The sequence below is a fragment of the Ruegeria sp. D1(2025) genome (assembly GCF_056536425.1).
This window is the reverse complement of sequence record NZ_JBQFPO010000003.1, coordinates 109136-166157: the sequence shown is the minus strand read 5'-3', so window position 1 is coordinate 166157 and position 57022 is coordinate 109136. Positions and strand designations below refer to the sequence as shown.

Sequence of the window (57022 nt, the reverse complement as noted above, 5' to 3'; positions counted from 1 at the left end):
AGCACTGGGATTATCTGGACAAATCCTTCCTGTTCGAAGATGGCCCCAACATGATCCTGGACGATGGCGGCGATGCGACGCTGTACATCCTGCTGGGTGCCCGTGCCGAAGCGGGTGAGGACATCATCCCTGTGCCGTCTTCCGAAGAGGAAGAGGTGATCAAGAAGCAGATCGCCAAGCGCATGGCCGCAAGCCCGGGCTGGTTTACCAAGATGCGCGACCAGATCCAGGGCGTGTCCGAAGAAACCACCACCGGCGTGAATCGCCTGTATCAGCTGGTGAAAGACGGCCATCTGCCGTTCCCGGCGATCAACGTGAACGACTCGGTCACCAAGTCGAAGTTCGACAACAAATATGGCTGCAAGGAATCGCTGGTCGACGGCATTCGCCGCGCCACCGACACCATGATGGCCGGCAAGGTCGCCGTGGTCTGCGGATATGGCGACGTAGGCAAAGGTTCGGCGGCTTCGCTGCGCGGTGCAGGCGCCCGAGTGAAAGTCACCGAAGTTGATCCGATCTGCGCGCTGCAGGCCGCCATGGACGGGTTTGAAGTGACCCTGCTGGAAGACGAAGTTGCATCGGCAGATATCTTCATCACCACCACCGGCAACAAGGACGTGATCCGCATCGAGCATATGCGCGAGATGAAGGACATGGCCATCGTCGGCAACATCGGCCACTTCGACAACGAAATTCAGGTGGCCAGCCTGAAAAACCACAAGTGGACCAACATCAAAGAACAGGTGGACATGATCGAGATGCCCTCGGGCAACCGTCTCATCCTGCTGTCCGAAGGTCGCCTGCTGAACCTCGGCAACGCCACCGGCCACCCGTCTTTCGTGATGTCGGCCTCGTTCACCAACCAGGTTCTGGCGCAGATCGAACTGTTCACCAAGGGTGACCAATACAAAAACGAAGTCTACATCCTGCCCAAGCATCTGGACGAGAAAGTTGCGCGCCTGCATCTGGACCGGATCGGTGTGAAGCTGACCCAGATGGACAGCGAGCAGGCGGCGTATATCGGCGTAAAACCGGAAGGTCCCTACAAGCCCGAGCATTACCGCTACTGATTGCGGCGAAACTCAGGAAAACGGCGGTCGCTCTGGCCGCCGTTTTTGTTTCAGCGCAGTAGCGGCATGAAATCTCCACGACCCTGTGGTGTGAAATCCAGGATGTTCCAAAGCGGCCATGCCGCATCTATGTGCCGCGGATGCCAGTCGCTGGGCTCAAAGAACAGCTCGGATCCCCAAAAATGATGAATACCGTCCTGGTCCCGTTGAAACACGTTCAGGATCGGCAGTTGATTACCGTCTTCCGTTTCAGCCAGATAGTCACGCTGGTATCCCGTACCAAGCGCTGAAAACAAGGGCAGGTCATTCCAGCCCATCTGCGTCTTTAACGCTGCCAGCTTCTGAGGCGTATTCTCGGCTACGACCAGAATCGATATTTTCCTTCGGATATGGGTGACTTGCCCGTTCAGCCCATCCAGAAATGCCGAACACATCGGGCAAGGGCTGGTGGCATTCGGCCCGTACATCAGAGAATAGATGGCAAGTGTGTCATGTTCCCCAAGCAATGAAGACATCTTCGCGGCCTCACCGTCCAGCGACCTGAACGCATAGTCGTCTGGAACTTGCCCGCCTTTTGGCAGGCCGCGTCGCATGGCGGCGACGGATTCGATTTGCGCTCTTAGCTCGGTTTCAGCCGTCAACAAAGCATTCCTGGCATTGCGATATTCGGGACTTTCGTTTGGCAGGGATACGGTCATTGCTACCTCCGCTTTCATTATTTAACAGATATGTTAAATAAAAGCCGCGTTTCGATCAACCCCTGCTCATCCAACGGCGTTTACCTTAGGGGGGAAAGCGCGGTTTTTTTCCCTTTGTGCAAATCTCCACGCCCGCTACCGTATGTGCTGTGCTGAATGGACAGGACATGAACATCTAACAGGAGACGAAAATGGGAAAACGCGACGACCTGATCGCCAAGTATGCCGATGACCTGAAATCCAAATGCGGCATGGACCCGGACATGGACCTGCTGACCAAGGTTACGATTGGATGTGGTCCCGCCATTTATGACGCAGACGCCGCGACCGTGGCTGCCAGCCAGGAAAGCGAGTTGGAAACAGTCAAGAACAATTTCCTGATCAAGAAACTTGGCCTGTCCGATGGTCCGGAACTGATGGAAGCGATCAACAAGGCCATGGAAACCTATGGCATGTCCGAGCGCAACAAATACCGAGCCGTCGTCTATTACATGCTGACCAAGCATTTCGGCAAAGAGTCGGTCTACGGCTGATCCCGGATTCCGAATCTGATTGCGCCTGAACGGGAATCGACACCCGCTTATCTTACGGCGGGTGTGCTTAGTTTTACTTATATTCTAAACACTTGATTGTTGAACGACCTGCAAGAAACCGGGTAGATTCAGTTCAGGACCAGGACGGTCAGAGCCAAGAATTCTATACACGTGTGGTGAGTTGGGAGCACGTGGGGTAGGGAAGGTTCTGCATCGTCGGAACCTTCCCGCATATTTCAGTTTGCGCCGCCCAACAGGCGGGCGATGAACTGGTCAAATCTGGTTTGTTTTTCGTCGCCATCGCTTTTGCTGCTGCCGCCGCCACGTCCAGCCAGATACACCTCAATGCGGCCGGGCCTGGTTTTCACGTTGGAATCCGTAAAGTCTCGGGAAATTGCTCCCAGGGCTTTCGCAGTCAGTGCCGCCATTTCCGCATCGTTCGGGTGATAGAACCGAACCTGGGTTTCCTTGACCGAATATCCCACCCGGGCTGACGCCACCACATTGGCTTCACCGTCGGCCAGAACTTTCAGCGCCACGTTTCGCGCATCCTCTGAAACTCGGGTCGGCACAATCAGCGCGACCTCGATATCCAGTTCCGGTTTTAAATCAGGCAGTACTTCATCGGGCAATGCAAGCTCGGCAATCGTGCTGACTGGCGGATCAGGGTTCAACGCCACCAAGCTGACCTGCGGTTCATCGGGCAGGTTTTCAACCTCTGTTTTTGCGACTTCCGCATCATCGATAACTGCGTCTGGGGCTGCTGCATCTTCTGCAACTGCGTCTTGAACCACTGGGTCTTCAACAACTGCGTCTTGGATAACTGCGGCTTCTACAATGGCGTCTTCGACGACCGGGGTTTCGACCACGACTGCTTCGACTTGATCGGTCGGGGGACTCTGGTCTTCCTGAGGCGCAGGCACGCTTTGCGCTTCTTCAGACAGGGCAGACAACTTGGGATCCAGCTGTGCAACACTGTTGGAAAAGGCAGGGCTCCCTCGTTGAAGGGGCATCAGTTCCGCTCCGGGAAGGTTGATGCTGGCCACTTGGCTTCGCGGGTACACCTTTTTTCGGGAGGCCGGCGGTTCAGTTGCAATAGTGTCCGGTGCGGCAATCCTGACCGGAGGCTCATTCTCGGGGGCAGCAACCTCAGCGGGCAAATCGGGATCGCCCAGCGCCGCGTCCAGAATGGCTTCATCTTCAGCAGCCTGAGACCATTTGGTGGTGACCTTGGCGCCGCCCCATTGCAGGGCCGCGCCGCATGTCATTGCGATAAGCACAACAAGCAGGAGCCTTGTCGTGCCGCGATTGCGTTTCTTATTTGGTCGAACTTCCGGATGGACAGGTTCCGAAACCGCTGGATCGGGCGCAGGTTCCGGGATTGCCTGCGCAATATCCTTTGATCGTGCGACAGTTGGAATTTTGGCTACGCCATTCCTGGGGGCTGACCCATTCGTACGCGCCAGCGCCTTCCGCCGCTGCTTTCGCGCCTCTTCAAGTCGCGCCTCCCAATTTTTTGGGTTTCGCGGCTTGGACTTCCCAGTACTGCCTCTGGCGTCAGACATGGGCTCAGACTTTCGAACAAGATCAAACTATGAACAAACAACACCAGAAATTAAGGTATCGCCAAAACCACAACCGAGATGCCCCCAACAGGCGAATTCCATTGGGTTATAGCATTTTGGAGGTCGCTTGAGAAGGTTTAGGCCCAAGAAGCGTTTCAATCAGGGCGGGTTTGCCCCAACGCGCAAATGGCGTCCCATTCCGATTCCGTGACCGGTTGCACGGAAAGTCGGGAGTTTTTGACCAAAACCATTTCGGCCAGACGCTCATCCGACTTGATCTGATCCAGTGTGACTGCAGTCTCGAAAGGGCGAACGGCTTTGATATCTACGCAATCCCAACGGTCGTCATCCGTCGTGCTATCGGGGTGCGCCTCGGCACAGACTTCGACGATGCCGACAATGGCCTTGTCTTTCTGCGAATGATAGAAAAAGCCGCGATCGCCTAAGGCCATCTGACGCATGAAATTGCGGGCCTGGTAGTTGCGCACGCCGTCCCATTCCTCGCCGGTCTCGCCCTTGGCGACCTGTTGATCCCAGCTCCAGGTGGAAGCTTCGGATTTGAACAGCCAATACGCCATCAGCCGATTACCTTCTTCCAGGGAACCAGTTCGACCGATTTGAACAACCCGGCTTTGGCATAGGGATCGTTGTCGGCCCAGCTTTGCGCGGCCGCCAGATCTTCAACTTCCAGAATGATCAGCGAACCAATCATCGCGTCGCCGTTCAGAAGCGGACCGGCCTGGGCCACAACGCCGGTTTCTTCGATATAGGCCAGGTGCGCAGCACGATTGTCCAGTCGCGTTTGCAGCGCCCCGTCCTTGTCGCGGGCGATCAGAGCGATCAGCATATTATTCCTCCTTCAAAGGGCGATTGAGCAGCGATTGAATCGCCTTGGTTACACTGTATTCACCATGGCTGAGTTCCGCCACTGTTGTACTGATGGGCATGTCCAGCCCCTCGGCCCGGGCAATGCCGGACATGGCTTTTGCAGTGGCCACACCTTCCACGGTTGTTCCGGGGTCGAAACTTTCGTTTCGGCCCAAACTAAGGCCAAAACGATAGTTTCGCGACAACTCGGATGAACATGTCAGGACCAGATCCCCCAATCCCGACAGGCCCATCAAGGTCTCGGGCCGTGCGCCGCGCATGGCCGCGAAGCGCTGCATTTCCGCGAACCCCCGTGTCATCAGCGCCGCGCGAGCGCTGTCGCCAAGACCGGCGCCGATACAGGCCCCGCAACCGATGGCCATCACGTTCTTGAGCGCCCCACCCAATTCGGCGCCGATCAGATCAGTTGTCCGATACAGGCGCAGGTTGGTCGTTGTAAGCGCGTGTTGCAGGTGCTGGCCCGGTTCATCCTCATCGCAGGCCAGCGTCAGCGCGGTGGGCAAGCCGCGCGCGATGTCGTCGGCAAAGCTGGGACCGGTCAGCAAGGCGGGCCTTGCATCCCGGGCGGTCCGGCGGATGACCGAAACCGGTCCAAGCCCGGTTGTCAGTTCAATCCCCTTGCAGCAGGCCACAAGCGTCTTGTGCCGCAACAAAGGTGCATGTTCCGTGATGACTGCGCGAAGCTGCTGCATGGGTACGGCCAGCAACAGAACATCGTTGCCGGTAGCGACTTTGATATCCGACGTCACGGCGATATTCGGACCGAGCTGAATGCCGGGAAGGCGTTTCGCGTTCTCGCGCCCGTCCTGCATGGCCCGCGCCTGATCCTGCGAGTGCGACCAGAGCGTCACAGGCCCATTCCCGGCAAGTGACACGGCCAGCGCTGTACCAAACGCGCCGGAGCCTAGGACCGAAACGCTCATGCTTTGGCGCCCTTCTTGCCACTTCCCAGCATGGCCGGGCTGGTTTGGTCCAATGGCCACCGCGGGCGGGCGGTCAGGTCCATTCCATCAAGTGCGCCACTGCGGAACCGTTCCAGCCCGGCATAGGCGATCATGGCCGCGTTGTCCGTGCACAGGTTCATTGGGGGTGCCGTGAACCGGGCGCCGGTTTCCGCGGAAACAGTCTCTAACGCTGCCCGAATTGCCCTGTTGGCCGCGACACCCCCTGCCACTGCAATGACAGGTTCAGATGGCTTTTCGCCGAGATAGTGGGTAATCGCCCGACGGGTCTTCTCCGCCAGAGTATCGACGACGGCCTGTTGGAAGCCCGCGCACAGGTCGGCGCGGTCCTGACGGGTCAGGCCGCCTTTTTCACTCACGATCTGGTCCCGCATGCGCATCAATGCGGTTTTCAGGCCCGAGAATGACAGATCACAGCCCGGACGATCCAGCAAGGGCCGGGGAAAGCGGAACCGGTCCGGGTTGCCCATACGGGCTTCAGCCTCGACCGAGGGGCCGCCGGGTTGCGGCAGTCCCAGCAATCGGGCGGTCTTGTCGAACGCTTCCCCTGGCGCGTCATCGATCGTGCCGCCCAGACGGGTGAAATGCTCCGTGCCATGGGCGATCAAATATTGGCAATGCCCGCCCGACACCAGAAGCATCAGGTAAGGAAATGCAATGCTGTCCGTCAGGCGCGGTGTCAGGGCATGCCCGGCAAGGTGGTTGACCCCAATCAGGGGTATGCCTGTTGCAGCACTCAACCCCTTGGCGCACATGACACCCGAGATTACCCCGCCAATCAGTCCCGGGCCGGCGGTCACCGCAATCGCGTCCATATCGCGAAGGTTCAGGCCGGATTCGTTCAGGGCCTGCGCCACGCAAACATCCAGCTTTTCAGCATGGGCCCGCGCGGCGATTTCCGGCACGACGCCGCCAAAGGCGCTGTGAAGCTCTGTCTGGCCATGCACGACAGAGGACAGGATTTCGGCCCGCGCACCCTCCGTCTGGCGCACCACGGCGGCGGCCGTATCGTCGCAGCTGCTTTCCAGCCCCAGAACGGTAAGTGTTTGCACCATTGGCCTGATCCGTTGCATCATGATTGCAAAGCGGGGTATCACCCTGCGCGGACGCAAACAATCCCAAGGCCGAAGGCGCCGATAGTTGTATTTGTTGATGACCCGCCCTCATGCCGCATCCGAAAGGTTTGTTGCGCAGTTGCCAAACCGCGTCAGATCGCGGGTTCAAGTGATTTACTCCCCGATTCTGGATATCAGGCCGCTTGCCGTTCAGGTTGACACAAAGGGAATGCGCGGGTTGATCTTCACCTCCGCAAACGGGGTAAATGCTGCGGCGTCGCTGGGCGTAACGCGGAACCTTCCCGCCTTTTGCGTCGGTCCCGCAACAACGTCCGCGGCCCTGTCCGCAGGATGGACTGCCCGGATGGCGGGGCAGACGGCAGAGGAATTGATGGGAAATCTGCTGCAAATCAGGCCGCAGACCCCATTGCTGCACATTCGGGGGGAACACAGCCGGGGCAATATCGCCGAGCGGCTGACCGAATCCGGCCTGACCGTGCATGAGCAGCCGGTCTATCAGCAAAAGCTGCTGCCACTGTCGTCCGAGGCCGAGGAAATGGCGAACGACGATGATCCGATCATTGCGCCGTTGTTTTCCCCCCGTTCAGCGCGACAATTTGCCGATATCTGGTCCGGTTCTGCCCCTTTATGGCTAGCGGCAATCAGCGAAGCGACGGCTGAACCGCTTTATGCATTGGACTATGCTCGGCTGAAGGTTGCGAAACAACCGACGCCCGGAAAAATGCGGAAAGCCGTGAAAAAGCTTGTGAAACACGCGATGCGGGTTGAGGGAAAAGAGAGCACGGATTAACTTGGTCAGGTCTGTTGTTCAGGATTTTTTGGAATCGATAAGGGGAATGTGACGGTGGCTGGTAAAAAGAAATCCGATCAGGAGCCGGAGAAAAACCCTAAGTCGGAAGATATTGCCGACAGCGTCGAAACTGAAGCCACAGATCAACCGGATAGTAAGCCCCTTGACGCGGCTGACCGGCCGGATGACGTAGTTTCCGAAGCCGAAGCCGAAGCCGAAGCCGAAGCCGAAGCCGAAGCCGAAGCCGAAGCCGAAGCCGAAGCCGAAGCCGAAGCCGAAGCCGAAGCCGCCCCAGTACCGGTTGCAGAAAAAACTGTCGAACGGGTTGTGGAAACGAAGGGTGGGTTCGTGCCGGCCCTGATCGGCGGCGTGGTCGCGGCGGCCATCGGCTATGTCGTGGGCAGCGGGTATCTGACCAATGGCTCGGGTTCAGAAGACGCCCTTTCCGCGCTTGAGGCGAAACTGGCCGAACAGTCAGACCAGATTGCGAAGCTTTCGAAATCTCTTGCGGACGCTCCAGATGTTTCCGGTCTTTCCAATCAGGTAACTGCCCTGGCTGACAAGCTGGCCCCGGTCGAAACGGATTTGGGCGCCCTGAAATCCAGTGTCGACACACTCAGCAGCAAGGTTGCTCCTCTGGACACCCGCCTGAGTGATCTTGAAAGCAACGCTCTGACCCAGGGGGCATCTCAGGAAACATCAGCTGCCTTCGAGGCTGAGTTGAAAAAGCTGCAGGATTCCCTGGCCGCACAGCGCGCCGAGGTCGAGAAGATGGTAAGCGACGCACAGGCGCTGGAGGCGAAAGCTTCGGCCGAAGCACTGGCTGCAACCAACGCAGCGATCGTGTCGCGCCTGCAGGGTCAACTGGATGCGGGCCAGCCTTATGCCGATCTGGTGGCCGAACTGACAGCCAACGGCGTGGATGTGCCTGACGCCTTGTCGGGTCCGTCGGACAAGGGTGTGGACAGCCTGTCCAGCCTGCGGGCCTCGTTTGATCCGGCGGCCCGGGCGGCGCTGGCGGACGCTCGTGATGCGGACAAAGGTGCGGGCGTGATTGCATTTTTGCAGCGCCAGACCGGCGCCCGGTCAGTTACACCGCAGGATGGGGGCAGCCCGGACGCGATCCTGTCGCGGGCGCAGGCCGCTTTGGCCAGCGGGGACCTGCCAGCGGCGCTGAATGAACTCAAATCCCTGCCTGAAGCCGGACAATCGGCAATGGCAGACTGGGAACAGGCGGCTCAGATACGGGTCGCCGCTGTAGCCGCCGCAAATGCGCTTCAACCAAGCGCAAACTCGAACTGAAGGGCCTGCCATGCTGTGGTCATTGTTTAAGATTCTTGTTTTTGTTGCGATTATCGGTCTGCTGGCCATGGGCGCAGGGTTCCTTATGGAAACCAGCGGCGGTGTTCAGATTACGGCCGGGGGCACGGAATACACGTTAGGGCCGCTTCAATCGGTGATTGGGCTGGGTCTGCTGGTCCTGGGTGTCTGGCTGTTCTTCAAGCTGCTCAGCCTTTTGGTTGCGACGCTGAAATTCCTGAATGGCGACGAAACCGCCCTGTCGCGCTATTTCGACCGCAGTCGCGAACAGCGCGGCTATCAGGCGCTGGCTGATGGCCTGATGGCGCTGGCTTCGGGGGAAGGACGCATAGCGTTGAACAAGGCCACAAAGGCCGAAAAACTGTTGAACAAGCCCGAGCTGACGAACCTGCTGGTGGCGCAGGCGGCCGAATTGAACGGCGACACCAAAAAGGCGTCAGAGACCTACAAGAAGCTGGTTACGAACAATTCGACCCGTTTTGTCGGTGTGCGCGGCATCATGAAACAGAAACTTGCCGAAGGTGATGATGAAACCGCGCGCAAGCTGGCCGAAAAGGCGCTTGCGATCAAACCGCGGCATCAGGAAACGCAGGATATTCTGCTAGGCCTTCAGACCAAGGCACAGGATTGGGCTGGCGCGCGTTCAACCCTGACGGCCAAACTGAAAGCGGGCCACCTGCCGCGTGATGTGTTCAAACGCCGCGATGCAGTTCTGGCCCTGTCCGAGGCCAAGGATATTCTGGACGAAGATGCGACTCTCGAACAGCAGGAGCACGCGATAGAAGCCAACAGGCTGTCACCCGATCTGGTTCCGGCCGCTGCAATGGCTGCACGGGCCTATATCGCAAAGGGCAAGCCCCGGGCGGCAACCAAGATCCTGAAAAAAGCGTGGGAGGTTCAGCCTCACCCCGATCTGGCGCATGCCTTTGCCGAGATCGTGCCGGATGAAACGCCATCCGAACGGATCAAGCGCTTTACGGCACTGACCCGTATTCATCCCCAGCATCAGGAAACCCGGCTGATACTGGCGGAACTCAGTATTGTTGCCGAAGATTTCCCCGAAGCCCGCCGCGCGCTGGGCGATGTGGTGGAAAAACAGGCAGATGCCCGGGCCTATACGCTGATGGCTGCAATTGAGCGGGGCGAGGGTTCGTCGGACGCGGTGGTGCAAGGGTGGCTGGCCAAGGCGCTGAACGCGCCGCGCGGTCCGCAATGGGTCTGTGACAACTGTCACGACATTCAGGCTGAGTGGGCCCCGGTCTGCCAGAACTGTCACAGCTTTGATACGCTCAGCTGGCAAACGCCGCAAACACCGGAAATCGCCAGTGCCACAGGGGTGCACATGCTGCCTCTGATCGTCGGCGCGCTCGAGGATAAATCCGAGCCGGAACAAGACGTTGTGGATGTTTCGAGTGACGACGCGGACGTGATCGAAATGGATGCTGAGCCAGTCGAGGACAAAACCGAAAAGTCGGCCTAGTGTTCAGACAGAATGCGGTGCCCAGCCGTTTGGGGCGTCAGGCTGCGGGTGCATGACCGTGGCCGCTCACGCCCGAACTACTTCTTTTCGAAGAACAGGATAACCTCGCCCAAACGGACGCCAAATCGCGACAGGTATGCACGATTGAGAAGCCTGTCGTCGTCCAGCAGCCACATCCAGTCATCGAAATCGGCCCGCATCGTGCCGTCTTTGACCGGCAGGTCGATGCTGTACTTCCAGTTGAATGTGTCGCCCCGCTCGATGCCAGATGCGGTGCCCAGCACACCCGGGGCTGTCCCGGTCCAGGTATCCTCACCTGTCTTGATCAGGGTCCAGACGCGCTGCTCGGTCGCGCCGTCGTCATAAGTGAAGTCTTCGACCAATGTCAGTGTTTCGTCGGTCCACCTGCCTTCAATATCGACCGTGAAGCGGCGCGAGACATTGCCCAAAACATCCTGAAACTGCCCATAGGCCACCGTCTGACCGTCAAAGAATTCCTCAAGGTTCAGTTGGCGATCAGAAAGAAAGGTCTTGGGAACCCTTGGCTTGGCGGAACAGGCGGCAAGGATCATAAGCGCGGCAATGGCCATACAGCCTGCCAGAAAGCGGCGAAAGGTCATTGCAGTGGCCTCGCCTCGGCTGCCGTGTCGCGACCATGTGCACCGTTCATGTGGTTGGTCTTGACCGCTGGGGCGGGGCGCATGGTCGCTATCAACTCGACGACCTTCACCCCAAGTTTCCGCATCTCGGACCGGTTCATGATCGCGCCGTTTTCGGTGAGATACATCCAGTCGGTGACGTCCAGAATATGCCCGCCTGCGTCTTCAGGCAGCACGATCCGGTAGGAAAGCCTGACGGTCGAGCCTGCGACAACGCCCTTTCCTTCTCCGACAATATCGTCGGCGGTTGCCGTAAAAGTGTTGCCGGTGCCCAGGGTCAGGTACCATTTGCGGGTAATTTGTTTGCCGTTGGAATAGGTGAAATGCTCGGCCAGCGTCCCGGAATTTCCGGTCCATTCCCCCACCATGCGCGCGACAAAGCTGTTGGACAACTTTCCGTTTGGCCCAAAGATCAGCCCTTCGGACAGGATTTCCCCGTTCAGTTGCTCTTTCAGCGAAAACTTCGGACCTGTGTCGGAATAGTCTGTGGGTGATTGAGACCGAAAGCTGAAATAGCGCCTTTTTGCAAACAACAGGGCAAGCAGGGCAAACAGGAGAATTGCAAGGAGTTTCATTGGACGGGCTCCTTTGAGGGCAACGTCAGGACCAATCCAAACGCGCCAAGTTTCAGAATGCAGGGCAGCACGGCGTAAGCCAGGTTGAGTGTTTTCAATGCCTGGGCCGAGTTAGCCTGTCCGGGGGTGAATCCGCTGCGTTCAAGCAGGGGCAGTGTGAAGAAGGCGGCCAAGGCCAGGCCCAGTTTCCCAGCGAATGACCAGATGCCGAACGCAGCCGAAGCATTCAGCCCGGCACGTGTCAGAACCACCGAGAACATGGCGGGCAAGACCACCATGTCTGCCCCCAGCGCCGCGCCCGAGGTCATGCAGATCAACGCAAACCCCGTGAGGTTCCCGGTCGCCAGAAGGGCCGCCCCGACAAAGCTGGCAATCGACAGAGGCATCGCAATAATCAGAGTCTGTTTAGGGCCAATTCGGTTGCTGAGACGCGCCCAGAGCGGAACACTTGCGCCCGCGCTAAGAAAAAACAGGATCAAAAGAGGCCCCGCTTTGCCAGGCAGTTGCAGCCGGTCTTCGACAAAGAAAAGAAAGAGTGTGGATGTAATTGCCACAGGCAGGCTGTTTACCAGAGCAAGCACCAGCAGCCTGAGCGCACCAGCCTGGCCCAGGCCGGAATATGTCAGCCCTTCTCCGGTTATCGGCGGTCGCCGCCACATGGGGAATGTCAAAACTATTGACAGGATAGCCATTATCCCAAGGAACAGCCCAAATGCGGGATATCCTTGCGATTGCGCCCCAAGGGCCGCCAGCAATGCCGGCGCACCTGCGGCAAGGATCACTCCGGCCAATTGCCCGCTTTCCCGATAGGCGGCCAGCGTCATCAGCTCTTTCGGGTCAGGCCGTTTGGCAAGTGTCGCGCTGCGGCCATAAAGCAGGATAGTGCCAAGGCTATAGGCTGAAAACAACAGGATCAGAATGGCGACCAAAGCCGCCACACTTGCGCCCTGAGGTAATGAGAACAGCAGGGGAAATCCGACCGCCAGACCCGCCATGGCCATGGCCGCAAACAGAACCTGCGCACCTGGCCAACGGTCTATGGCCCAGCCGATCAGTGGATCCTGCACCAGATCGATCAGGCGGATCGCCAGAAGTACCGTGCCGATCATGGCCAGTCCAATGCCCAGATTGACGGCCGCAAACCGAGGCAAATGTATGTACAGCGGGATACCGGCCGCAGCAAGCATCAGCGCATACAGGCTGACCCGCGGATAAAGCATCATTTTCCCAACAGCGACTGGGTGAAAGCGGCGGAGCGCGTGTTTTCGCCCACGAAGATGGACATGAAGCTGCGTGTGATCCCCGGGTAAGCCATCGTGCATGTCTTGCGACCGTTGAGCCAGAAGCTCACTTTGTCCGGGCCCTGTGACACGGCCAGAAAGGTGTCGCCTTTGCTGACGGCGTCGAAACAACCATCCAACTGTTGCCGAACCGGCGCGGCGCGCCCGATGCGTTTCATTTCATCCAGTGTCGAGTTCACGAGCGCTTTTTTTGCCAGGTTCCGCCGATAACGCAGTTCCAGGCCAAAATCTCTGCTCCAGCTGAACGGCGCCCCTCCTTGCGTGAACAGTTGCGCGTCATACAGAGGAAAGCCCAGGTACCGGAAGGTCGCCGCGCCGCGCGTCTGAGCATTGTCCAGAACACCAAAGACCGGAGACGCCGCCAGCCCGCCGGGGGCAAGCATCGCGACGGACAACAGCGCGGAACGCCAGCTGTTATGCGTCGGTTGAAACAGGGATGGCAGCTTCTTCAGGAACGCCATGTTCAGCTCCGGGTGTTTGCGAGTTTCCTTTGATCAGCCCGACAACATGCATTGCGCTGGCAATCCCGTCTTCATGGAACCCATGCCGGTTGTAGGCTCCGGCAAACCATGTCCGGTTTTGCCCCTGCATGTTTCGAATCTGCGTCTGCGCCTTTATGGCGGCCTTGTCGAAGACCGGATGCGCAAATTCCACCTGATCATAGATCTTGTCGTCGCCGATTTCGGTCGGCGCATTCAGCGTAACGAACAGAGGATCGCTATCAGGAATGTTCTGAAGCCGGTTCATCCAGTATGTCACGCCTACCTGTCCGGCTTGCGACCGGTAGGTCCAGCTGGACCAGCAGGCGCGCCGACGCGGCATCTGGGCGGGGTCGCAGTGAAGCGTTGCGACATTCGGCTGATACCGGATTGCGCCCAATGCAGCCTTCTCTGATGCAGTGGCGCCCTGGCCCAGAATGGCAAGCGACTGATCCGAATGCGTGGCCAGTATCACCTCGTCAAACAGGTCCGAGACACCATGGCTGTGAATTGTAACCCCCAGATCGCTGCGCTGAATGTGATCAACCGGTGCGGCCAGGCGGATCTCACAGCCACGCGCACGCAAAGCGGCATCGATCCGGCGGACATATTCGATACTTCCGCCCGTGACCGTGTACCATTGATGCTGATTGGCGCGGCCAGAGGCCAAAAGTGCGTGGTTGCGGAAAAACTGAACCAGTGAACGGGCCGGGAACTGGTCGACGAACTCGACCGGGGTGGACCAGATCGCGCCACACATTGGCATCAGATAGTTGTGGCGGAACCAGTGACCCAGGCGCAACTGGTCAACCAGTTCGCCAATTGTGGTGTCGTCATCCTTGGCCGCATCGGGTGCTTCTTTTCCAAAGCGCAAAATGTCCGCAATCATCTTGTAATAGGCAGGGCGTGTCAGGTTACGTTTCTGCGCCGTCAAGGTTCGCAGGTTGTTCAGCCCGTACTCGATCCGGCCGTTGTCGATGGTTGCACCGAAGCTCATCTCACTTTTGCTGACGGGAACGTTCAGTTCATCGAACAGGCGCGTCAGATGCGGGTAGGTGACGTAGTTGAACACAATGAACCCGGTGTCGACGGGCTGGTCGCCGTTCCTTCCAGCCATAACCGTTCGGGCGTGACCACCCAGCCGAGGCTCGGCCTCGAACACGGTTACGTCGTTGTCTTCGGAAAGGTAATAAGCTGCAGAGAGGCCTGAAATGCCTGCGCCGATGACTGCGATTTTCTTGCGTACACGCGGGGTTTCGTCGAACATTCCATCCTCGTTATGCGTTATTTATTGAGATACGCGGGGCCAAAGACAGTGGATCAATAAAAAGCAATGCTTTGCTGTATCTTAGCATCCCAAGGCTGTTTGAGGAGGCATCCCCAGGTCCGGACCGTGGGTGATCCTTTCGGGTCACCGATGCGTAAAACGACTGTCACAACCGGAATGAAAAGGCATGATCGATTTTGGAGGAAAGACCTACTGGATCATTGGCGCAAGTGAAGGGCTGGGCCGCTCGCTGGCCGAGGCGCTGAGTAACAAAGGGGCGCATCTGGTCCTGTCCGCCCGCAACGCCGAACGTCTGCAAGAAATCTGCGGGTCGCTGCCCAATGCGCGCGCCGTTCCATTTGATGTCGCGGACCTTGAGGCAGTTCGCCGTGCGCGGCAACAGGTCGGAGAGGTCGACGGACTGGTTTACAATGCCGGCATCTATGAGCCGATGCCCGCAAAACACTGGGATACCGAGGCCGTTCTTGCGATGAATGACGTGAATTTCACGGGTGCCCTGCGGGTTCTTGGCGAAACAGTGCCGGGCTTTGTTCAGGCTGGTCGCGGGGATATCACTCTGATCGGGTCGTTGTCGGGTTATCGTGGGTTACCGGCGGCGATTGGTTACGGCGCCAGCAAGGCAGCGCTGATTTCGTTGGCGGAATCCATGCGGCTTGATCTTGCCTGCACCGGTGTGACCGTGCGCATCGTCAACCCCGGTTTCATCAAGACCCGGCTGACCGAGAAGAACAAATTCAAGATGCCGATGCTGATGACGCCGGAAGACGCGGCAAACCGTGTGGTCAAGGCGATGTCGCGACGCCGGTTTCGCACCGATTTTCCGGCTCCGTTTTCCTGGCTGGTCCGGTTGTTTGATTATCTGCCGGACTTTCTGGTGTTTCGTGGCAGGTAGGGTCAGCCGAACTGCCCCTGACAGAACCAGCCCGCCGACATGGTGCCGCCATGGCCATAAAATAGCCAAAGCCGCTCACCCTGTTCCGTCACCACCACCCAGTAATCGCGCACCCCGCTGCGCCAGTTTGGGTCGTCCAGCCACCACTCGGGCGCGATGCGTTCCGGGCCGGTGGCCTGCGCCAACTGCCAGTCCCGCCCGCGCCAGCGAAAGGCGCCGGGCACTTCTGGGGTTTCCGGGGCCATTACCGGTTCGGGTTGCCACATCTGCAAAGGCCGGGGGCGTGGCGGAACGGGCCAGTTGCGGGCGGGTTCAGACCACGCGGCGGCCAGGGTCTGAGCCGTTTTCTCGGGGATGTGAGAAGCCGCCGGGTGGCGCCGTGTGATCGCCTCCAGACCCACCCGCGCGCCCAGTTTTCCGATCAGGTCTTCGACGGCTCTGTTGCCCTCCAGCCGTTCCCGGGCGGCGCGGCTGGCTTCGGCATGGCCGGTTCGGGTCCGGGCGTGGATGGGCTCGGACTGAACCGCCTCAAGCCGCAGCATGTCGATGCCATAACCTGCGTCGATCTTGTTGACTTTCATCTCTAACAAAGGGCGAATACGGTGTTTATCAAAGGTTGGGCGGGCCAGACCGACCTCGATGATCTCGGCCGCCTGATCCGCACGATGCGCTTCGAGCCGTAGGGTACGGACGCCGCGGCCCTTCTCTTCCAACCTGGCGCAGAGCGTGGGCAGAATACGATCGATGGCGGCCATCACGTCCTCGACCAATCCGATCGGGTTGGGCAGGGTCATCCGCACCGCAAAGTGGTGCGGCGGACGGGCGGGTGAGACCGGCTCGGGGGCGCTGCCCATCGCCTGATCCAGCCGCAGCACCAGCCCTCGCCCGAACCGCCGCGCCAGAGAGGCGCGGGGCTGGCCCAGCAGATCGCCGATCCGGCGCAGGCCCAGCCGGTTCAGCTGCGCCACCACCTGATCCTCGAGCCGAAGCGCTGCAATGGGCAGGGGGCTGAGCGCGCCATAGGATTGCCCCGGTGCTGCGATCCGTGCGCCGCCACCCAGTGCCATCACCTGCGGCGCGGCCCCGCCTTTGGTCCAGTGCCGTCGCTTTCCTGCACGGGCGCGGGTGGCGCGGGCCTCTTGGCTGATGGCGTCACCGTTGCGGTCGGACGTGGCCTCTTGCCCGGCATAGCGCGCCAAAGCCCAGGCGGCCCCCAACGTGTCGGCGATGCCCATTTGCACGCTCAGCCCCATATCGGCGCAGTCGGTCTCGATCACGCTCAGCAACGCTTCTTCGCCACCGAACAGATGCGCGCAGCCCGACAGGTCGACAATCAGCCCGTCCGGTGATTCCTCGGCCACCCAAGGGCTGAACTTGCCCACCCAGCGGCGCAGCGCGGTCAGAAACGCGGCCTCGGCCGGGGCATTACGGGGGCGTGTCACAAGTGCTGCACACATGGCATGGGCGTCGCGCACCGGCTGACCCACGCGCAGACCGGCGGCCTGGGCTTCGGCGTTCAGCGAGGTGACGACCTGCATATTGGACTGCTCGGCCACCACGGCCAAAGGCCCATCCTGCAGGCCCCGCGCGGCGCGGACCAGCCGTTCAGCCCCCAGACGGGGGAACCACAGCGAGAGTATTCGGCGTTTGGGCATCGGCAGACATCAAAATGTTCTCATTTTGTTCTTATCTGAGAATCGATGCCAGAGTCGAGTCCGACCCCTACCCGCAGGCCAGCCGCTGAACGATCCCGGCCCCGTTCACGTAAACGTTCAGCCGGTCGATGCGGTAATCCTGTGTGGCGATGTCATCCGGGCCCAGTACACGGGCTCGCTCGGGCAGATCCGCCTGAATGCTCGAGACCGGCTGGCCAACGGAATCGGCAAAGGGTTCCCCCTTGCAAAAGGCCAGTTCCACCGAAGCGGCTTGGGGGGTGGCGGCGACATCTTCGGGAATGCTGGTGTCGGTACAGGCTGCCAGAAGGATCACAAGCGGGATTAATCGAAGCATTGGCGTTCCTCTTTCTGACAATGTCGTTTCTGCAATATCAAACAATTAGCCAATTTGCCATCAAAGCGCAGTTGAAAACGCTCTGCAATTGACGCAGGGTCGGGGCAATTTAAGACAGGGAGACAAACACCATGCGTACCCGTGCCGCCGTTGCCGTTCAGGCGGGCAAACCTTTGGAAGTGATGGACGTGAACCTTGAAGGCCCCAAGGCGGGCGAGGTTCTGGTTGAAATCAAAGCCACCGGCATCTGCCATACTGACGAATTCACCCTTTCAGGTGCTGACCCCGAAGGCCTGTTCCCGGCCATTCTGGGCCACGAAGGCGCAGGTGTTGTGGTTGAGGTTGGTCCGGGTGTGACCAGCCTGAAGCCGGGCGACCATGTGATCCCGCTTTACACTCCGGAATGTCGTGAGTGTGAATACTGTCTGCATCCCAAAACCAACCTGTGCCAGGCGATCCGCAGCACGCAAGGTCAGGGCCTGATGCCCGACGGCACCTCGCGCTTTTCGACGCTGGATGGCGATCCGATCCTGCACTACATGGGTTGTTCGACCTTCTCGAACCACACGGTTCTGCCGGAAATCGCGCTGGCCAAGGTGCGCGAGGACGCACCCTTCGACAAGATCTGTTATATCGGCTGTGGTGTGACCACCGGCATCGGCGCGGTGATCAACACCGCCAAGGTCGAAATCGGCAGCCGTGCTATCGTGTTTGGTCTGGGTGGTATCGGCCTGAACGTGATTCAGGGCCTGCGTCTGGCTGGGGCTGATCAGATCGTTGGCGTCGACCTGAACCCGTCCAAGGTCGAGATGGCCACCAAGTTCGGCATGACCGATTTCGTGAACCCGAACGAAGTCGAAGGCGATCTTGTACCTTATCTGGTTGATCTGACCAAAGGCGGCGCGGATTACACCTTTGACGCCACCGGCAATGTTGGCGTGATGCGTGCGGCGCTGGAATCGGCGCACAAGGGCTGGGGTGAATCGATCATCATCGGCGTGGCACCTGCAGGGGCCGAAATCTCGACCCGTCCGTTCCAGCTGGTCACCGGGCGTTCGTGGCGCGGCACGGCCTTCGGCGGTGCGCGTGGCCGGACCGACGTGCCCAAGATCGTCGATTGGTACATGGAAGGTAAGATCGAGATCGACCCGATGATCACCCACACCATGGGTCTGGACGACATCAACCACGGCTTTGACCTGATGCATAAGGGTGAGAGTATCCGGTCGGTCGTAGTTTACTGATCAGATTAAAAAATCACGGGGCGGGCATTTTCCCGCCTCTTTTCGTGCATACATTCCTCATTACAAATTAAATTCTGATTTGAGGAATTGAAGTGACGACAATGAGTACGGACCGGCTGGCGGTTCTGATTGATGCGGAGAATGTTCCGGCAAAGCATGTTGTCGAGATTTTCGAGGAAGTCGCTACATTGGGTGAAGCCAGTCTGCGCCGGATCTACGGAGATTTCTCGGGTGACACTCCACAGGGATGGAGCGCAGAGAAACTGGCGAAATACGCCATCGTTCCTCATCAGCAGTTCGCCAACACTGCTAGGAAGAATGCCGGAGACATCGCCCTGGTGATAGATGCGATGGACATTTTACATTCGGGCCGGTTCGACGGGTTCGTTCTAGTATCCTCGGACAGCGATTTCACGCGGCTTGCCAGTCGCATCCGTGAACAGGGGTTAAGCGTGTTCGGGATTGGCGAGGAGAAGGCACCTTGGGCATTCAAGGCAGCGTGCAACCGCTACATTTCAATCGAAAACATCAAGAAGGATGAACCGCAGGCTGCGAGCGACACCAAGGGAAAGAACTTGGCGCCAATAAAGGAAATCAACCACGCCTCTCAACTCATTCGGAATGTTGTGCTCAAATCTGCAGAACCCGACGGATGGGCTGAGCTTGGCTGGCTCGGAAATCAACTGCTCAAGAATTACCCCTCTTTCGACACGCGATCATACGGGTTCGGACGCTTGAGTGATCTTGTTCGCGCGACAGGAAAATTTGAAGAGGCAGGCGTAAACGGAGGCCTGAAGATCAGGCCCAAAGACAGGTAAAGATTCATGTGCGCGGTGGCGCTACTCCCCGGGTCTCGACGCACCCGTATCCGACCTTGGCGATCGGACCCGCAAAACCGGAGTGTTAACCGAAGTGGTATTGGACCGGCTTTCGCGCCAGACCACGAATACGCCTGATGCAATGATGATGCTGGCGCCGACAGCGACCCAGCCGTCAGGCTGTTCGCCAAAGAAGACCACGCCGAATATCGTGGCCCAGATGATCTGGCTGTACTGGCTGGGTGCAACAACGCCGGCGGGGGCGGCGCGATAGGCCATGATGATCAGGTGCTGTGCGATCACCGAGAAAACGCCGACAAGGGCCATCATCGCCAGGTGCAGCAGCGATGGGGGCAGGTACACCGCCGGTTGGGCGAGGCTCATCACAACGATGGCCAGCAGCATGGGGTAGAGGATCAGAACGGCCGAGCGTTCTTCGTTTCCGATCTTGCGTACCAGGACCGAGGCAAAGGCGCTGCAGAAGGCGGCCGTCAGGGCGGCCAGATGGCCCAGCGTGATATCCGTTGTGCCCGGGCGCAGAACGATCAGCACGCCGATCAGGCCCACGCCGACCGCGGCCCAGCGTTGCGCGCGGACCACTTCGCCCAGAATCGGAATCGACAGGACCGTTACGATCAGCGGGAAGGAAAACAGCAGCGAATAGACCTCGGCCAGCGGCAGGACCGAGAAGGCATAGAATGCGCAGGACATGGCCGTGACCATCAGTCCGGACCGCAACAGGACCAGCCATGGATGGTGGGGTACAAAGTTTCCTGTCGTCCGGTCGGTCAGGATCGTGACAGCCATGGGGACAAAGGAAAACAGCGTGGCAAAAAAGATGATCTGCATCACCGAATAGGTGCCGCCCAGGACCTTGATCAGCGCGTCATGGCTGGCAAAGACCGCAAAGCCCAGAAACGCGTAGCCAAGTCCCCGAAGGGTGGAGTTTTGAGTGCTCATCAGTTGGCCTCGGGTCGTGGGTCGGTGTGGTTGCGATCGACGCGGCAGCCCGGATGAATTCTCGGGCTGGCTTTCCCTTTGACTAAACACATTTTCCGGGGGCGGATAGCCCCTATTATACCGCTAACATGGCAAAGCCGCCATGATCTGAGGTCATTGCAGGATCGGCGGCGCGTCCTTGGGCTGGCGCGCCGATTGCACCCCGGCCTTCATCCCCACACCGATGCGACGAGCCAATGCGACCCACGGCGTGGCGGTTTCAGGCGGTAGCGTTTGGGTGGCGACTTCTTCGAACAGGTCGAGCCAGCGGGCGAAAAGTTCGGGTTTCACATCGGGTCGTTCGATATGGACTCGCTGCGGGTTACCGTCATAGCTGCGCTCAAACAGGATGGCATTGCGCCAGAAGGCGGCGATCTTTTCCTCATGCGCGGGCCAGTCGTCGACATGGTTGGCAAAGATCGGGCCAAGTACGACATCCTCGCGCACACGTGCATAGAAAGCGCGGACTTGCGCGTTGATCTGGTCCGGTGTCGCCGGAAAGCGTGGGGGTAGGGTGGGGCGGGTCATGACGATCCTGGGATTCGACTCTGTTCTTGGTCAATATCCGGTTATCTGGTCAGGCTACAGGGGTGGTTTTGTCGCGCTGGCCCGGCGTCAGCAGGTGCCGCAGCAAGGCCACCGGATGCGCCTTGAGGCTGAGACGGGTGGCGACGTAATCCTCGACCACCTGCTCGCCCAATGTCATCTGTGGCAGGTAGGCTTCGGGCTCATCCAGCGCCTCGCCCTCCAGATCCTGCGAGAACAGTGGCAGAGGTTTGGCGGTCGCAATCGCCTTGGCTTGCCACAGCGCTTCGCGCCGGGTCAGGTCGCAGGCGGCAAAGGCGTCGGCCTCGGCCAGGCGTTCGATCACCGAGGGGCCAAGGCCCGCACGACGCCAGACATCGTCGACCTGATGATAGCCATTGCCGCGCGCGGCGGTGAGCCAACTGGCGTCTTCCTCGCTGAGACCCTTGATCTGGCGGAACCCCAGCCGCAGGGCCAACCCACCATGGCCATCGGGTTCCATCACATTGTCCCAGAAACTGGCATTGATGCAAACCGGGCGGACCTGAACCCCGTGCTCGCGCGCATCACGCACGATCTGGGCCGGGGCATAGAATCCCATCGGCTGCGAGTTCAGCAGCGCGCAGGCGAAAATGCCCGGATGGTGGCATTTGATCCAGGCCGAGGCATAGACCAGCAGCGCAAAGCTGGCCGCGTGGCTTTCGGGGAACCCGTAAGAGCCGAAGCCTTCGATCTGCGAGAAGCAACGCTCGGCAAAATCATCCTCATAGCCGTTGCGCTTCATACCGCGCAGAAACAGCGCACGGAATTCGCTGACATTGCCATGTTTCTTGAATGTTGCCAGTGAACGGCGCAATCGGTCGGCCTGTTCCGGGGTGAAACCCGCGCCCACGATGGCGATCTGCATCGCCTGTTCCTGAAACAGCGGCACGCCCATGGTCTTGCCCAGCACCTCACCCAACGCATCAGACGGGAAAACAACCGGCTCTTCGCCATTCCGCCGCCGGATATAGGGATGGACCATGTCGCCCTGAATGGGGCCGGGGCGGATGATGGCGACCTCGATCACCAGATCATAGAATTTGCGCGGCTTCATCCGCGGCAGAAAGTTCATCTGCGCCCGGCTTTCCACCTGAAACACGCCCACACTGTCGGCCACACACAGCATGTCATAAACCGCCGGATCCTCGGGCGGCAGGGTGGCCAATGTGTAATCGGTCTGATGATGCTGCCCGATCAGATCAAACGCCTTGCGGATACAGGTCAGCATCCCGAGGCTGAGAACATCGACCTTGAGGATGCCCAGGCTATCGATGTCATCCTTATCCCAGCAGATAACCGTACGGCCTTCCATGGTGGCGTTTTCGATGGGGACAAGTTCGTCCAGCCGCCCCTCGGTAATGATGAACCCGCCCACGTGCTGTGACAGGTGGCGGGGGAAGCCATCGATCTCATACACTAACATTAGAGTCTGTTTTAGCCGTCGATCTTCGGGATCGAGGCCGATTTCGCGCATCCGGTGCGCCTCGAGCCCGGCAGCTGAGAAGAATCCCCAGAGCTGCGACGAGAGCGCAGATATGGTGTCTTCGGTCAGGCCCATGGCGCGGCCGACCTCGCGTATGGCGCGCTTGCCGCGATAATGCACGACCGTCGCACAGAGGCCTGCGCGTTCGCGACCGTAGCGGTCATAGATGTGCTGAATCACCTCTTCACGGCGTTCATGTTCGAAATCCACGTCGATATCGGGGGGCTCATCGCGGGCTTCCGAGACAAAACGTTCGAAGACCATTGTGCCCATCTCGGGGCTGACTTCGGTGATGCCGAGGCAGAAACAGACCACCGAATTGGCCGCAGACCCGCGCCCCTGGCAGAGGATGCTGCGGGAGCGGGCGAAATGGACGATGTCGCGGACGGTCAGGAAGTAGGGTTCGTATTTCAGCTTGCCGATCAGGGTGAGCTCATGCGCCAGCATGTTTTGCGCCTTCTCCGACGCGCCTGCCGGATAGCGCCATTTCAGCCCTTCATGCGCCAGACGGTGTAGACGCTCGGTCGGGGTTTCCTGTTCGCTGCCCTCACTGGGATATTCATAGCGCAACTCATCCAGCGAGAAGGTGAGCCGTTCGCTGAGCGCATGGGCCCGGGCGACGGCACCCTCATATCCTTTGAAAATGCGCAGCATCTCGGCCTCGGATCGCAGGCGCTGTTCCCCGTTGGCCAGCGCATCGCGGCCCAGTTCGTCGACCTTGCGGCGTAGGCGGATGGCGGTCACCACATCGGCCAGCTTGCGGCGTGTACCGTGATGCATCATCGGTGTGGCGCTGGCGAGTGTGGGGAGGTCAAGTTGCTTTGATTCAGTCTCTAACACAGAGAAATATGCGCTATCCGCGCCATCATATCGGGGGTGCATCAACAGGTGTATCCGCCCGGCAAAACGGCGCGTCAGCTGTTGCGCCTGTGTCCGCCATGCGTCCGCGCCGCCCCGGGACCGGATCGCCTGTGGCCAGAGCAGCAGGTGGAGACCGTCGGAGAATTCCAAAAGGTCTGACAGATGCAGGATGCAGTCGCCCTTTTCGGCGCGCAGACGACCTGCCGACAGGATACGGCACAGGTTGGCCCACCCCTGCCGGTTCAGGGGCAGGGCGGTGACGGTGGGCGCGTCGGTGAAGATCAGCCGCGCCGCCGGGATCAGGCGTGGCACTGCATGGACCGGATAAGAGGGCGGTTTGGGGATGTGATCGGGGCAGGGCGGGCCGATCGAGGTGTTCTGCGCCTCCCACTCCAGCCGTTCACGCACCTTGCGGGCGATCTCGCGTCCCTGCGTGTGGGCGCGGACGATGCCGGCGACTGAGTTGTCATCGGCAATCGCGATGGCGGGCAGGCCCAGGGTGACGGCACGTTCCATGTACTCCTCGGGGTGCGAAGCCCCGGTGAGGAAGGTGAAATTCGATGTGATCGACAGTTCGGCATACATGGCGATTCCATATTATATTCACGTTTTGTTCTTTTTCGAGTCCTTTGCGCAGGAAACGGGTCGCCTAGGCTTGAGGTCACGGGCATGGTTGCCAAAAGGAGACCCGAAATGTTCAAAATCACCGCATTACCGACCGAAAATGTACGCGCCCTTCAGAAAGGAGGACCGGATGCCTACGGCGCCACCCCGGAACGTGTTGTTTCCACCGGGGCTGGGAATCCCTGCCGACACTGTCTGAAGAACATTCCTGAGGGCGAGGAAATGCTGATATTGGCACATCGGCCATTTTTAGAGACACATCCATACGCCGAAACCGGCCCGATCTTCTTATGTGCCGCCCCGTGCGAGCAGTACGGGGGTGAAGCGCTGCCCGAGATTCTGACCACATCGCCCGACTATCTGATCAAGGGCTACGGGCAGGACGACCGGATCGTCTATGGCACCGGCGCGATCACCGCAACGGATCAGATCAGTAAAAAGGTCACGGAGATTTTCACCCGCCCGGACGTTGCATATATCCACGTCCGGTCTGCACGAAACAACTGCTATCAGGCGCGGATAGACCGGGCCTAAAGCTTGACCCGATGCATGCCCCGGCGCGGCTGGTCCTGATCGGCAGCCGGGGGATCATCCGTGCGGCTGGACGTCAGCGCGAGGAACACATCCTCAAGATCGGCCTCTTCGGTACGGACATCGCGGATACGAATATTGGCCGCGCGCACCGATTCCAGAACCTGTTCGGCGCTGGTCTGGGCGCTTCGATACTGAAGGACAAGGTTGCCATCTTCGCGCAGCGTGGCCTCAACCCCCGGCGTCGCGGGCAGGTCGGCGACCGGGTTGTCCGGCACGATCACCATGGTGCGGCTGTCCATGCGGCCCAGCAGGTTCGCGGTGCTGTCCTGCGCGATCTTTTCGCCATGGTTGATGATGGCGATCTCGTCACACATCTCCTGCGCTTCTTCCAGGTAGTGCGTGGTCAGGATAATGGTCATGCCCTGCTCGTTCAGCTTTCGGACATTGGCCCAAAGCATCTGGCGCAGTTCGATATCCACGCCCGCCGTCGGTTCATCCAAAACCAGAATCCTGGGGTGGTGGACCAGTGCCTTGGCCAGCAACAACCGCCGCCGCATACCACCCGACAGGGTGCGGGCATAGGCTTCGGCCTTGTCGCTCAGGCCAACCAGTTCGAGAATCTCATCGCTGCGGCGCTGCGCCCTTGGCACACCATATAGACCTGCCTGAACCTCCAAAGCGCCGCGCGGTGTGAAGAAGGGGTCAAGGTTCAATTCCTGCGGCATCACGCCGATGGCCGCCCGCGACTGGCGGGGATGCTGATCCTGATCAAAGCCCCAGATCGACACGTTGCCCGCGGATTTTATCACCAACCCGGCCAGAATATTGATCAGGGTGGACTTCCCGGCCCCGTTCGGTCCCAGCAGACCAAAAACCGATCCACGCGGAACCGTAAGATCAATACCTTTCAGCGCCTGCTTTTCGGGCTGGCCCTTGCCGCCGCGATAGGTCTTGCGCAACCCTTCGATCCTGATTGCCGCATCGCTCATGTGGCTCTTGCCCCCGGTTTGCTCATCGCTCATAAACGCAACTAATACATGCCCGCGAGGCCGACAACCGAAGAAGGATCGCCAGCCGTGACCATCGAAGCGCCGGAAACCAAGATCGTCGAAACCGCTCGTGTCGCCTGCGATGGCGGCGAGGGGGCATTGGGCCATCCGCGCGTCTGGTTGCAGATCCCCGAGGATACCGGCTGGGTTGAATGCCCCTATTGCGACTGCAAATACGTGCTGTCTGGCAGCGAGGCATCAAGCTGACAGCGTGACACGTGCCGCGCAGAACGGAGGCCGGATGCTTTGTGCAGTACAGCTTTTGCACCTGTCGGATCAGGAGCCCTTGGCAAAAGGCGGCCACAGAAACGTATACGCGTATCCGGGCCAGCCTGACCTGTTGATCAAGGTAACGCGCCCGCGAACACGTCGAAACCGTTCCTTTTCCAAGCGGTTGATCAGGCGGATCATGCCGGACACCGCATATCGCAACGCCCTGAAAGAGATCGAGTGTGAGCTGAAAGCCGCGTTGAAAAGCGGTGAGGACATTGCGCAACTGCCTTTGGCGCGGTCGTTTGGCGTCGTACAGACGGATGTCGGGCCGGGGGTTGTGGTGGAGCGTGTTCAATCCGGAGACTCCAAACTGGCAAAACATCTGTTGTGGATGTGTGAGCAGCACAAGCTGACCGAGGAAGTCTTGGCCGACCTCAATCGATTTGTTCAAAAGCTGTTCGAATATCAGATCGTGGGGCGCGATATCCACGAACAGAACATCGTCTACGGGCTGCGTGGTCAGGTCCGCATGTTTCTTTTGATTGATGGGTACGGGGAACGTAACCTCATTCCCTTGCGCACGCTGAACCGCCGATTGAATGATCGCTCGCTGAACAAGCAGATGCAGATGATCGCAGATCGCACGGGGTTGCGTTGGGACAAGGCACGCAGGGCATTCAGCACAGCGTAGGTCGACATATCTGCGCCAGATAGATCACCTTCTTGACTGGCCACCCGAGCGCCCCTGTGGCAGAACCATCCGTGACCGACAGGGAGAGCGCGCATGAGCAATTTCGGAAAAGGGTGTCACCTGCATCTGATCGATGGATCGGCCTTTATTTTCAGGGCTTACCACGCGCTGCCGCCGCTGACGCGGAAATCCGATGGCTTGCCGATCGGTGCTGTGTCGGGCTTTTGCAACATGCTGCAGAAATATGTGGAAGGGAACGCCGGGCCGGATGCGCCGACTCATGTGGCGGTGATCTTCGACAAGGGTTCGCACACGTTCCGGAATGATCTTTACGATCAGTACAAGGCCAACCGCGAGGCAATGCCCGAAGACCTGCGCCCGCAGATGCCTCTGACCCGTGAAGCGACGCGCGCCTTCAATATCGCTTGCAAGGAACTGGAGGGTTATGAGGCGGATGACATCATCGCAACGCTGGCCGTTCAGGCGCGTGCGGCGGGGGGCCGTGTGACCATCGTCAGCTCTGACAAGGACCTGATGCAACTGGTCGGTGACGGGGTCGAGATGCTGGATGCGATGAAAAACAAGCGTATCGACCGCGATGGCGTAGTCGAAAAATTCGGCGTCGGGCCGGAGCGCGTGGTGGATGTGCAGGCGCTTGCCGGGGACAGTGTGGATAACGTGCCAGGCGCGCCGGGGATCGGGGTCAAGACCGCAGCGCTGCTGATCAACGAGTATGGTGATCTCGAAACCCTGCTGGACCGGGCCGAAGAGATCAAACAACCCAAACGCCGCCAGACCCTGATCGAGAAGCGTGACCAGATCGAGTTGTCGAAGAAACTGGTGCAACTGGACGAAAACACGCCGCTGGATTTCTCGCTGGACGATCTGGAGGTGAAGGACCCGGATGCCGAAACTCTGCTGGGTTTTCTGGCCGAGATGGAATTTCGGACGCTTACCAAGCGTATTGCTGACAAGCTGGGGGCCGAGGCTCCGGTCATTGTCGATGCGCCCGCGCCTGCCGCCGAGGTTGAGGAAGCCGAAGCGGTTCCGTTCGATGCGTCGAAATACGAATGCGTCAGGGACGCAGGCGCGCTTCTGAAATGGATCGATCAAGGCTATGAACGCGGCTGGGTCGCCGTGGACACCGAAACCACCGGCCTCAATGAAATGATCGCCGGTCTTGTTGGCATATCGCTGTGCGTGGAGGCGGGCGAGGCCTGTTACATTCCGCTGACGCACCGCGATGGATCCGCTGATGATCTGTTCGGTTCGGATGCACTGGCCGAGGGGCAGATGCCGCTGGATGAGGCTCTGACTCTGCTGAAACCGATGTTCGAGGACCCTTCGATCCTGAAAATCGGGCAGAACATGAAATACGATGCCAAGATCTTTGCGCGCTATGGTGTCAACGTTTCGCCGATCGATGACACGATGCTGATGTCCTACGCCATGCATGGCGGAGAGCACGGTCATGGCATGGATACGCTGTCCGAACGGTATCTGAGCCACACACCGATCCCGATCAAACCGCTGCTGGGGTCCGGAAAATCGGCGATTACCTTTGACAAGGTGCCGATTGACGAGGCGACGGCTTATGCCGCCGAGGATGCGGACATAACCTTGCGCCTGTGGAAGCTGTTCAAGCCGCAACTGCATCAGGTTCAGGTGACGACGGTTTATGAAACGCTGGAACGCCCGCTGGTCCCGGTATTGGCCGAAATGGAAATGCATGGAATCAAGGTCGACCGCGATGTTCTGAGCCGAATGTCCAATGCATTTGCACAGAAAATGGCCGGGTTAGAGGCTGATATTCACGAACTGGCGGGAGAGAATTTCAACGTCGGTTCTCCTGCCCAGCTGGGCGAAATCCTGTTCGACAAGATGGGGCTTGAGGGCGGCAAAAAGGGCAAGACCGGGAAGTATTCGACTGGGGCCGATATTCTGGAGGATCTCGCGACCGAGCACGAACTGCCGCGCCGCGTTCTGGACTGGCGGCAGTTGTCCAAACTGAAATCGACCTACACCGACGCGCTGCAAACCCATATCAACCCGGATACAGGCCGGGTGCATACGTCATATTCGATCACCGGGGCCAATACGGGCCGTCTGGCCTCGACCGATCCGAACCTGCAGAACATTCCGGTGCGGACCGAGGAAGGGCGGCGCATTCGCGAGGCGTTCATCGCCGAGCCGGGAAATGTGATGGTCAGTCTGGACTACAGTCAGATCGAACTGCGGATTCTGGCGCATATTGCCGATATCCCCGCCTTGAAACAGGCGTTTTCTGATGGGCTGGACATTCACGCCATGACCGCGTCCGAAATGTTCGACGTGCCGCTGGACGAAATGACACCGGATATTCGCCGTCAGGCCAAGGCGATCAACTTTGGTGTGATCTACGGAATTTCAGGCTTTGGTCTGGCCCGCAATCTGCGTATCCCAAGAGCCGAGGCGCAGGGTTTTATCGACCGCTACTTCGAACGGTTCCCCGGGATACGGAAATACATGGATGACACGGTCGCTTTTGCCAAAGAGCATGGCTATGTGCAGACCTTGTTCGGGCGCAAAATCCATACGCCCGAGATCAACGCCAAAGGGCCGCATGCCGGGTTTTCGCGCCGCGCGGCGATCAATGCGCCGATTCAGGGCACGGCGGCGGACGTGATCCGCCGCGCTATGGTGCGGATGCCGGAAGCGATCAGGGGGTTGCCCGCCAAGATGTTGCTGCAGGTGCATGACGAATTGTTGTTCGAAGTGGCCGAAGACGCTGTGGACGAAACGATCCGTATCGCGCGCGATGTGATGGAAGGCGCGTCCGATCCCGCGGTCAGGCTGGATGTCAAACTGGTTGTCGATGCAGGGAAGGGCGCCAACTGGGCCGAGGCGCACTAACCCGGGGAACGCGCCGCGCATCAGGCCCGGCGGGCCATCTTTGCGGCGGGTCAGGCTTCGGGCCTGACCAGTCGTTCTACCAGCCGTTTCACTGCGGGACCCAGCAGCAGGATCACGGTAAAGGCGATTGGCCAGCAAAACATCCAGGATGCGATCCAGTCGCTCAGTGTGTCCGGCCCAAACCCCACCGCCTTGACCGTGGCAATGCCGGTCACCATGCAGGACATCAGACCAGACATGATTAGTCCGTACAGGGCATGAGCGTAACGAGCGGGTATCATCCGGTTATCCTGTCAGTTGATTGCCCCCCATGTGTGGCATTTCAGGCCTGAATTCCAGTATCCCATCCCTGCATCCAGCCCAGCGAGGCTGCGGTTCGGTCTGTTGACGGTGTGTATTCGGCGCTGACCCACCCAATATAGCCGCAGCAATCCATTGCATCGAAAAGCGCGGGAAAATCTGTGTCACCGCGCCCCGGTTCAGCGCGGTCGGGGGCCGCCCCGATCTGTGCATGAGTGACAAGGGGGTGAAAACGGTCCCAGATTGCAAGCGCATCACCGTGGATCATTTCTGCGTGAAAGCTGTCATATTGCAGGCCGAGATTTGAGCGATCCACGCGGTCCAGCACATTGGCGGCCAGATCATAGTCATTCAGAAAATATCCGGGTTGCGACGTCGTGTTCAGCGGTTCGATCGTGAATTTCTGCGTGGGCGCGAAATCAGCGGCCCATTGAAGATTTCGCACAAAGGTCTCAAACGCTGCTGAGCCTTCTGCATAGCCGGACATGATGTGGATCTGACCCGCGCGCAGCACCTGCGCATATCTCAGGACCCGGCGGATATCGGTCTGAAACCGGGCTTCGCCGCCCGGAACGGCGGCATAGCCGGGCTGTCCGCCTGTGTAATTGGGCGGTGGGGCATTGATCAGCAATAGCTCAAGCCCGTTCTCCAGCAGGGCGCGGCTGGTTTCACGGGCCGCCAGATCGTATGGAAACAGTATTTCCACGGCCGAAAACCCGGCACGCGCGGCCGCCTCGAACCTGTCCAGATAGGGAAGTTCGGCAAACAGAAGCGAGATATTTGCGGCAAATCTTGGCATGTGCTCGGTGTTCCTTTCGCCGGGACCTTAGACCCGGGGTGATGTCCGGGAAAGGGACTGAAAACGACAGATTGTCGAAAATCGACCAGAATAGCGGTGGCACATCGCCGACCGTCGGGCCTGTGCGGCGAATCAATTTTGCGACGCCCTGCCAACAGAAGGTCTGAAATTCATGGCGATGAGCTCTGAAACCGTTCGCGGTCAATCCGCGTCTGTGCCCCAAGGCCAGAGCTCTGCCTTGTCGGGCAATGGTCTGGCGGTTGCGTCCATGCTGTGCTGGGCTGCCGGGTTTCCGGCGGCTGAGGTTTTGCTTCAAAGCTGGCCCCCTGTCGCCCTGTTGGCGGCGCGCCTGGCTTTGGCGGTGCTTGTTCTTGTGCCGGTCTGGATCCTGATCGACGGTCCGACACGTGTTCTTCGCGCACGGTGGCGGCACGCGCTGTTGGTGGGCGGGCTTGGCATAGGCACCGGCATGTTCCTGATCATCCTCGCACAGAAACTGACGGATCCCGTCACCGTCGCGATCATCGCGTCCTGCGCCCCGCTGACGGCAACCTTGCTCGAACTTGCCGCAGGTACACGGCGTCTTAAGTGGAACTTTGCCCTTGGCGTTGCTGTATCGATTATCGGAGGCCTGATCGCCACCAGTTCAATGGCCCCGGCGCAGCTGGGCTTGGGCGCGGTCTGCGCCGTGCTTTCAACGGCTCTGTTCTGTTGGGCCAGTCAGGCAACGGCGAGGGATTTTCCCGAACTGAGCCAGACCGGGCGCACCACGATCGTTTTTGTCGGTGGTCTGGTCATGGCGACCATTCTGATGATCCTGTCGCATCAGTTGGGGATGGATATTCTGCCGTCCGCCCCGATTGACGTGGATCAGGTCGGGATGCTGGCGATCTATGCGCTGATTTCGATGGGGATCAGTCAGATTCTGTTTGTCGGTTCCATCGCAAGGCTGGGCGTCGCGCTGGCTTCGTTTCACATCAACATCGCGCCGTTCTACGTGATGCTGATCATGGTGATGCTTGGGGAAGAGTGGAACTGGACCCGCGCGCTGGGCGCGGGCATCGTCGCGTTGGCGGTTGTGCTGGCACAAGACCGAAGGTCGGTGCGCCTGGCCTAGTTACGCTCCAGCGCATCAGACTGGATCAGGGGAAAGAACACGCCCCCGGACCAGACGCCGAACCAGCCGTCATGGTCAGTGCCAATGTCTACAAGGCGGTAAAAGCTCTTGCGATCAACGCGCGCCTCAAGGTTTGCGCGCATCAATATGTAAAGGGACGGCTCATTCGTTTCCGGATCGATGACAATGCGGATCGGATGATCGGGCCCTGCGGCAGCTCTATCGCCCACCTGGGTTGTGAACGTCAGGACTTGCACACCGCTTTCATCGGTGTCGTCAAAGTCTACGGCGACAAAGGGTGCATCCTCGACGGTGATTCCCACCTTTTCGACCGGGGTCACCAGAAAATACTTCCCGTCTTCTTTCTTAAGAATTGAGGAAAAAAGCTTCACAAGCTCGAAACGGTTGATGGGTGAGCCTAAATAACTCCACGAACCATCTTTGGCGATACGGATGTCCAGATCGCCGCAAAACGGAGGATTCCAAAGGTGAACGGGCGGTAAACCCCGCCTTTTGACCGATTTGACCGAGGCTGCAAGACCATCGGGAGAAGGTGTCACAGGTTTTTGTCCGCTCATTGCTTTTGCCATTTCCTGTCAGCGCGATACACTTCAATCATATTCGTCCACGGAAGGGAAAACCATGTCCGAACCTGCCGACCTCGTCGCCGAGATCGAAGCGCTCGAAAACAAGCTGCAAGAGGCCAAAACCTCGATCACCCGCCGCTTTATCGGGCAGGAGAGGGTCGTGGACCTGACACTGACGGCGCTTTTATGTGGTGGTCACGCATTGTTGATCGGTCTGCCCGGGCTGGGTAAAACGCGGCTGGTGGAAACGCTGTCGACCGTGATGGGCCTGCATGGCAATCGCATCCAGTTCACGCCTGACCTGATGCCTGCCGATATTCTGGGGTCCGAAGTTCTGGATACCGCCGATGATGGCAGCCGTCATTTCCGGTTCATCCCCGGCCCGATATTCTGCGAATTGCTGATGGCGGACGAGATTAACCGCGCCAGCCCGCGCACCCAGTCGGCGCTGCTGCAGGCGATGCAAGAGCGCACGGTGACGGTCGCGGGCGAAGATCGCTCGCTGGGTGTTCCGTTCCATGTGCTGGCAACGCAGAACCCGATCGAACAGGAAGGCACCTATCCATTGCCCGAAGCGCAGCTGGACCGGTTCCTGGTTCAGATCGATGTCGAATACCCGGATCGCCAAACCGAACGGGACATTCTGTTGGCGACGACAGGCGTGGAAGAAGACGAGGCCAGCCAGATTTTCACCAAAGAGGAATTGCTGGCGGCACAGGTCCTGTTGCGCCGGATGCCGGTGGGTGAATCGGTGGTCGAACTGATCCTTGATCTGGTCCGCGCCTTCCGCCCCGAAGAACCGGGCGTTTCGGACCGTGTTTCTGAAACAGTCGCCTGGGGCCCTGGCCCCCGTGCGGCACAGGCGCTGATGATGACCGTACGCGCCCGCGCGATGTTGCAGGGGCGTCTGGCGCCCAATGCCGAGGATGTGCTGGACATGGCGCGTCCGGTACTCAGCCATCGCATGGCGCTGAACTTTGCAGCGCGTGCGCGTGGCGACAGTCTGGCCAGCCTGATCGACACCACCGCCGCCGGATTGGTGCGTACCGAGGCCGCGGCGTGAATGCCGCGCTGACCCTTCGTGAAAGATCCGAGGCCGAGGCGTCCCGGCTGCCGCCCCTTTTGGCGCGGGCCGAACACCTGGCCGGAACCGTCCTGCTGGGTGACCACGGGCGACGGCGTTCGGGCCTGGGTGACGATTTCTGGCAATACCGCCCGGCGCAGGCCGGTGACAGCCGCCGTCTGATCGACCACCGACGCTCGGCGCGGGGGGATCAGCAGTTCGTGCGCGAGCGGGAATGGCAGATCGCCCAGTCGATCATGCTGTGGGTGGATCAGGGTGCATCGATGCGGTTTGCCTCGGACAGGGCGCTGCCGACCAAGGCGGACCGGGCGCGGCTGCTGGGTCTGGCGACAGCGATCTTGCTGGTGCGGGGTGGTGAGCGCGTCGGACTGACCGGCACCACGCTGCCGCCGCGGCGGGGCAACGCCCAGATCATCCGGCTGGCGCAAGCCTGGTCCGAGGACACCGAGGTCGACTATGCACCACCGGAACACCGGGCCATGGTTCCGCATGCCCGGGCTGTGTTCATCTCTGATTTCCTGGGTCCGCTGGATGAGGTTGAATTGGCGCTCACCAAGGCTGCGGATCGCGGCGTTCGCGGTGTGTTGCTGCAGGTTCTGGACCCCGGCGAGGAGACCTTTCCCTTCCAGGGTCGCACTATTTTCGAAAGCGTCGGCGGCTCGGTCCGGCATGAAACCCTGAAGGCCGGAGATCTGCGCGACCGCTATCTTGGCAGGTTGGCCGAGCGCAAGGATGCGCTGACACAGCTTTGTCGTGCAACTGGCTGGCAACTGGGTCAGCACCACACCGGTGAAAGCGCGCAAGCGGCTCTGTTGTGGCTCTATCGTGCGTTAGACGGGGGTACGCAATGACGGTTCTGGCAGGCATCGGATTTACAGCCCCATGGGTGCTGCTGGGCCTTCTGACCCTGCCGATCCTGTGGCTGATTCTGCGCGCCGTGCCACCGGCACCCATTCGCCGACTGTTCCCGGCGGTTACATTGCTGCTTGGGTTGAAAGATGACGAAAGCGTCTCGGACCGGACTCCGTGGTGGCTGCTGCTGTTACGGATGCTGGCGGCGGCGGCGATCATCATCGGGCTGGCCGGGCCGGTTCTGAACCCGTCGCGTGATCAGGCAGGATCGGGGCCGCTTCTGATGGTTCTGGACGCCAGTTGGGCCGGTGGAACGCGTTGGTCGGCAACGCTGGATCAGATCGACGCGCAATTGACCGAGGCCGGCCGTGCCGGTCGCCCCGTATCGATTTTGCGCCTGACCGACCCGGAAACACCGGTTTTTCAGGCCGCTGAGGCATGGCGCGGGCGCCTGCCGGGCCTGATGCCGATGCCTTGGCAGCCCAGCCCGAAACAGTTGGATCAGGTATTGGCGGCGCTGGCCGAGGTCGATGGCGGGTTCGAGACACGCTGGTTCAGCGACCGGCTGAACTACCCCGGCCACGACCGGATGTTATCCGCCCTGCAGGCGCGTGGGAGCGTTACGGTCTACCGCCCGTCTGCGCCGGTTCTTGCACTATTGCCCGCAGCGTATCAGGACGGCGTCATTCAGATCACGGCGCTGCGCTCGGAACCCGGACCGGCAATGCCGCTGACGATCCTGGCTCAGGGCCGCGACCCCGCAGGTGCAATGCGTGTTCTGCAATCGGTCGATGTGACGTTCGAGGATGGTGAGACTCAGGCGCAGGTTGATCTGTCACTGCCATCTGAACTGCGCGCTCGGATCACGCGGTTCGAAATTCAGGGCCAGCGTTCAGCCGGGACCACGACGCTGACCGATGACAGCCTGCGGCGGCGCGAGGTTGCCCTGATCGCCGGTACGCTGAACCGCGAGGGGTTGGAGTTATTGTCACCGCTGCATTATCTCACGCAGGTTCTCAAACCGACCGCTGATTTTGTCGATGGCGGTCTGCTGGATGTGTTGCCTGCCAACCCCGATGTGATCGTGCTGGCGGATGTGGCCAAACTCTCCGACACGGAACAGGCTGAACTGGTTCAATGGGTCGAAGAGGGTGGGCTGTTGCTGCGCTTTGCCGGCCCGCGCATGGCGGCAAGTGATCTGGGCCGCAAGGATGAGGACGACTTGCTGCCGGTTCGTCTGCGAAGCGGCGGGCGTTCGGTCGGCGGCGCGATGAGTTGGGGTGAGGCAAAGGGGCTGGCGCCATTCGTCGAAGGCTCGCCATTCTATGGCCTTCAGATCCCCGGTGACGTGACGGTGACCACGCAAGTCATGGCCCAACCAGACCCTAATCTGGCCGATCGGGTGATTGCATCGCTGTCTGACGGAACGCCGCTGGTCACGCGAAAGACATTGGGCCTGGGCCAGGTCGTCCTGTTTCACGTCACGGCTGACGCGGAATGGTCGACTGTTCCACTGTCCGGTTTGTTTGTTGAAATGCTTGACCGTCTGGCCGTGGCCTCGGCCGCAAAATCCCGGCAGGAGGCTCAGTTGCAGGGCACCGTCTGGGAGCCGATTCAGGTTCTGGACGGGTTCGGGTCGCTTTCGGATGCGGGCAATCTGGCCGGGGTGGACGGTGTTGATCTCGTCTCCCGGGCGGTCGGTCCGGACTTGCGGCCGGGACTGTATGAAAGCGGTAAACAGAAACTGGCGCTGAACGTGCTGACCGATGACGCGACATTCCAGCCGGTGGTTTGGTCTGGGGATGTGACGATCAGGGGGCAGGAGGTTAACACGGAAACCCCGATCGGGGGCCTGTTGCTGAGCCTTGCGCTGCTGTTGCTGACCGTGGATGTGATCGCCTCGCTGGCCTTGTCCGGGCGGTTGGGCTTGGCGCGTACGGCAGTGGTGGCCCTTGGCGCAATGATGCTGACCCCCGAGGCGCAGGCCCAATCGCCCGAAGATACCGAATTTGCGCTGAGCGCCACACAGGAACTGGTTCTGGCTCATGTACTGACGGGTGACGAGAATGTGGATGCGATTGCAGGGGCCGGTCTGCGCGGGCTTTCGCAAACGTTGTTGTTCCGAACCTCCGTGGAACCAGCCGAGCCAATCGGCGTCGATCTGGAACGCGACGAACTTGCGTTCTTTCCGCTTCTGTACTGGCCTATCACACCGGATCAGCCTCAGCCTTCCTCCGAGGCGTACGCGAAACTCAACGCGTATCTGCGCTCGGGCGGAATGATCCTGTTCGATACACGCGACTCGGATGTGGCCCGTTTTGGCGCCGCCAGTCCTAACGGGCGCAAGCTTCAACAATTGGCCGGACCTTTGAATATCCCGTCGTTAGAGCCTGTGCCGCGCGATCATGTTCTGACCCGTGCTTTTTATCTGCTGCAGGATTTTCCCGGTCGATATGGCGGGGCCGAGGTCTGGGTCGAAGCCGCGCCGCCGGATGCGGAACAGATCGAAGGGATGCCGTTCCGAAACCTCAACGACAATGTCACCCCGGTGGTGATCGGCGGCAATGACTGGGCCGGTGCCTGGGCCATCGATCGCAACGGGCAGGCCCTGCTGCCAGTTGGGCGCGGTTATGCCGGCGAACGCCAGCGCGAACTGGCCAACCGTTTCGGTGTGAACCTGGTCATGCATGTTCTGACCGGGAACTATAAATCCGATCAGGTCCATGTGCCCGCTTTGCTAGACAGGTTGGGGCAATGACCGGAACCGTCATCTTTGATCCGCTGATCCCATGGCCGGTATTGGCCATTGTCGCCGGGGTTGCGCTGGGCGGCGTCATTCTTGCGCTGTGGCGCGGTCTGTCCGGCTGGGCCTTGCGCGGGTTGGCGGCTTTGGTCGTTGTCGCGGCGCTGTCCGGTCCGGTCTATCAGGTCGAGGATCGCGCGCCTTTGACGGATATCGTCCTGATGATCGAGGATGAAAGCGCCAGTCAGACCCTGTCGGATCGCGCCGATCAGACGGCACGGGCCGCAGAGGAACTGGCGGCAGAAATCGAATCCCGCGACAATATCGAACTGCGCCGCATCGCCGTCGGCGACGGTGACGGGGATGAAGGCACGCGGGTGATGGCTGCCCTCAACGAGGCGCTGGCGGAAGAACCCCGTGCGCGTATCGCCGGGATACTGGTGGTCTCGGACGGTATCGTGCATGACGTCGATCAGGCCCCGGATCTGCCCGCACCATTGCATCTGCTGCGAACCGGCCGTGCCAGCGATTGGGACCGTCGACTGATTGTCCGCAACGCGCCTGCCTTTGCCATTATCGGAGAGCCCGTGACGCTGACCTTGCGGGTCGAGGACAGCGGCGCCGCACCTGCCGGAGCAGCCACCGCGCCGCTTGAAATCTCGGTCGACGGGGCCGCGCCGGAAAGCTTCAGCATTCCCATTGGGGTGGATGTCGAGCTTCCCATAACGCTGCCGCATGGCGGGCGGAACGTCATCCAGTTCTCGGTGCCGCAGGCCGAGGGCGAGCTGACCGATCGCAACAATACCGCGCTGATTCAGATGAACGGTGTCCGTGATCGGCTGCGGGTTTTGCTTGTTTCCGGAGAACCGCATCCGGGCGGGCGGACATGGCGTAACCTTCTGAAATCGGACAGTTCTGTTGATCTCGTCCACTTCACTATCCTGCGTCCACCGGAAAAACAGGACGGGGTGCCGGTGGACGAGCTGTCTTTGATCGCCTTCCCGACGCGCGAGCTGTTTCTTGAGAAGATCAACGATTTCGACCTGATCATCTTTGACCGCTACAAGCGTCGTGGCATCCTGCCCGCGATCTATCTGGACAATGTCACCAACTACATCAACGAAGGTGGTGCGGTTCTGATTGCGGCCGGGCCGGATTTTGCGACGGCTGACAGCATTTTCCGATCTCCGCTTGCTCCGATCCTGCCCGCGCAGCCGACCGCGCGTGTGATTGAGGAACGCTATGTGCCGAAAGTCACGGATCTTGGTCAGCGCCACCCGGTTACAACCGATCTCGGCGATCCCGAAACCTGGGGCGCGTGGCTGCGTCAGATCGATGTCAAACACCGGTCAGGTGAGGCGTTGATGTCCGGGGTTGATGATCGGCCGTTGCTGGTGCTCGATCGGGTGGGCGAAGGACGCGTGGCGCTTCTGGCCTCGGACCACGCCTGGCTGTGGAGCCGGGGCTTCGAAGGCGGTGGCCCACAACTGGAACTGCTGCGCAGGCTTGCGCATTGGATGATGAAAGAACCCGAACTTGAGGAAGAAGCCCTGTGGGCCGAAGCTAACGGTCAGGTCATGCGCATCATCCGCCAGACCCTCAGCGATGAGGTTGGAACCGTGACCGTGACCCGCCCAAATGGCGAAACGCTGGACATCACGCTTGAGGAGGTGTCACCGGGACGGTTCGAGGCCCAATATATCGGACCTGAGATCGGGCTTTACCGCCTTGAGGAAGGTCAGAATTCAGCGGTGATCGGTCTTGGGCCCGCCGCGCCGAAAGAATTCGAGCAGACCATAGCAACCGGCGACCTGCTGGAACCGCTTCTGGCAGATTTGCGCGGTGGTGTTGTCCGTCTGGAGGACGGGCTGCCGTCGATCCGCAATGTGCGCGCCGGGCGGCCTGCCTCGGGTCGCGGCTGGATCGGTCTGACCCCAAGAGACGCTTATGAGACGCGCGATGTCACGCAGGCCGGGTTGCTGCCGCCCTGGCTGGTCTTGCTGCTGGCTGGCGGGTTCCTGCTGGCTGGCTGGCTGCGTGAGGGGCGGCGATAAGCTACTCGAATGTCACGCTGACGGTAGGATTGCCGGGCAGGCCGTCATACCTGACGGACGCGCCGCCTTTGCCTTTGGCAGGTGGAAACAGCGGTCCGAACGACCCAACCGAAATCAGATCGCCGGACGCAAATTCGATCCCTTTTGACATCAGCCAGAGTGCCGCGTTTGCCGGATGACCCAACACGGCTGTGCCAGGCGCCTGTGCCAGAATTTCACCGTCGGCAGCGCTAAGCGTGACCGTCATGCCCGTCAAAGCCTGCGACATGGCGGCGGGATCGGTGACGGCGATTTCAGACCCTAAAACGCCGAGTTTCGGGGCAACTCCGATTGCGGTCAGGGTGACGGGGGTAATGGGTTCTCCGTCGGCCAGGGTCAGGTCAGGCAGTTCGATGAAGGGGCGAACAGACGAGACATGTTCCATCACTTCGTCGGGTGTGGTTGCCTGATTGATCGCTGCGTCGCCGACCACCAGGATCAGGTCCGCCTCGAATACCGGGCGGGCCCCCCAGTTTTCTGAAACACTTGCCCCGTCATCCAGCATCATGTCGCGATACAGAATACCCTGAACCGGTTCACTTGCTCCAAACCTGTCCTGCGCGGGTTTGCTGGTCAGGCCCGCCTTGTAGCCAATCAACGGTCCAAGATGCGGCTGCATCGCAGTGACAAGTTTCGCCTGCGTGCAAAGCGCATCCGCCATGCTTCCGTCCGGGGTCAGAGCAACGGTAGGTGTGTTCGTAAGATAGTCCTGAACAAACCGGTCGATCTGGGCGTCAGACGCGCATTCAGCCGCTGTCTGAGTGGCCGTCAAAGCAAGAACAAAAACAAGCCAATTGCGCATTTGTTTTCTCCTGTCATCTGATCTTGAACGAAACCCTGTCGGATTTGCCCAGTGCATCCAACACGACAAGGGCGGTGTGTCCGGGCCCGGGGTTGGGAATTTCAAACTCTCTGTGGTGCTGGCCGGTTACGACGGGCACGCCGTCAGACAGGACGGAAAACGGCCCGGTTCCGCCCCTCAGCTTCAGTGTAAGGGAGGCTCCATTTGTCTCTAACAAGCCATCCTTGGGCGGAAACAATAGTTGCGGCGCAGAAGGATCCGCCTCAAAAGCAGCTTGGCGAGGGCGGAACCGCCGCAAAGGCTGGGGCAGTTGCGCGGCACCGACAAGCAGGGTTGATGGCGGCGGCGGCGGCATCGGAGTGAATTTGGGTTTCAGAAGACCGAAGGCTTCAAACAAAACTGGGGCCGCAAGTGCGCCGCCAAACGCACCGGGCACCGGTGTGCCGTCTGCCCGCCCCAGCCAGACACCGATGACGTGACGGCCGTCATAGCCGATCGCCCAGGCGTCCCGGTGCCCGTAAGAGGTTCCGGTCTTATATGCCAATACACCGGATTGCGCACCTGATGGCGGGGTTAGTCCGGTCAGAATATTGCCAACCTGCCAGGCCGCCGGTTCCGACAGGACACGTCGCGTATCGGCGTCGCCATCCAATGCCCGATAGTGCAAGACGGGGCCTTGGCCACCTGCCGCCACCACCGCAAAAAGCTGCACAAGATCGTGCAGGCTAAGCCCGACACCGCCAAGCGAGATCGCCAGACCCGGTGCGCCTCCGTTGAGGCGCGGTTCGGTGTTGGCACGCTGCAGGGCGTCCATGACGCGGGCAGGTCCCAGTTCTTGCGTCAGGCGCACCACGGGGATGTTCAGCGACAGTTGCAGCGCATCGCGAATACGCACGTCACCCCTGAACACGCCGTCGAAGTTGCGGGGTGCATATCGCCCGAACATCACCGGACTGTCGCTGATCAGGGTTTCCGGATGCGCCAGCCCCTGATCGAAGGCCAGTCCATAGATCAGGGGTTTCAGGGTTGATCCGGGTGAACGCAACGCCTGCGTCATGTCCACAAACCCCTGACGCGCGTCCTGATAACCCGCCGACCCGACCGAAGCCAGAATCGCGCCGGTTTCATGGTCAGCCACGATCATCGCGCCGGAAACGCGGGGTCCGGCCCGTTTGGCGGCCTGCGCGATCAGCGGTTCCAACTTTGCCTGCAATGCCCCGTCCAGTGTCAGGTCCTGCGCCAGAGCTTCGGGCAACCCCGCACGGGCCCGGTCCGTCAGGTGGGGTGCCAGCTGGGGAAAGGGCCGCATTCTGGTTGGCACCGGGTCTGCCATGGCGCTTTGCATCTCGGGTCTGGACAAAAGACCATTGCGATGTAGCCGTTGCAAAACCCGGTCGCGGGCTTTGCGCCCTGCTTGAAGATTGCGGTCGGGTCGCCGTGCCTCGGGGGATTGTGGCAGGGCGATCAACAAGGCCGCCTGCGCAGGCGTCAAGCGGGACGGATCCTTGCCGAACCACGCCCGACTGCCCGCCCGGATCCCTTCAAGATTGCCACCATAAGGGGCATGGGTCAGATACAGCGACAGGATCTGATCCTTGTTCAGGCGCTGTTCCAACGCCAAAGCCACCCGGATCTGGCGGAGCTTACCGCTCCACCGACCTGTCGGGCCATCCTCGATCAGGCGGGCAACCTGCATGGTCAGGGTCGATCCGCCGGAAACAGGTCGGCCGTTCCAAAGCGACTGCACGGCAGCCCGAACCATGGCCAGCGGATCGATGCCGGAGTGAGCGCGAAACCGTTTGTCTTCGTACCGGATCAGCATGTTGACAAAACCCGGATCGACCGGGCCATGCTGCATCCGCCAGATGCCGTTCGCCACCGGAAATGCGCGCAGCAGATCGCCGTTCCGGTCCCGCATCTCGACCGAGGTTTCTGTCAGAACGGCAGGCAGCGATGTGGCGTCGACCCAGTCCGCAAAGCGGTCGCGGGCAAAGCCGGTCACATACAAAAACCCCGCAAGTGCCAAGAGCAGAAGGCTGACCCTAGGCATCGGCCTTGCCAAAACTTCGATATGTTTGACCCCCGATCATTCGACCACAACGCGCCCAGTGTTGGTGTGCGCCCGGTTCTGCGGGCGGTACATATCCTCGACCGAGGCTGCCGGGTGATGAAAGGCACCGGGTGTTACGGCGCGTACCACATACGCAAGCGTAACCGGCTTGCCGTCCTGCAAGTCAACCGCTGCCAAAAAACGGTCAGACCGGAATTCGGTATGCCTCGCTTCGGACAAATCCAGCCAGTCCAGCGACCGCACATCACCCGAACGCAACAGGTTGGGATTGTCGATCTCGATACCAGCGGCCAGCGGGTCATCGATCATCAGGCGCGCACCGCCATCCTCGAAGGGCGTGACGGTCAGAACCGTGACAAATCGCGTGCCCACCGAAAGTGCGGACTGGTCCAGCGGTTCACCTTCCATTGAGAAATACACCCGCTCGATCGCATATCCGGTGCCACCCGCCGCAAGTGGGACGTCGGGTATTCCCGTCACCGTCATCGTGATGTCCGTGGCCAGCCCGTCTGCGGCAGTTATGTTCAGAACATCGTCGCTGTCCGAATGCAGGACCTGCACAAACGGCCCCTCGACCGGCGCACCGTTCACACGCAGCCCGGCGCTTTCCGGGTTCGAGATCAGCGCATGCGCCGCCAGCAGCGACCATGATGCCTCTTGCGTTGACAAATGCGCCGGGGCGGAACTGACCCGCCGGATCAGATCGTCCCGGTCGATCACCTCGCTGCCTGCGTCCACGGCCAGCGTCAGCAGTCCGGCCGCATCGCGCAGTTCGGTTCCGTAATCGGTGCGCCAGTAGCTTTGATTTTGATCCGGCCGCTCAGCCAGCAGCTGGGCAGCCCGTGCAAACATCCTGTCCGCTCGTGTCTGATCCCCGTAAGAGGCCAACGCCGCCCCAAGCTGAGCGGCTGCCAGAGGCGTGGCGAAGGCATCACCCTTGACGTCGGCGTAATAGCGCAGATCGCCCATGGATGCCGCGCTTTCGCGGGCCAGAACCATCAGCGCATAAGCGATGTCTTGCCCGCCTTCGTCGAAATCAGGGGCATAGCTGATCCTGTTTCGCAGGTTGTCCATCGCCTGTGCAAAGGCACGGTCCGGCACTGTATGACCCTGCGCACGGGCGCGGGACAGGAAGTCGGTGACATAAGCATCCAACCAGAAATCGCCGCCTTGGGCGCGCCACAGCCCAAAGGCACCATTCGAGGATTGCCGGGTCAGTATGCTGCGGATGGCCGTGCTGATCCGTGCTTCGATCGCCGGTCCGTTCCCCAGCCCCGAGGCCTGGGCGACCGAAGACAAATACAGCAGTGGCAGCGCCTGACTGGTGATCTGTTCGGTGCAGCCATATGGGTACCTGTTTAACCAATCCAGCAGGCCGGGCGTGTCGAATTTCGCCAGCGGGCCGGCGGACAGGATCGCCTTGACCGATCCGGGCCGGAATCCGTCGAAGACATCCTGCGAAAACAGAAAGCTGTCACCCTCGCCCAGCGAAAACCGGCGTGTCAGAGCAACGGCAGGATCGTTTGCGCGAACCGGCATCCGCAACGTCTGAGACAGATCGCGGCCGTCCGGTGTTGTGATTGACAGGTTGATCTCAGGGTCACCAACCGCAGTTGCGCGAATTGGAACTTCCAAAACGGTCTTGCCGCCGGGTTGCAACGTGAAACTGGTCGGGGTTGCGGCCAGTTCCAGCCCGGCCGAAGCCGCCAGACCCAGTGCCATTTCACCTGCCGGGCCGTCGGCATGCACGATCTCCAGCAGCATCCGGCTTTGGTCGCCAGGGGCCAGAAAACGTGGCAGGCTGGCCGATACGACAACAGGGTCGCGAACGATCATCTCAGCTTCCGCCTGACCGACCGCGCTGCGCGACCAGGCAACCGCCATCAGACGCACGGTGCCGTTAAAATCGGGCAGAGGAATGTCCAGTTCGACTTCGCCCGTTTCATCGACCTGAACCGGACCGTTGAACACGGCCATCAGATCCTGTGTGGGCGGAGGCGACTGCCGCCGCATACCAGCGTCACTGTCACCACCAGAACGAACCAGACCCATGGTCCCGTTCATCCCGTCGATCAGCCGGCCATAGACGTCCCGCAATTCGACGCCCAGACGGCGTTGCCCAAAGTAATAGGATTGCGGGTTCGGTGATTCAAAACCTGTCAGGTTCAGGATACCGACATCTACCGCTGCCAGCGTCAGCCAGACGGGATCATTGGCCGGGGCGTTTTCGACCCTGATGCGGGTCTTTTGCACCTGTCTTGGCGTCGTAAGCTCGGGCACCTCAATCCCGACCTGCAGCCTGCGCCCGACCGGTTCAACACTGGCGTGAGCGATCCCCATGGCCCTGGCCGGGTTCTGGCCGGCGGACACGTCCATCGGCCGGATGAGTGTGGCGGCGACATAAGCCCCCGCACCCCAATCCGGCGCGACATCGATGGGAACAACGGTTTCCCCTTCAGGGACTTCGATCATCTGGCGTTGGATCAGCCGGTTCGACAGAACGTCGATCTGCGCAACACCTGCCATGCGGGCCACAATCCTCAGCTGCGCCGTGTCACCGGGGCGATAGCTGTCACGGTCCAATGACATGTCCAACCTGTCCGGAGTGCTTGTGGCGTCGGCGGCCTGGTACCAGCCCGCGTAGAAATCGACGGCGGCTTCGGCGTATGCGCCATCGATCCGCTGCACCACAAGCTCGTACCGGCCCCAGTCGACCGCGGATGTCAAAGTCAGCGGGTCTGACTGAAACTCGGCCTCTCCGGTGGCGATCCGGGTGCGCCGGGTGGTGGGTTCCCACTTCCATTCTCCGTACAGCTGGTACCACTGATACCGGGTTTCAATCCGGTTCAGGGTCCAGCGCAGGCGCATCGGGGTTGCCGACAGGTCCGGCGACAGTCCGACGACCTGAAATCCGGCTTCGGTGCCTTCAGGCACAACACCGTCAAACAGCGGTTTGATTCCTATGACCGGCTGCGTTGGCCGGACCGGAGCCGTCATGCGACGTTCGACCGGTCGTCCAGACCCGTCTGCCAGCCGGGCAATCACCGTGGCTTCAACAGGCTTGCCTTCAGTCTCTAATACAGGGATTTCCACCGCGACAGTTGCCAGACCGGCGGCGTCGGTGCGCCTATTGCCAAAATAGGTGCTTTTGGTGGAAACCGCTGCGTCATAGCGGCCAAACCTATATCCGTCATATCCGGAAACCGCTTCCGCCGGGCGCGCGAGGACCTGGCCGTCGATGCTCAGATCCGACCCCGGGGCACCGAACAGATAACGGGCTTCGATCCGCAGGGGCGGGTTGTCGCCAGGGTGCAGCGGGGAGTCAGGCAAGGACAGGTCGAAGTCGATCCGCTCGGGCAGGAAGTCTTCGATCAGTACGGTCTGCTGCGCCAGCGCATCAGCCTTCGGGTCCGACTTGACTTCGATCCGCCATGTTCCGCGCGGTGCATCCACAGCCACGGGCAACGCAAAAACATGACCTCCGGCAACACCGCCGTCCGACACGGCGCGTCGATACTCAACCCCGTCCGGGCGGTGCAGTATGGCAGTCAGCGGCAAACCCTCGATGGCCTGCGCCTGATCGTCACGCGTCAGGGCCGTCAGGTGAATCGTTTCACCGGCGCGGTAGGCGCCCCGGTCGGTGGTCAGAAAGACATCGATTGGTCCTGCTGGTGCCCGACCCTCGACACCACGGTCGGACAAGTCAAAGGCCGGGTCGGTCAGCGACAGGAACCCGATATCGCTGTCGCCATCGGCAGCCACGACCAGCGCGGGCGAGCTTGCCCCCGTTCCCCGAACAAGACCGGCATCAAACAGGGCATGGCCTTCGGCATCCGTCTTGGCCCGGGCAATAACCGCATTTGCATTCGAGATCACCGAAACCTCGATCCCTTCGCGGGGTGCGGCGTCGGTCAGGCCACGGACCGCGACATGCAGGCCGTCCGTGCCTTGAGCAGTTGAAAGACCCAGATCAGACAGAACGAACCACTGCGTGGCTGACGGGTCGTCGTAAGGGTCACTGCCGGGTACCCGCGCGGACAGCGTGTAGATACCGGCCGGTTGATCAGCAATCGCCTCGGCCAGAGGCAGGCGCGCTGTCATGGTCTGGTTCAGCTGGTTTTCGACTTCCGCTGTACCTGTCCAGATATCCTCGGCAATCTCGTTGCTGAACTCGCGTTCTTCCCATTCGCTGAGGGGGCGGCCGAAAAAGCCCTGCTGAACCGCACGCAACAGGTTCCGGTCACTGATACGGCGCAAGGTCAGATCCAGTTCGGCGACGTTGACCGTTTCAACGGGCAAGGCCGCATCCGCTGACTTAGGCAGCACATATCCGCGCCCTGGAAACCGGGCCGTTGGCGAACGGTCGCGCACGTAGTGGGTCAGGCTGACATTGCGGTTCAGCACTTCTCCCGAGGCGGCTGGCATCCCCTCGCGCAAGGTGAGCTGATACCGCGCACCATGCGCGACACCATCGACGCAAAGCTGCTTCTCGTCTGCCTGCACCACCAGACCATCGTCGCTGCGCTGAACAAAGGGGTCATAGTCGACACCGGCTTTGACAAGCGGTTCCGAGAATTCAACGCAGATGCGCGGCGCAGCGGCATCGCTTTCAACGCTGCTGTCCAAAACCCGGAACCCGTATTTGCCGATCGCCTGATCCAGAGCGGCCAGAACATCCTCGCGCGGCTGAAGCTGCTGGGCCAGTCGCAGCGCAGGGATCATGTCACGCCCGCGTTCGACAGCTTCAAGCGCGTTCGACAGGATTATCAGTGCTGATACCTGAGCGCCCTCTGATTCCGCGCGCAAGTATCCGTTTATGGCGGCGCCAAGCGCCCGACCGTGAAGGACATTTTTTTCGTTCCAACCCGACGCTTCGATGGCAAGCAGCAGGCGGGCGTAATCTGTCCACAGGTCAGAGGCATCATTGATCGACAGGGCCACACCGGTCCACTGCATGGCCAGCGTCGGCGTTTTGGCGGCGCGGGCGGCGTTCATCGCGTCTTCGACATTGAACCCGCCGGCCGAGTGCAGAAATCCAAGGTTCCTGGCCTGGTCACGAGCCCGTTCAAAATCGGTCGGTCGCAGGAAATCCAGCGTGCCTTTGCGGGTATCAGCCAGTGTTAGGGTCGATTCTGGCGTTGAAACCTTCTGTGCGGACAAAGCGCCGTTGTAAGGTTCCTGCCGGGTTATGTCCTTCTTTGGAAAGCAGGCATCCGAACGAGTGTTGAAGGTAAATGCGGTACAGCTTTGGATGGCCGAACACGCCTGAATGCAGGATTTCAGATCCGTGTCGAACAGCGCATTCAGATCGGTTCCGATTAAATCAGCGTCGCGGGTCGTGATGTATCGGAACTCTGGCGCGGCAGTTTGTGCCTGACCTGGGGCTGGCTGGAAAAAATGTGAAAGAAAATAAACTATTGCAATCAAAACCAAGCGGTGCATCGCAACCTCCTATTTGCAGCAACCCTCGCATGTGGCCCGCTTGTTTGGCAACGGCTTAAACACTTCTTCACGGTCTGGCGGGATGGTGCGGGAATGTGTTCCGGGATCATCTGAAATGAGTCTTGCAAACAAACTGGCGCAGGAACGGCGTGCGCGGCTGGCAGCCGAACGGTTGTTGGAGTTGAAACAGGCAGAACTGTCGGCAGCGAACCGCAAACTGGGCCAGCACGCCATCGCCCTGACCAGACGCATCGGCGAAACCCAGGCCGAGGTTGAGACGGTTCGCGGCGAGAACGAACGGGTCAAGTCCGACCTGACCGTCGCCCACGCCAAGATCGAAGTGGCCGAGCGGCGTCTGTGGCATTCGATCCAGACCATTCAGGACGGGTTTGCCTTCTTTGACGCAAACCACAGCCTGATTGGGGCCAATGCCGCGTATCTGAGCGTATTCGAAGGCTTGGAAGAGATCGCTGCGGGCATATCCTACGCGCGTATCCTCGAGATCCTGACCACCGAGGGGATCGTCGATACCGGACCCGAGTGCGCGGCCGACTGGCAGGCGCGGATGCAGTCGCGGTGGATGCAGGCAAACCCCGAACCTGTGGTCATTCAGCTTTGGAATGGCCAGTATATCAAGCTCATCGATCAACGCGGCAATGGCGGGGACGTGGTCAGCCTGGCGTTGAACATAACCGCCTCGGTCCGGCATGAGGCCGAACTGACGGCGGCGCGGGAACGGGCCGAAGCCGCCAACCGCGCCAAATCCTCGTTTCTGGCCAATATGAGCCACGAGATCAGAACCCCGATGAACGGCATTGTCGGCATGACCGAGTTGCTGGCCGAGACGCAGCTTGGGGAAGAGCAGCGTTTATACGTCAACACCATCCGGAATTCGGGCGAGGCGCTACTGGTCATCATCAATGATGTGCTGGATTATTCAAAGATCGAAGCAGACAGGCTGACCCTACACCCCGAGCAGTTCGATTTCGAACGGTGCATTCTCGAAGTGGCGATGCTGCTGCAGCCCGGCGTTCGGGAAAAAGGCCTGACCTTACTGGTGGATTATGATCTGTTTCTTCCAACGTTGTTCATGGGCGATCCGGGACGTATTCGGCAGGTTCTGACCAATCTGGTGGGCAACGCGGTGAAATTCACCGCACAGGGCCACGTCCTGATCCGCGTAACCGGAGTCCCCAATGCCAAGGCGCAGACGTGCGACATCCATGTCGCGATCGAAGATACCGGGATCGGAATTGCCGAAGACAAGATCGGCCACATATTCGGTGAATTCAACCAGGTGGAAGATGAAAGAAACCGGCTGTTCGAGGGGACCGGCCTGGGGCTTGCCATTACCAAGCGACTTATCACCCTGATGGATGGGACCATCTGGGTTGAGAGCGATCCTGGTAAGGGGTCGTGTTTCGGGTTCCGCATCTCTTTGCCGACCATGCCGGGACCACAGCCGGAGCCACCTGATCTGGGGGGACGTTTGCGTCATGTGGTCGTGGTTGAGGATCTGGCTGTAAATCGCGCCATCCTGAGCAAGCAGCTGGGGCGCCTCGGATCCAGGGTCACAATGTGCGAGACCGGATCAGAGGCATTGAAAATCGTGGATGAGACAGTCGACCTGCTACTATGCGACCATGACCTGCCCGATATGGACGGGCTTGAATTGGCGGCAATCCTGAAAGAACGCGGACTGGGTGACACACCCGTCGTCGTCATGTCCGCCAACCCGGCTTTGATCCACGCCAGCGCGTCCCGGCACCTGGTTGAAGGTGTCTTGCAGAAACCGATTCCCCGGGCCGAACTGTATTCCCAGCTGATGGCGCTTGGCAAAGCCAGCAAAACAGTGGAAGCGGTCTCTGTCACCGAGGCGCCCAGCCGGCTCAAGTTGCCTTCCGGGCAGCGTCTGATGCGAGTTTTGGCGGTCGAGGACAATCGCACCAATCAACTGATCCTGAAAAAGATGGTCAAGGATGCGAATATCGATCTGAGATTTGCAGATAACGGGATTGATGCGGTGCAGGCCCATCTGGATTTTGACCCGGACCTGATCTTCATGGACATCTCAATGCCGAAAATGGACGGCAAACAGGCTACGGCTGAAATTCGGCGGCGCGAGGTTGGGACAGGACGCCATGTGCCCATTGTCGCCCTGACCGCCCATGCGATGGACGGGGACGACACCGGAATTTTGTCTGCCGGGCTGGATCACTATCTGACGAAACCGCTACACAAGCAGCGCATCCTTCAGATGATCCTGGACCACTGTCCCCATGGCGCCTGCCCGGTCATTGCCGAACCCGGACATGTCGAATAGCCTGATCGCATGACCCGCAAGCAAACCTCGGATCACCGCGGATTTCGCCCTCGTGCGTTGGGCGAGATTGCGATCCGCTGCGCCGACATGCCCGCGATGGTTGCGTTCTATGAAAATGTGATCGGGCTTGAGCGTCTATCGGGCGATCACAACAGCGCCATTACCTTTTTTCGCATCGCCGAAGGGTTTGACGGACATATACAGGTGCTGGCGTTGTTTCATCACACGGCGGCTCCGCGGCCCGGGTTGCACCCGAACAGCGCAAACAAGCCCGTGACCGGAGGCAGGTCATCCTTACATCACATTGCCCTTTCTCTGCCGTTTTCCGAGCAGGAGGCCGTCATGCGCTGGTACACCGAATTAGGACAACCCTACCGCGTCGAAAAATTCGGCTGGATCGGCTGGCGTGGAGTCTTCACAGAGGACCCCGAAGGCAACACCGTTGAACTGGTGGCTTTTGATCCTTCAATGCTGGATCAGGCCTGATAGGGGCGCACAAAGACCGGTTTGTCCTGTTCCGATAGGTGTGGACGGTACTGATAGCCCCCGGTATCGAAATCCAGCAGCCCCATGGGATCGGTCAGCCGGTGCTGGATAACATACCGCGCCATGGCACCGCGCGCCTTTTTGGCGAAGAAACTGACGATCTTCGGCGAACCGGCTTTGTCTTCCATGAACACCGGTGTGATAACCCGCAGTTTAAGCGTCTTCGGGTCGACAGCGCCGAAATATTCCTGACTGGCGCAGTTGATCAGAATGTCAGACCCAATGGCGCTACCCTGCGCGTTAAGGGCCTTGCTCAACTGGTCGCGCCAGTATTCATAAAGGTTTTTGCCGCGCCGGGTCTTAAGCTTGCTGCCCATTTCCAGCCGATAGGCCTGAATGGCATCCAACGGTCGCAGCACACCGTAAAGGCCGGACAGAATGCGCAGATGATCCTGCGCCCAGACCAATTCCTCGGCGTCCAGTGAGGTTGCTTCGAGCCCTTGATAGGTATCACCGGCAAATGCCAAAGCAGCAGGGCGGGTCACTTCTGCGTCCGGCGAATCGGAAAAAACGCGGTACCGGTCGCGGTTCAACCGGGCCAGATCGTCGCTCAGGTCCATCAGTTTCTTCAGATCGCCCAGAGTCAGGTTTCTGGCGGTTTTCGACAGGCGGATCGCATCATTCTGAAAGTCCGGTTGCGTGACATCGACATCCCGCTCTGCCCAGTCCAGCCGCTTGGCCGGGGAAATGACTACCAGCATATCCGCCCTCGTTTCTTGCCTGATGCAGGGTATCTAGCCCGCCTGACGCAGCACGTCCAGAAAGGCAGCGCCAAACCTTTCGTAACGGCGGTCGCCCAGCACCTGCTCGATCGCCCGTGGATCGTCCGAGCGGAGTTGCGCCACCCTGGCCAATTGAGAAGCCGAGCAAGTCAGCGGTTTGTCGATCCCGTCCGGACCGCGTGACAAGCGTGTCTGAATTTCAAGCAAGCGATCGTAGATGTCGCCCTGATCGCGCCCGGCCAGCTTGCGCCGCGCGGGATGCACGGTTTCGACCACACCCGCGATCACCTCAAGAAAGGTGTCGCCGTACCGCTCCAGTTTCTTCGCGCCGACGCCACCGATCCGGGCCATGTCATCCAGCGTGGCGGGGCGCTTTTCTGCCATCTCGATCAGGGTGCGGTCAGGGAAGATGACATAGGCCGGAACCCTGGCAGATTCCGCCAGCGCCCGTCGTTTGGCCTTCAGCGCAGACAGCAGAGGCGCGTCTTCTTCCGACACCATCATCTTGACCGCAGGCCGACGAGTCGCCTTGCGTATTGTATCCTTACGCAAGTTGATCTGCGCCTCGCCCTTGAGGATGGGTTTCGCGGCCTCGGTCATGCGCAGCGCGCCGTGGCGTTCAGGATCGGGGCGGACCAGGTCGTGGCCCATCATCTGCCGGAAAATCGCCTGCCATTGTGGGCGCGACCATTCCTTGCCGATACCCCATGTAGACAGATCATCGTGGCGGCGGGCACGGATCTTGTCGGTCTCGTTGCCCAGCAGAATGTCGATCAAGTGACCCGAACCAAACCATTCCTCGGTCCGCAGGATCGCGGACAAGGCCATGCGAACAGGTGTGGTGCCGTCGAACACTTCGGGTGGGCTGTCACACAGATCGCATTTACCGCAGGGTTCAGCCTGTTCGCCAAAATAACTCAGAAGGCTCCGGCGGCGGCATTCCAGCGCTTCGGCCAGTCCCAACAGGGCGTTCAGGCGTGCGTGATCGGCCATGCGCCGTTCAGGCGGCGCCAGTCCTTCGTCGATTTGCGAACGGCGCAGGCGGATGTCGTCGGGGCCGAAAAGGGTCAGGGTTTCCGCAGGGCTGCCGTCGCGCCCGGCGCGCCCGATTTCCTGATAATAGGCCTCGATGGATTTGGGCAGGTCCGCATGGGCGACCCAGCGGATATCGGGTTTGTCGATACCCATGCCGAAGGCGACGGTGGCAACCACGATTAAGCCATCCTCGCGCGCGAACCGGGTTTCGACGATGCGGCGATCTTCGGCCTCCATGCCACCGTGATAGTGGCAGGCAGAATGGCCTTCGGCCCGCAGGGCCTGCGCCAGAACTTCGGTCTTGTTGCGGGTCCCGCAATAGACGATGCCCGATTGCCCTTTGCGGGCGGCGGCAAAGTCGAGGATCTGCTTGCGCGGCCCGTCCTTGGCGGCAAAGGCCAGATGGATATTGGGCCGGTCAAAGCCCCGCAGGAACTTGCGCGGGGCGGTGCCGTCGAACAGTTTTTCGACAATCTCGTCCTGCGTTTCCGCATCTGCCGTGGCGGTGAAGGCCGCCAGTGGCACGTTCAGCGCGCGCCGCAGCTCTCCGATCCGCAGATAGTCGGGGCGGAAATCGTGGCCCCATTGGCTGACGCAATGGGCCTCGTCCACGGCGATCAGGCTGACATTGATCCGCCGCAACATACCCAAGGCCGACCCGGCGGCCAGACGTTCGGGGGCCATGTAAAGCAGCTTGAGCCGCCCGGCCTCCAGCGCCTCCCACACCGCATCGGTTTCTTCGGGGGTGTTGCCCGAGGTCAGCGCCCCGGCCTCGACTCCGGCCTCCTGCAGCCCGCGCACCTGGTCGCGCATCAGGGCGATCAGAGGGGAGATCACCACCGTCACCCCGTCGCGCAGCAGGGCAGGAAGCTGATAACACAGGGATTTACCACCGCCAGTGGGCATGATCGCCAGCACGTTTTCGCCTGCGGTCACGGCATCGACGATCTCTTCCTGCCCGGGACGGAAGTCGTCGAATCCAAAGACATCTCGCAGCAGGGGTGCGGCGTCGAACATGTGCGGGGGTGCCCTGTTTTAAGGTTTATCTGCTCTTAAGACAGGACAATCACACACTAAGATTCGGTGAACAAGAGGTCAGACGAAATAGACCGCATTGTTGATCAGGATGATCCGCAGCGCATAGACCGCGACCAGCACCACCAATGGTGTCAGGTCCAGTCCGCCCATGTTGGGCAGAACGCGCCGGATCGGGCCATAGATCGGTTCCAACAGTCGGTTCAGGCCATACCAGATCTGCGCCACTAGCTGTTGATGCAGGTTGAGCACCTGAAAGTTGATCAGCCAGCTCATGATCACATGGGCCAGGATGATGAACCAGACAATGTCCAGGATCAGCAGAAGGATTTGGATCAGCGACAGCATGGGCACTCCGTTTGCGCGTTTGCTGAGACCTAAGCGCCCCTGCCGCAAAGAGCAAGTCCGGGCCAACTGAAAGCTTGCGAATTATATCAAAGCCCCGTCTTATGAAGCAAAACGCACAAAGAGGCAGTGATGGCAGAGATTTCCAAGCGCAAGCGCATCTGGGGATGGTGGTTTTTCGATTGGGCCAGTCAGCCATATCATACGCTGCTGGTGACATTCGTGTTCGGCCCCTATTTTGCAGGGGTCGCAGCCGGATACTATGCCAATACCGGACTGGAAACAGAAGCCGCCGCCGCGCAGGCGCAGACAGTCTGGGCGAACTGCCTGACCATCACCGGGTTGATCATCGCGTTTGGCGCGCCGTTGTTGGGGGCTATGGCAGATGTTTCCGGCCGTCGCATCCCGTGGATTTTCGCGTTTTCGGTGATGTATGCGGTGGGGTCCGCCGCGCTATGGTACACGCTGCCAGATGGTTCGAACATGTGGCTGATGCTGTCGGCCTTCGGATTGGGGTTTGTGGGTGCGGAATATGCGCTGATCTTCATCAACTCGCAGCTTCCCGATCTGGGCGATGACAATGAAGTCGGAGAGATTTCAGGCTCGGGTTTTGCGTTTGGATATTTTGGCGGTCTGATCTCGTTGGCGATCATGCTGACGCTGTTTGTTGAACAGCCCAACGGCAAGACGCTGATCGGGATGGAGCCGTTGTTCGGGCTGGACGCCGGCGCGCGCGAGGGCACGCGCTTTGTCGGGCCCTTTACCGCAGGGTGGTTCGTTCTGTTCATGGTGCCCTATTTCCTGTGGGTGCGCGACGATGAACAGACGAACAAGAAGGGCAGTGTCGGCGAGGCATTGCGCCTGCTCGGGAAGTCGATTGCCGCCCTGCGGCACCGGGGCAGTCTTGCGGCCTATCTGGGTTCGTCCATGTTTTACCGCGATGCGCTGAACGGGCTTTACAGTTTTGGCGGCGTTTACGCGCGCCTGGTGCTGGAATGGGATCTGATCAAGATCGGCGTGTTTGGAATCGTCAGCGTTCTGGCCTCGGCCATCTTTGCCTGGATTGGCGGCAAGATGGACCGGAAATACGGCCCTAAACCGGTTATTTTGGTCGCAATCTGGGTTCTGATCTTTGTCTGCGTCACTGTCGTTCTGATGGACCGGACGCAGATTTACGGCATCGCGTTGCCCGAGGGATCAAACCTGCCGGATCTGGTCTTCTTTGGTTGCGGCGTCCTGATCGGTGGCATGGGCGGTATCCTGCAATCGGCCAGCCGATCCATGATGGTGCGCCATACCGATCCCGAGGCGCCGGTCGAGAGTTTCGGGCTTTACGGGCTGTCCGGTCGCGCCACTGCCTTTGCCGCGCCCCTGCTGATCGGGATCGCCACCACCGCGACGGGCAGCGCAAGACTGGGGGTGTCACCCATCGTTCTGTTGTTTATTCTGGGCCTGTTCCTAATGCGCTGGGTTAAACCGGAAGGGGATCAGAGCAGATGATTTTATTACGCTTTTTGGCAATTCTTGCGACTTTGACGCTGGCAGGCGCGGCGGGGGCGCAACCCCTGGCCAAGCAGTTGTTCGGGGCGCAGAGAGTCAGTTCACAACAAAAACCCGCCGCCTTCGGCAGTTATTCGCGCGGATGTGCGGCCGGGTCGGTGCAATTGCCCGAAACCGGGCCGACATGGCAGGCCATGCGCCTGTCGCGAAATCGAAATTGGGGACATCCCGACGCGATCGATTACGTGCAGGACCTCAGCCGCTTTGCGGCGAAGCAACCAGGGTGGAATGGTCTCTATGTCGGGGATATCAGCCAGCCGCGTGGCGGTCCGATGACATCCGGCCACCGCAGCCATCAACTGGGTCTGGACATCGATATATGGATGCTGCCGGGCAACGACATGAGGCTGTCCCGCAAGGCACGTGAGAATATCTCGTCGATTTCCCTGCGCCGCTCGAACGGGGCGTATGTGAACGGCAACTGGACCAAACAGCACCATGCTGTTCTGCGAGAGGCTGCCAAGGACAAGCGCGTGGCCCGGATATTCGTCTTCCCGGGCGCCAAAGTTCAGATGTGCAACGACGAAAAGGGCAACCGCGCCTATCTGCGCAAGATCAGGCCATGGTGGGGGCATCACTATCACTTCCATGTCCGGCTGAAATGCCCCAGAGGATCGCGTGGCTGCGTCAACCAGGATACGCCGCCCAAAGGTGATGGCTGTGCCGAAGCGCAGCAATGGGTGCAGAATATCCTCAACCCGCCGCCGCCTGATCCAAACGCGCCCGCCCCCAAGAAACGCCGCGAATACCGATTGGCCGATCTGCCCCAGCAATGCACCGCCGTCTTGCAGTCCAACTGATTGCGACACTGGTGCTGGCGGGGCCTCTTCGGGCAGCCGAGGGTCCTGCCGCCACCCATCTGGGCAGTTTTACGTGGACCAACGGGTCGGACTGGTTTGGCGGTTTTTCGGCGATCCATCTGTCCGAATACGGTCGCAAGCTGATCGCGCTCAGCGACCGGGCTGTCCTTGTGACCGCGCGGATTGACCGGGACGGGGACCGTATCAGCGAGGTCAAAGTATTGGGGCATTGGCCTGTCCTGTCCAGCACAGGGCGCGCCTTGCCCGGTTACACAGGTGATTCCGAAGGACTCGCCGTCGCGCCTGACGAAAGCTTCTATATCTCTTTCGAAGGCGTTCACCGCATTGCCCGCTATTCGGGCCCGGGCGGAGCGGCGCGCGTTCTGCCGCGCCCCAAGGCGTTCAACGGTCTGGAGGGCAACGGATCGTTCGAGGGGTTGGCGATCGACAATCAGGGACGGCTGTATACCCTACCGGAAAAGAACCGCACCGCCGAAGGACATATCCCGGTCTATCGCTGGAACGGTCAGGCGTGGTCCACGCCCTTTGTCCTGCCGCAGCGGGGCCGGTTCCTGCCGGTGTCCGCAGATTTCGGCCCGGATGGCCGATTGTATGTTCTCGAACGTGCCGTATCGCTGACCGGCTTCCGCTCGCGCCTGCGCCGTTGGCAGATCAATGCAGACACACCCATGTCCGAAGAGACCCTGTTTGAAACCGGTACCGGAACGCATGATAACCTCGAAGGGTTGTCGGTCTGGCGCGACGATCAGGGGCGTCTGCGGGCGACGATGATCTCGGACGACAATTTTCTGGCTCTACAGAGTACCGAGCTGGTGGAATACCTGCTGCCCGAATGACTTGCCAAACACGATTCGACTCGCTAGAAGCGCGGCTTGCCTTGGGATGAACCCTTGGCCAAGTCGCCGCTACCTTGTCAAAACGGGCATCTAAAAATGCAACGCAGCTTTATTCCCGGCATTATTGCCATGGCCACTATCGTTGTGGCCTCGAACATCCTGGTCCAGTTCCTGATCCTTGACGGCCTGCTGACCTGGGGTGCCTTCACATATCCGCTGGCCTTTCTGGTCACTGACATCATGAACCGCGTCTATGGCGTGGGTCCGGCCCGCAAGGTCGTGTTTGCCGGGTTTGTCACCGGTATCATCTGCTCGCTCATCGGCAGCCAGATCATGCTGCAGGGCGAT

Annotated in this window: 49 protein-coding genes (2 of these 49 cut by a window edge); 23 read left to right on the top strand and 26 right to left on the bottom strand. The window is 60.2% G+C overall.

The genetic code is table 11. The features are described 5' to 3' along the window. Positions 1-1070, top strand: the 3' portion of a protein-coding gene (gene ahcY / locus ACR1XU_RS10220) for an adenosylhomocysteinase (protein ID WP_170612827.1). Its footprint begins 319 nt before the window's first position; 1070 of the gene's 1389 nt are visible here — the last part of the coding sequence; its start codon lies off the left edge, out of view; the stop codon is at positions 1068-1070. 50 nt (positions 1071-1120) lie between these two features. On the opposite strand, the gene ACR1XU_RS10215 is transcribed toward ahcY, so the two are convergent. After that, positions 1121-1768 (bottom strand): DUF899 family protein, encoded by a 648-nt coding sequence (locus ACR1XU_RS10215; protein ID WP_480907345.1) that lies wholly within the window; start codon positions 1766-1768, stop codon positions 1121-1123. Positions 1769-1959: 191 nt separating this feature from the next. Between ACR1XU_RS10215 and ACR1XU_RS10210 the strand changes: the two genes are divergently transcribed. After that, the gene (locus ACR1XU_RS10210; protein WP_170807098.1) at positions 1960-2301 is read left to right on the top strand and encodes a DUF2853 family protein; all 342 of its coding nucleotides are present in this window, start codon (positions 1960-1962) and stop codon (positions 2299-2301) included. Between the two features lie 236 nt (positions 2302-2537). Here the strand turns inward: ACR1XU_RS10210 and ACR1XU_RS10205 are convergent, their stop codons facing one another. The 5 genes from ACR1XU_RS10205 to tsaD form a co-directional block, all read right to left on the bottom strand. After that, positions 2538-3581: a hypothetical protein gene (locus ACR1XU_RS10205; protein ID WP_480907347.1), complete on the bottom strand. Its 1044-nt coding sequence runs from the start codon at positions 3579-3581 to the stop codon at positions 2538-2540. 440 nt (positions 3582-4021) lie between these two features. Further along, positions 4022-4444 carry an EVE domain-containing protein gene (locus ACR1XU_RS10200; protein WP_480907349.1) on the bottom strand — a complete coding sequence of 141 codons (423 nt, stop codon included), beginning with the start codon at positions 4442-4444 and terminating at the stop codon, positions 4022-4024. Further along, positions 4444-4713, bottom strand: a complete 270-nt coding sequence (locus ACR1XU_RS10195; protein WP_170807095.1) for a YciI family protein — start codon at positions 4711-4713, stop codon at positions 4444-4446. The genes ACR1XU_RS10200 and ACR1XU_RS10195 overlap by 1 nt, the downstream gene beginning before the upstream one ends. A 1-nt stretch (position 4714) precedes the next feature. Then, the gene (locus ACR1XU_RS10190; protein WP_480907351.1) at positions 4715-5677 is read right to left on the bottom strand and encodes an NAD(P)H-dependent glycerol-3-phosphate dehydrogenase; all 963 of its coding nucleotides are present in this window, start codon (positions 5675-5677) and stop codon (positions 4715-4717) included. Continuing rightward, entirely contained in the window at positions 5674-6771 is a 1098-nt protein-coding gene (tsaD, locus tag ACR1XU_RS10185) for a tRNA (adenosine(37)-N6)-threonylcarbamoyltransferase complex transferase subunit TsaD (protein WP_480813454.1), read from the bottom strand. Before tsaD ends, ACR1XU_RS10190 begins: the two co-directional genes overlap by 4 nt. A gap of 169 nt (positions 6772-6940) precedes the next feature. Here tsaD and ACR1XU_RS10180 point away from each other — a divergent pair, with 169 nt between their 5' ends. From ACR1XU_RS10180 to ACR1XU_RS10170, 3 genes are read left to right on the top strand one after another with little or no spacing between them, the layout of a single operon-like run. After that, positions 6941-7582, top strand: coding sequence for a uroporphyrinogen-III synthase (locus ACR1XU_RS10180; RefSeq protein WP_480907354.1), 642 nt, complete (start codon positions 6941-6943; stop codon positions 7580-7582). 54 nt (positions 7583-7636) lie between these two features. Beyond that, positions 7637-8884 (top strand): COG4223 family protein, encoded by a 1248-nt coding sequence (locus ACR1XU_RS10175; RefSeq protein ID WP_480915604.1) that lies wholly within the window; start codon positions 7637-7639, stop codon positions 8882-8884. A 10-nt stretch (positions 8885-8894) separates the two neighbouring features. Next, positions 8895-10382, top strand: coding sequence for a heme biosynthesis HemY N-terminal domain-containing protein (locus ACR1XU_RS10170; RefSeq protein ID WP_480906206.1), 1488 nt, complete (start codon positions 8895-8897; stop codon positions 10380-10382). A 77-nt stretch (positions 10383-10459) separates the two neighbouring features. Here the strand turns inward: ACR1XU_RS10170 and ACR1XU_RS10165 are convergent, their stop codons facing one another. Genes ACR1XU_RS10165 through ACR1XU_RS10145 form a run of 5 tightly spaced genes read right to left on the bottom strand, consistent with a single transcriptional unit; the run spans position 10460 to position 14663 of the window. After that, complete coding sequence (locus ACR1XU_RS10165) at positions 10460-11002, bottom strand: DUF3833 family protein (RefSeq protein WP_480906203.1); 543 nt, start codon at positions 11000-11002, stop codon at positions 10460-10462. After that, a complete protein-coding gene (locus ACR1XU_RS10160; RefSeq protein WP_480906200.1) occupies positions 10999-11616 on the bottom strand; it encodes a DUF3833 domain-containing protein in 618 nt (205 codons plus the stop codon). Before ACR1XU_RS10160 ends, ACR1XU_RS10165 begins: the two co-directional genes overlap by 4 nt. Then, complete coding sequence (locus tag ACR1XU_RS10155) at positions 11613-12836, bottom strand: MFS transporter (protein ID WP_480906212.1); 1224 nt, start codon at positions 12834-12836, stop codon at positions 11613-11615. Before ACR1XU_RS10155 ends, ACR1XU_RS10160 begins: the two co-directional genes overlap by 4 nt. Next, a complete protein-coding gene (locus ACR1XU_RS10150; RefSeq protein WP_480906197.1) occupies positions 12836-13378 on the bottom strand; it encodes a hypothetical protein in 543 nt (180 codons plus the stop codon). The genes ACR1XU_RS10155 and ACR1XU_RS10150 overlap by 1 nt, the downstream gene beginning before the upstream one ends. Further along, on the bottom strand, positions 13332-14663 hold the full coding sequence (locus ACR1XU_RS10145) for an NAD(P)/FAD-dependent oxidoreductase (protein WP_480906194.1): 1332 nt from the start codon (positions 14661-14663) through the stop codon (positions 13332-13334). Before ACR1XU_RS10145 ends, ACR1XU_RS10150 begins: the two co-directional genes overlap by 47 nt. A gap of 187 nt (positions 14664-14850) precedes the next feature. On the opposite strand from ACR1XU_RS10145, the gene ACR1XU_RS10140 reads away from it, so the two are divergent. Continuing rightward, positions 14851-15576 (top strand): SDR family NAD(P)-dependent oxidoreductase, encoded by a 726-nt coding sequence (locus ACR1XU_RS10140; protein ID WP_480906191.1) that lies wholly within the window; start codon positions 14851-14853, stop codon positions 15574-15576. A gap of 2 nt (positions 15577-15578) precedes the next feature. On the opposite strand, the gene ACR1XU_RS10135 is transcribed toward ACR1XU_RS10140, so the two are convergent. After that, entirely contained in the window at positions 15579-17231 is a 1653-nt protein-coding gene (locus tag ACR1XU_RS10135) for a DUF6504 family protein (RefSeq protein WP_480890825.1), read from the bottom strand. A 67-nt stretch (positions 17232-17298) separates the two neighbouring features. Beyond that, a complete protein-coding gene (locus tag ACR1XU_RS10130) occupies positions 17299-17586 on the bottom strand; it encodes an I78 family peptidase inhibitor (RefSeq protein ID WP_480813739.1) in 288 nt (95 codons plus the stop codon). A 131-nt stretch (positions 17587-17717) separates the two neighbouring features. Between ACR1XU_RS10130 and ACR1XU_RS10125 the strand changes: the two genes are divergently transcribed. Then, positions 17718-18830 (top strand): S-(hydroxymethyl)glutathione dehydrogenase/class III alcohol dehydrogenase, encoded by a 1113-nt coding sequence (locus ACR1XU_RS10125; RefSeq protein WP_170612866.1) that lies wholly within the window; start codon positions 17718-17720, stop codon positions 18828-18830. Between the two features lie 101 nt (positions 18831-18931). Further along, positions 18932-19648 (top strand): NYN domain-containing protein, encoded by a 717-nt coding sequence (locus ACR1XU_RS10120; RefSeq protein ID WP_480906185.1) that lies wholly within the window; start codon positions 18932-18934, stop codon positions 19646-19648. Positions 19649-19669: 21 nt separating this feature from the next. Here the strand turns inward: ACR1XU_RS10120 and ACR1XU_RS10115 are convergent, their stop codons facing one another. The 3 genes from ACR1XU_RS10115 to ACR1XU_RS10105 all read right to left on the bottom strand — a co-directional run bounded on the left by ACR1XU_RS10115 (position 19670) and on the right by ACR1XU_RS10105 (position 24143). Then, the gene (locus tag ACR1XU_RS10115) at positions 19670-20608 is read right to left on the bottom strand and encodes a DMT family transporter (RefSeq protein WP_480906182.1); all 939 of its coding nucleotides are present in this window, start codon (positions 20606-20608) and stop codon (positions 19670-19672) included. Between the two features lie 153 nt (positions 20609-20761). Further along, positions 20762-21175, bottom strand: coding sequence for a group III truncated hemoglobin (locus ACR1XU_RS10110; protein WP_170807083.1), 414 nt, complete (start codon positions 21173-21175; stop codon positions 20762-20764). Between the two features lie 49 nt (positions 21176-21224). Next, positions 21225-24143: an error-prone DNA polymerase gene (locus tag ACR1XU_RS10105; protein ID WP_480906179.1), complete on the bottom strand. Its 2919-nt coding sequence runs from the start codon at positions 24141-24143 to the stop codon at positions 21225-21227. 108 nt (positions 24144-24251) lie between these two features. Between ACR1XU_RS10105 and ACR1XU_RS10100 the strand changes: the two genes are divergently transcribed. Continuing rightward, positions 24252-24716 (top strand): DUF1203 domain-containing protein, encoded by a 465-nt coding sequence (locus ACR1XU_RS10100; RefSeq protein ID WP_170612876.1) that lies wholly within the window; start codon positions 24252-24254, stop codon positions 24714-24716. Here the strand turns inward: ACR1XU_RS10100 and ACR1XU_RS10095 are convergent. Then, entirely contained in the window at positions 24713-25705 is a 993-nt protein-coding gene (locus ACR1XU_RS10095) for an ABC transporter ATP-binding protein (RefSeq protein ID WP_170619097.1), read from the bottom strand. The genes ACR1XU_RS10100 and ACR1XU_RS10095 overlap by 4 nt on opposite strands. A gap of 87 nt (positions 25706-25792) precedes the next feature. Between ACR1XU_RS10095 and ACR1XU_RS10090 the strand changes: the two genes are divergently transcribed. The 3 genes from ACR1XU_RS10090 to polA all read left to right on the top strand — a co-directional run bounded on the left by ACR1XU_RS10090 (position 25793) and on the right by polA (position 29561). Continuing rightward, positions 25793-25972, top strand: coding sequence for a zinc-finger domain-containing protein (locus ACR1XU_RS10090; protein WP_170612878.1), 180 nt, complete (start codon positions 25793-25795; stop codon positions 25970-25972). Positions 25973-26006: 34 nt separating this feature from the next. Then, entirely contained in the window at positions 26007-26669 is a 663-nt protein-coding gene (locus ACR1XU_RS10085) for a YrbL family protein (protein WP_480906176.1), read from the top strand. Between the two features lie 93 nt (positions 26670-26762). Beyond that, on the top strand, positions 26763-29561 hold the full coding sequence (gene polA, locus ACR1XU_RS10080) for a DNA polymerase I (RefSeq protein WP_480906173.1): 2799 nt from the start codon (positions 26763-26765) through the stop codon (positions 29559-29561). A 50-nt stretch (positions 29562-29611) separates the two neighbouring features. Here the strand turns inward: polA and ACR1XU_RS10075 are convergent, their stop codons facing one another. Beyond that, complete coding sequence (locus ACR1XU_RS10075) at positions 29612-29842, bottom strand: DUF2798 domain-containing protein (RefSeq protein WP_170807077.1); 231 nt, start codon at positions 29840-29842, stop codon at positions 29612-29614. Between the two features lie 41 nt (positions 29843-29883). After that, a complete protein-coding gene (locus tag ACR1XU_RS10070; protein ID WP_480906169.1) occupies positions 29884-30660 on the bottom strand; it encodes a hydroxypyruvate isomerase family protein in 777 nt (258 codons plus the stop codon). Positions 30661-30832: 172 nt separating this feature from the next. Here ACR1XU_RS10070 and ACR1XU_RS10065 point away from each other — a divergent pair, with 172 nt between their 5' ends. Next, entirely contained in the window at positions 30833-31777 is a 945-nt protein-coding gene (locus ACR1XU_RS10065) for a DMT family transporter (RefSeq protein ID WP_480906167.1), read from the top strand. Here ACR1XU_RS10065 and ACR1XU_RS10060 read toward each other — a convergent pair. Further along, positions 31774-32355 (bottom strand): DUF1285 domain-containing protein, encoded by a 582-nt coding sequence (locus ACR1XU_RS10060; RefSeq protein ID WP_480915603.1) that lies wholly within the window; start codon positions 32353-32355, stop codon positions 31774-31776. The two genes, ACR1XU_RS10065 and ACR1XU_RS10060, sit on opposite strands and share 4 nt — an antisense overlap. A gap of 64 nt (positions 32356-32419) precedes the next feature. Between ACR1XU_RS10060 and ACR1XU_RS10055 the strand changes: the two genes are divergently transcribed. From ACR1XU_RS10055 to ACR1XU_RS10040, 4 genes are read left to right on the top strand one after another with little or no spacing between them, the layout of a single operon-like run. Then, entirely contained in the window at positions 32420-33427 is a 1008-nt protein-coding gene (locus ACR1XU_RS10055) for an AAA family ATPase (protein ID WP_170612890.1), read from the top strand. Next, positions 33424-34299 (top strand): DUF58 domain-containing protein, encoded by an 876-nt coding sequence (locus ACR1XU_RS10050; protein WP_480906161.1) that lies wholly within the window; start codon positions 33424-33426, stop codon positions 34297-34299. The genes ACR1XU_RS10055 and ACR1XU_RS10050 overlap by 4 nt, the downstream gene beginning before the upstream one ends. Further along, the gene (locus tag ACR1XU_RS10045; RefSeq protein ID WP_480906158.1) at positions 34296-37058 is read left to right on the top strand and encodes a DUF4159 domain-containing protein; all 2763 of its coding nucleotides are present in this window, start codon (positions 34296-34298) and stop codon (positions 37056-37058) included. The genes ACR1XU_RS10050 and ACR1XU_RS10045 overlap by 4 nt, the downstream gene beginning before the upstream one ends. Beyond that, a complete protein-coding gene (locus ACR1XU_RS10040) occupies positions 37055-39097 on the top strand; it encodes a DUF7408 domain-containing protein (protein ID WP_480906155.1) in 2043 nt (680 codons plus the stop codon). Before ACR1XU_RS10045 ends, ACR1XU_RS10040 begins: the two co-directional genes overlap by 4 nt. Position 39098: 1 nt before the next feature. Here the strand turns inward: ACR1XU_RS10040 and ACR1XU_RS10035 are convergent, their stop codons facing one another. Genes ACR1XU_RS10035 through ACR1XU_RS10025 form a run of 3 tightly spaced genes read right to left on the bottom strand, consistent with a single transcriptional unit; the run spans position 39099 to position 47451 of the window. After that, on the bottom strand, positions 39099-39938 hold the full coding sequence (locus ACR1XU_RS10035) for a 2-keto-4-pentenoate hydratase (protein WP_480906153.1): 840 nt from the start codon (positions 39936-39938) through the stop codon (positions 39099-39101). A gap of 13 nt (positions 39939-39951) precedes the next feature. Next, a complete protein-coding gene (gene pbpC / locus ACR1XU_RS10030) occupies positions 39952-41988 on the bottom strand; it encodes a penicillin-binding protein 1C (protein ID WP_480906150.1) in 2037 nt (678 codons plus the stop codon). A 36-nt stretch (positions 41989-42024) separates the two neighbouring features. Continuing rightward, positions 42025-47451, bottom strand: a complete 5427-nt coding sequence (locus tag ACR1XU_RS10025) for an alpha-2-macroglobulin family protein (RefSeq protein ID WP_480906147.1) — start codon at positions 47449-47451, stop codon at positions 42025-42027. Between the two features lie 115 nt (positions 47452-47566). Between ACR1XU_RS10025 and ACR1XU_RS10020 the strand changes: the two genes are divergently transcribed. After that, positions 47567-49774 (top strand): response regulator, encoded by a 2208-nt coding sequence (locus ACR1XU_RS10020; RefSeq protein ID WP_480906144.1) that lies wholly within the window; start codon positions 47567-47569, stop codon positions 49772-49774. Between the two features lie 9 nt (positions 49775-49783). After that, positions 49784-50260 (top strand): VOC family protein, encoded by a 477-nt coding sequence (locus tag ACR1XU_RS10015; protein WP_480906141.1) that lies wholly within the window; start codon positions 49784-49786, stop codon positions 50258-50260. Here the strand turns inward: ACR1XU_RS10015 and yaaA are convergent. The 3 genes from yaaA to ACR1XU_RS10000 all read right to left on the bottom strand — a co-directional run bounded on the left by yaaA (position 50251) and on the right by ACR1XU_RS10000 (position 53460). Then, positions 50251-51021: a peroxide stress protein YaaA gene (gene yaaA, locus ACR1XU_RS10010; RefSeq protein ID WP_480906138.1), complete on the bottom strand. Its 771-nt coding sequence runs from the start codon at positions 51019-51021 to the stop codon at positions 50251-50253. The genes ACR1XU_RS10015 and yaaA overlap by 10 nt on opposite strands. Positions 51022-51054: 33 nt before the next feature. After that, entirely contained in the window at positions 51055-53094 is a 2040-nt protein-coding gene (recQ, locus tag ACR1XU_RS10005) for a DNA helicase RecQ (protein WP_480906135.1), read from the bottom strand. A 78-nt stretch (positions 53095-53172) separates the two neighbouring features. After that, entirely contained in the window at positions 53173-53460 is a 288-nt protein-coding gene (locus ACR1XU_RS10000; RefSeq protein ID WP_170568510.1) for a YggT family protein, read from the bottom strand. Positions 53461-53589: 129 nt separating this feature from the next. Here ACR1XU_RS10000 and ACR1XU_RS09995 point away from each other — a divergent pair, with 129 nt between their 5' ends. The 4 genes from ACR1XU_RS09995 to ACR1XU_RS09980 form a co-directional block, all read left to right on the top strand. Beyond that, complete coding sequence (locus ACR1XU_RS09995) at positions 53590-54957, top strand: MFS transporter (protein ID WP_170612912.1); 1368 nt, start codon at positions 53590-53592, stop codon at positions 54955-54957. Further along, positions 54954-55817, top strand: coding sequence for a penicillin-insensitive murein endopeptidase (gene mepA, locus ACR1XU_RS09990; RefSeq protein WP_170612914.1), 864 nt, complete (start codon positions 54954-54956; stop codon positions 55815-55817). The genes ACR1XU_RS09995 and mepA overlap by 4 nt, the downstream gene beginning before the upstream one ends. After that, the gene (locus ACR1XU_RS09985) at positions 55790-56674 is read left to right on the top strand and encodes an esterase-like activity of phytase family protein (RefSeq protein WP_480906132.1); all 885 of its coding nucleotides are present in this window, start codon (positions 55790-55792) and stop codon (positions 56672-56674) included. The genes mepA and ACR1XU_RS09985 overlap by 28 nt, the downstream gene beginning before the upstream one ends. A gap of 96 nt (positions 56675-56770) precedes the next feature. Next, on the top strand, positions 56771-57022 hold the start of the coding sequence (locus ACR1XU_RS09980) for a queuosine precursor transporter (protein WP_170679990.1). Its footprint extends 393 nt past the window's final position; the window shows 252 of its 645 coding nt (coding positions 1-252); its start codon is at positions 56771-56773; its stop codon lies beyond the right edge, outside the window.

What these genes read in the sequence shown, in the direction of transcription:
- ACR1XU_RS10215 (WP_480907345.1), bottom strand. Translation starts at nt 1,768, where the DNA reads ATGACCGTATCCCTGCCAAACGAAAGTCCCGAATATCGCAATGCCAGG.
- ACR1XU_RS10210 (WP_170807098.1), top strand. Translation starts at nt 1,960, where the DNA reads ATGGGAAAACGCGACGACCTGATCGCCAAGTATGCCGATGACCTGAAA.
- ACR1XU_RS10200 (WP_480907349.1), bottom strand. Translation starts at nt 4,444, where the DNA reads ATGGCGTATTGGCTGTTCAAATCCGAAGCTTCCACCTGGAGCTGGGAT.
- ACR1XU_RS10195 (WP_170807095.1), bottom strand. Translation starts at nt 4,713, where the DNA reads ATGCTGATCGCTCTGATCGCCCGCGACAAGGACGGGGCGCTGCAAACG.
- ACR1XU_RS10190 (WP_480907351.1), bottom strand. Translation starts at nt 5,677, where the DNA reads ATGAGCGTTTCGGTCCTAGGCTCCGGCGCGTTTGGTACAGCGCTGGCC.
- tsaD (WP_480813454.1), bottom strand. Translation starts at nt 6,771, where the DNA reads ATGGTGCAAACACTTACCGTTCTGGGGCTGGAAAGCAGCTGCGACGAT.
- ACR1XU_RS10170 (WP_480906206.1), top strand. Translation starts at nt 8,895, where the DNA reads ATGCTGTGGTCATTGTTTAAGATTCTTGTTTTTGTTGCGATTATCGGT.
- ACR1XU_RS10165 (WP_480906203.1), bottom strand. Translation starts at nt 11,002, where the DNA reads ATGACCTTTCGCCGCTTTCTGGCAGGCTGTATGGCCATTGCCGCGCTT.
- ACR1XU_RS10160 (WP_480906200.1), bottom strand. Translation starts at nt 11,616, where the DNA reads ATGAAACTCCTTGCAATTCTCCTGTTTGCCCTGCTTGCCCTGTTGTTT.
- ACR1XU_RS10155 (WP_480906212.1), bottom strand. Translation starts at nt 12,836, where the DNA reads ATGCTTTATCCGCGGGTCAGCCTGTATGCGCTGATGCTTGCTGCGGCC.
- ACR1XU_RS10150 (WP_480906197.1), bottom strand. Translation starts at nt 13,378, where the DNA reads ATGGCGTTCCTGAAGAAGCTGCCATCCCTGTTTCAACCGACGCATAAC.
- ACR1XU_RS10145 (WP_480906194.1), bottom strand. Translation starts at nt 14,663, where the DNA reads ATGTTCGACGAAACCCCGCGTGTACGCAAGAAAATCGCAGTCATCGGC.
- ACR1XU_RS10140 (WP_480906191.1), top strand. Translation starts at nt 14,851, where the DNA reads ATGATCGATTTTGGAGGAAAGACCTACTGGATCATTGGCGCAAGTGAA.
- ACR1XU_RS10135 (WP_480890825.1), bottom strand. Translation starts at nt 17,231, where the DNA reads ATGCCCAAACGCCGAATACTCTCGCTGTGGTTCCCCCGTCTGGGGGCT.
- ACR1XU_RS10130 (WP_480813739.1), bottom strand. Translation starts at nt 17,586, where the DNA reads ATGCTTCGATTAATCCCGCTTGTGATCCTTCTGGCAGCCTGTACCGAC.
- ACR1XU_RS10125 (WP_170612866.1), top strand. Translation starts at nt 17,718, where the DNA reads ATGCGTACCCGTGCCGCCGTTGCCGTTCAGGCGGGCAAACCTTTGGAA.
- ACR1XU_RS10120 (WP_480906185.1), top strand. Translation starts at nt 18,932, where the DNA reads ATGAGTACGGACCGGCTGGCGGTTCTGATTGATGCGGAGAATGTTCCG.
- ACR1XU_RS10115 (WP_480906182.1), bottom strand. Translation starts at nt 20,608, where the DNA reads ATGAGCACTCAAAACTCCACCCTTCGGGGACTTGGCTACGCGTTTCTG.
- ACR1XU_RS10110 (WP_170807083.1), bottom strand. Translation starts at nt 21,175, where the DNA reads ATGACCCGCCCCACCCTACCCCCACGCTTTCCGGCGACACCGGACCAG.
- ACR1XU_RS10105 (WP_480906179.1), bottom strand. Translation starts at nt 24,143, where the DNA reads ATGTATGCCGAACTGTCGATCACATCGAATTTCACCTTCCTCACCGGG.
- ACR1XU_RS10100 (WP_170612876.1), top strand. Translation starts at nt 24,252, where the DNA reads ATGTTCAAAATCACCGCATTACCGACCGAAAATGTACGCGCCCTTCAG.
- ACR1XU_RS10095 (WP_170619097.1), bottom strand. Translation starts at nt 25,705, where the DNA reads ATGAGCGATGCGGCAATCAGGATCGAAGGGTTGCGCAAGACCTATCGC.
- ACR1XU_RS10085 (WP_480906176.1), top strand. Translation starts at nt 26,007, where the DNA reads ATGCTTTGTGCAGTACAGCTTTTGCACCTGTCGGATCAGGAGCCCTTG.
- polA (WP_480906173.1), top strand. Translation starts at nt 26,763, where the DNA reads ATGAGCAATTTCGGAAAAGGGTGTCACCTGCATCTGATCGATGGATCG.
- ACR1XU_RS10075 (WP_170807077.1), bottom strand. Translation starts at nt 29,842, where the DNA reads ATGATACCCGCTCGTTACGCTCATGCCCTGTACGGACTAATCATGTCT.
- ACR1XU_RS10070 (WP_480906169.1), bottom strand. Translation starts at nt 30,660, where the DNA reads ATGCCAAGATTTGCCGCAAATATCTCGCTTCTGTTTGCCGAACTTCCC.
- ACR1XU_RS10065 (WP_480906167.1), top strand. Translation starts at nt 30,833, where the DNA reads ATGGCGATGAGCTCTGAAACCGTTCGCGGTCAATCCGCGTCTGTGCCC.
- ACR1XU_RS10060 (WP_480915603.1), bottom strand. Translation starts at nt 32,355, where the DNA reads ATGAGCGGACAAAAACCTGTGACACCTTCTCCCGATGGTCTTGCAGCC.
- ACR1XU_RS10055 (WP_170612890.1), top strand. Translation starts at nt 32,420, where the DNA reads ATGTCCGAACCTGCCGACCTCGTCGCCGAGATCGAAGCGCTCGAAAAC.
- ACR1XU_RS10045 (WP_480906158.1), top strand. Translation starts at nt 34,296, where the DNA reads ATGACGGTTCTGGCAGGCATCGGATTTACAGCCCCATGGGTGCTGCTG.
- ACR1XU_RS10040 (WP_480906155.1), top strand. Translation starts at nt 37,055, where the DNA reads ATGACCGGAACCGTCATCTTTGATCCGCTGATCCCATGGCCGGTATTG.
- ACR1XU_RS10035 (WP_480906153.1), bottom strand. Translation starts at nt 39,938, where the DNA reads ATGCGCAATTGGCTTGTTTTTGTTCTTGCTTTGACGGCCACTCAGACA.
- pbpC (WP_480906150.1), bottom strand. Translation starts at nt 41,988, where the DNA reads ATGCCTAGGGTCAGCCTTCTGCTCTTGGCACTTGCGGGGTTTTTGTAT.
- ACR1XU_RS10025 (WP_480906147.1), bottom strand. Translation starts at nt 47,451, where the DNA reads ATGCACCGCTTGGTTTTGATTGCAATAGTTTATTTTCTTTCACATTTT.
- ACR1XU_RS10020 (WP_480906144.1), top strand. Translation starts at nt 47,567, where the DNA reads ATGAGTCTTGCAAACAAACTGGCGCAGGAACGGCGTGCGCGGCTGGCA.
- ACR1XU_RS10015 (WP_480906141.1), top strand. Translation starts at nt 49,784, where the DNA reads ATGACCCGCAAGCAAACCTCGGATCACCGCGGATTTCGCCCTCGTGCG.
- yaaA (WP_480906138.1), bottom strand. Translation starts at nt 51,021, where the DNA reads ATGCTGGTAGTCATTTCCCCGGCCAAGCGGCTGGACTGGGCAGAGCGG.
- recQ (WP_480906135.1), bottom strand. Translation starts at nt 53,094, where the DNA reads ATGTTCGACGCCGCACCCCTGCTGCGAGATGTCTTTGGATTCGACGAC.
- ACR1XU_RS10000 (WP_170568510.1), bottom strand. Translation starts at nt 53,460, where the DNA reads ATGCTGTCGCTGATCCAAATCCTTCTGCTGATCCTGGACATTGTCTGG.
- ACR1XU_RS09995 (WP_170612912.1), top strand. Translation starts at nt 53,590, where the DNA reads ATGGCAGAGATTTCCAAGCGCAAGCGCATCTGGGGATGGTGGTTTTTC.
- mepA (WP_170612914.1), top strand. Translation starts at nt 54,954, where the DNA reads ATGATTTTATTACGCTTTTTGGCAATTCTTGCGACTTTGACGCTGGCA.
- ACR1XU_RS09985 (WP_480906132.1), top strand. Translation starts at nt 55,790, where the DNA reads ATGCACCGCCGTCTTGCAGTCCAACTGATTGCGACACTGGTGCTGGCG.